The organism is Pseudodesulfovibrio sp. lm2024, assembly GCF_051175575.1.
GTDB lineage: Bacteria > Desulfobacterota > Desulfovibrionia > Desulfovibrionales > Desulfovibrionaceae > Pseudodesulfovibrio > Pseudodesulfovibrio caledoniensis.
Map to the genome: position 1 here is coordinate 3,679,081 of NZ_CP195092.1, position 55,763 is coordinate 3,734,843.

Consider the following 55,763-nt stretch of genomic DNA (forward strand, 5'->3'; position numbering starts at 1 on the left):
GATGCCGTAGCGCTCCTGGGCACCGCCCGGGGCCAGGCGGAAACCGGTGATGACCTCGTCGAAGATGAGCACCGCGCCGTACTTTGTGCACAGGTCGCGCAGCCCCTGGAGGAAGCCGTCCTTGGGCAGGACCAGCCCCATGTTGCCCGCGCAGGGCTCGACGATGACGCAGGCGATCTCGTCGCCGGACTCCTCGAAATGCTTCTTCACGGCGTCCAGGTCGTTGTAATGGGCGAGCAGGGTGTGGCTGATGACCTCCTCGGGCACGCCCGGAGTGCCGGGCACGGTGCCCGCCGCCGAACCGGCAGCGGCCAGGAAGGCGTCGGCGTGGCCGTGGTAGTTGCCGATGAACTTCACGAACTTGTTGCGCCCGGTATAGCCGCGCGCCAGGCGCAGGGCGGACATGGTCGCCTCGGTGCCGGACGAGACCATGCGCATCATCTCCATGGACGGGATGATCTTTTGGATTTCCTCGGCCAGCAGGACCTCGCCCAGGCAGGGCGCGCCGTAGCTGGACCCGTGGTCCACGGCGGCGTGGGCGGCCGCGTTCACGGCCGGGTCCTGGTGCCCCAGGAGCATGGGCCCCCATGAGAAGACGTAGTCGATATATTCGCGGCCTTCCACGTCGAAGAGGTGCGCCCCCTTGGCGTTCTCAATGAAGACCGGCTCGGATTTGACGTATTTGCAGGCCCGCAGCGGCGAGTTGACGCCGCCGGGCATGAGGGTCTGTGCCTTGGCGAAAAGGGATTTCGAATCCATGACGTGCTTCCTATTTGAAATAGACCATGGAGGTCTTCTTGAGTTCCTTGAGGGACCGGAGCGTGCAGTGGTCGGAGATGCCCACGGCCTGTTCCAGCTCGGCCACCACCTCGTCGGTCTGCCCCGGGCGCTCGCCATGGATCATGGTGTAGACGTTGTAGGTCCACTCCGGGTAGGTGCGCCGGACGTAGCAGTGGGATATCTCGGGCCGGTCCGCGAATATCTGGCCGACCTCCTCGGTGCGCTCGTCCGGCACCCGCCAGGCGACCATGGCGTTGTGGCCGTAGCCCGCCTTCTGGTGGCGCAGGGTGGCCCCGAAGCGGCGGATGATCTTGCGCTCCTTGAGGTCCCTGATGAGGTCGAGGACCTCGTCCTCGGTCACGCCCACCTCGTCGGCTATGGTCTTGAACGGTCGCTCGGTGTCCGGCAGGTCGCCGCCGGCCAGGGCGAGTATCCTTTCCTCGGTTTCGCTGAATTGTATTGCCATGGGGGGTCTATACCTTCCGCCGCCCCCGGATGCAACCGGCCCGGACGGAAAAGCCCCGCCCCGGATGGTCCGGAGCGGGGCGGAACACGCTCGGTCGTACGAAGCTAGAAGCGTTCGAATTCTCCGGAAGCTACCGGCGAATGCCCTTCTCCCGTCCCCGGAGTCCGGTGCGGCAGCGGCTGCGCACGGTGGACGACTCCATACCCGCCGGTATTATCGCTGTACCGGAAGTACCCCACGGTCTCGATCAGCTGCGCGGCCTGGCCGGAGAACTCCTCCGAGGAGGAGGACATCTCCTCGGCGGACGCGGCATTGGCCTGGACCACCTGGTCGAGTTGGTTGACGGCCATCGAAATCTGGTCCGCATTGGAGGAGAGTTCGTCGTTGGCCGCCGCTATTTCGCGGATCATTTCGGACGTATGCCTGATGTCCGGGACCATCTCGCCGAGAAGGTTGCCCGCGTTTTCCGCCACGTCCACGCTGTTCTGGGAAAGGACGGATATCTCCTGCGCCGCTGTGCCGCTTCGTTCGGCCAGCTTGCGCACCTCGGCGGCGACCACGGCGAATCCCTTGCCGTGCTCCCCGGCCCTGGCGGCCTCGATCGCGGCGTTCAGGGCCAGCAGGTTGGTCTGCCTGGCTATTTCCTCGATGATGGATATCTTTTCGGCGATGTCCCGCATGGCCGTGACGGTCTGCTTCACCGCAGCCCCGCCCTTCTCGGCCCGCTGCGCGGTACGGCCGGCGATCTCGTCGGTTTCGCGCGCGCTCTTCGCGTTGACCTTGAGCGCCTCGGCCATAGTGTCCATGGACGAGGATATCTCCTCCACGGACGCCGCCTGCTCCGTGGCCCCCTGGGACACGGCTTCCGAAGTGCCGGAGAGTTCCTCGCTGCCGCTGGACACGGCCGCGGCCCCTTCCTTGATGGACGAAGCCACCTCGCGCAACTTGTCCCGCATAAACAGAAACCGTTCGGCCAATCTTCCGATCTCGTCCCGGGAATCCACGGTCATCTCGGCATCGAGGTCGCCGGAGGCGATCCGGTCGGCAAAGGCCACTCCCTTGAGCAGAGACCGGACAATGGCCCGGGAAAGCAGCACGAAGGCGGGGAGCAGCAGGACCAAGGCGGCCAGGAAGACCCCCACGGAGCCCCACAGGGAGCTGTGCAGCGCGGTCCGCATCCCGGAGGTGGCCTCGACCGACTCCTGTCGGATGGAGTCGGCGATGGTGTCCAGCTCCGTGGCGATCACCTCGCCTTCGGCGTCCAGGGAATCGTCGATGGCGTCGAAAGCCGCCATCGTCTCCTTCTCGGCCTTTTCCCCTTTTTCGATCAAATTCTTGAGGTCCACGCTCACCCTTTTCTCGAAGCGGGGCAAAGCCTCGGCGATTGCGGCCACCGCTTTCCGTTCCGCCGCGGTGGACGCCGCGCCTTCAAGCCCGGACAGATACCGCCGCATCGCCGCGGACTGGTCCGCGATGATCTTGAGCCGTTGGTCGGAGATATGCCCGTCGGCCCGGTCGATGATGGCGTCCATGGCCGCCAGGCTGAGCCTGGTCAGCGAAAGCTCCGCCTTCACGGCCCGCCCCGCCGCCTCCAGCTCGCCCCGAGCGGAAAAGTTCTGTTCGAGTTCTTCAAGGCTCGCTTCCATTGTATCGCCGTCCTGATCCAGGACATCGTCCATCTCGGCGAATTCGGCGTCCATCTCCTCCTGTCGCCTGCCCGAGGTCTCGATCAAGTTCTTGAGCCGCACCCGGACGGCGTCGGTTAGATGTTGCAGCGAGGCTTCGATCCTTCCGAACGCCGCCTGCTCCTCGGGCGAATCCATCACCCGTTTCAGCGTCCGCCCTTTGCTCAGCAGGAACTCGCTCGTTTCATTGATCTCCTTCATACGCTCCGGCTCGATGACTCCCGAGTTCTTATCGATAATGGAGTCCATGGCGGCCAGGAGCAATTTCGAATGGGCCAGGCGCATCGCCTCCACCGTGCTCATTTGACCCTGGCGTTCGATCAGGAGGTCGGCCCCGCCGGAAACGACGCCGTTGCTCCAGACAATAACCGCTCCCAACAAAAGCAGCGCCAGGGTCACTCCCGACCCGAGTAAAGCCATTTTCCATTTCAAAGACATGTTTCCCTCACAAGGTTTGAATCAAATGAGCTATTGCTTTATCCCGATCGCCGTATTTATTTCAACTAGTTAATACCATGTTAACGCAAAGCGCATGAACGAATTCCCCCTGCCGCCTCCTCGCTCTTGCCACCGCCGAACGGTACACGTATGTTCTTTCATTCGACGAAACACCAAGGAGATCAATCGAATGAAAATAGCCGTACTGGGCGCGGGCGCATGGGGCACCACCCTGGCCGACATGCTGGCCAAAAACGGACGGGAGACCACCCTGTGGGCGCGCGAGCCCGAGGTGGCCGCCGACATCCGCAAGCATGGTGAAAACCGGGTTTTCCTGCCCGGCGTGTCCCTGTCCGAAGCCCTCAAGGTCGAATCCGACCCGGAGACGGCCTTCGGTGGGGCCGACTATTTCCTGGTGGTCATCCCCAGCCAGTTCATCCGCCCGGCGCTGTCCGGGTTCCGCGACCTGCTCCCGGACAGGCCGGTGATCGTCAACGCGTCCAAGGGGATCGAGCTGTCCTCCCTGGCCCCGGTATCCCGCGTGGTGGCCGAGGCGCTGGAGGGCAAGGCTCCGCGCTACGCGGCCCTGTCCGGCCCGTCGTTCGCGGCCGAGGTCTCCAAAGACATGCCCACGTCCGTGTCGCTGGGCTGCGAGAACCACGACCTGGGCCGCGAGTTGCAGGAGGTCTTCTCCACCCCGTATTTCCGCGTCTACTACACCCCGGACTACCGGGGCGTGGAGCTGGGCGGCGCGGTCAAGAACGTCATCGCCATCGCGGCGGGCATCGCCGACGGCCTGGGCTTCGGCCACGACGCCCGGGCTGCCCTGATCACGCGCGGCCTGGCCGAGTTGAGCCGTCTGGGCGAGGCCATGGGCGGCCAGGAGCGGACCTTCATGGGGCTGTCCGGCATGGGCGACCTGGTCCTGACCTGCACCGGCGACCTGTCGCGCAACCGCCAGGTGGGGCTCAAGCTCGGCCGGGGGCAGACCCTGGACCAGATCATCGGCGAGATGAAGGCCGTGGCCGAGGGCGTCAAGACCACCCAGTCCCTGCACGACCTGGCCGCCAAGCTCGAAGTGGAGTTGCCCATAACCGAGCAGGTCTATAAGATACTCTATGAAGGCAAGGACCCGGCCGAGGCCACCACGGACCTGATGAGCCGGGATTTGAAGGACGAATAAAAGTTCCAAAGGGCTTCAGCATGAACGTTGAACTTTTTATTGAAGAATTACCTACTGATCCCTTCACGGCCCTCTACACCGCATTGAGTCGTATCGTTACACATATAACGCATACTGAAACAAAAGCAGGTGAGTACTGGGACACAGATCTATCATTTGACGAACTGATTGAATGCATGGCTATTATTAGCGTATTAACTAAAAATGCTGACATAAACTATACCATACCAGATGTCAGCGGAGAACCAAAATCTGTTCGTCGGACTTTGGCATTTTCTATGTATTTTCTTTTTGAAGGGGTCAAACAAAGATATAATGAACAAACATCAAGACGCATGTTAAAAAATTCTATCGAAAAATATTCTCAAATTTTGACGAAAGAGTATTTCTATTACGAATTTTCCGATGGAGATCTTTCTAGAATCCAAGATTTAATAAGTACTTTAAGAAGCGACATTAACAGCAGTACTCTTTTCACAGAAGAGCATCGCAGAAGACTGTTGCTAAAACTCGAAAAGCTTCAGACCGAATTACATAAAAAGATGTCCTCACTTGATCGTTTTTGGGGTATTTTTTCTGAAACAGGGGTAATGCTAGGCAAATTCGGTAATGACGCAAAACCCTTTGTGGATAGGATTCGTGAAATCGCTGAAATAGGTTGGCGGAGCCAAGCACGCGCGGAAGAACTGCCAAGCGACTCGCCGCTCTCCCTCATAGGTAAGGATACCAAAGAACTCGACGAATAACCCGGAGGCCGCCATGCGCCGCATCGTCACCGTCACTGTTTTCGCCACGTTGTTCGCGGCCGCCCTGCTCGTCGGCGGCTGCGCCAAGCCCTGGACCCACCCGGACTACACGGGCGCGACCCTGGACCGCATGTTCAAGAACGACTCGGTCCAGTGCGAGGTCGTGGCCGGAGAGAAGTACCCCCTGGACAAGCACAAGCAGAACAAGGAATTTCTCATGTGCATGACCGACAAGGGGTGGAACTACCACCCGGACGGCGAGGGCTTCACCTTCCAGACCAAGCCGCGCTAGGAGGCCGCCATGGCAGAACGTCCGGTTCTCGTTCTCGGCTCCACGGGCTACGTGGGCGGGCGGCTGGTGCCGCTGCTGCTCTCGCGCGGCCACCGGGTGCGGGCCGCCGGGCGCAGCGTGGAAAAGATCCGCGCCCGCTCCTGGGGCGAAAAGGTCGAGGCCGTGCGCGCGGACATGCACGACCCGGAAAGCCTGAAAAAGGCGGCCCACGGGTGCGACGTCTGCTTCTACCTGGTCCACTCCATGTCCCGTCCGGGCCGCGACTTCGCCGAGCAGGAGCGCGACGCTGCCTACAACATGGTCCGGGCCGCAGGGCACGCGAATCTGAAGAGGATCATCTACCTGGGGGGGTTGGGCGAGGACCGCGAGGACCATCCCCTTTCCAAGCATCTGCGCTCGCGGGCCGAGGTGGGCCGCATCCTGACGCTGGGCCCGGCCCGGGTGACCACCCTGCGCGCGGCCCAGATCATCGGCTCGGGCTCTTCCTCCTTCGAACTGGTCCGCTACCTGGCCGACCGGCTGCCTTTCATGATCACCCCGGCCTGGGTGCGCACCAAGACGCAGCCCATCGCCATCCGCAACGTCCTCGGGTACCTGGCCGGTTGCCTTGAAAACGAGGCCACGGCCGGGCTGACGCTGGATATCGGCGGGCCGGACGTGTTGTCCTACGCGGAGCTGTTCCACCTCTACGCCGAGGTGGCCAGCATCCCCCGGCGGCGGCTGCTGCCCCTGCCCTTCGTCTCCCCCCGGCTATCCTCCTTCTGGGTCTCCCTGATCACCCCGGTGCCCATGGCCCTGTCGCGCGCGCTCATCGAGGGGCTACGCAACGAGGTGGTCTGCCGCGACGACCGCATCCGCGAACTCGTGCCCCAGGAGCTGCTGTCCTGCCGCGAGGCCATCCGCCGCGCCCTGGAAAAGACCAAGCAGCAGGCCGTGGAGACCTGCCTGTTCGACGTGGGGTCCGCCTGCATGCCCGAGTGGGCCTCGGCCGACGATCCGCTCTACGCGGGCGGCACCCGGTTCGAGATGGGCTACAAGGCCCGTCTGCAAGGCGACCCGGACAAGGTCTGGGAACAGGTGGCCCGCATCGGCGGGGAACAAGGCTGGTATTTCGGGGACCCGCTGTGGCGGCTGCGCGGCTTCATCGACCGGCTCCTGGCCGGGCCGGGCATGAAGCGGGGCCGCCCGCGCGGCGACCTGCCCCCACGCGTGGGCGACGCCCTGGACTTCTGGCGTGTGCTGGCCTCGGACAAGGGACGGCGGCTCCTGCTCCTGGCCGAGATGCGGCTGCCCGGCGAAGCCCTCTTGGAATTTACCCAGGACGCCCGGTGGGGGAACGCCGTGGACCTGGCCATGACCGCCAAGTTCCTGCCGCGCGGCCTGACCGGCATCCTTTACTGGTACGCCATGTATCCCTTCCACGTGCTGCTCTTCAAGAACATCATCGAGAACATCTCCGACCTGGCGGGCACCACCCTGTACGAGCCCGCCCGGAGGGTGCGCTAGCCGTGGAAAAACCGCTCAGAACGGGCCGGACCACCGGCTCCTGCGCCACGGCGGCGGCCATGGCCGGGGTGCGCTTCCTGCTGACCGGCGAACGGCCCCAGACCGTGGACGTGCCCCTGCCTCCGGGCGGCACCCTGGCCGTGCCGATCGAGCGCATCGAGCCCGAAGACAGCGGGGTGCGCGTGACCGTGGTCAAGGACGGCGGCGACGACCCGGACGTGACCCACGGCCACGACATCCAGGCCGTGGTCCGCGTTGAGCCGGACGGCTCCATTCCGCTCGTAGTTATCCTGGACGGGGGCCGGGGCGTGGGCCGGGCGACCCTGCCGGGGCTGCCCGTGCCCGTGGGCGAACCGGCCATCAACCCCGAGCCGCGCAAGCAGATCCAGGCGGCGGTCCGGCTGGCCGCCGAGGGGTTTGCGGGCCGCATCCTGGTCACCGTTGAGGTCCCGGAAGGCGAGACCATCGCCGGGGCGACCATGAACCCGCGCCTGGGCATTGTCGGGGGCATCTCCATCCTCGGCACCCAGGGCATCGTCAAGCCGTACTCCCACGCATCCTGGAAGGCGACCATCCGGGAGGGCTTGAGCGTGGCCCGCGCCCAGGGGCTGGACCGGGTGGTCTTCACCACGGGGAGGCGCAGCGAGCGGTTCTACATGGCCGCCAACCCCGGCACCCCGGAGACCGCCCTGATACAGGCCGCCGACTTTTTCGCCTTTTCCATGCGGGCCGCCGCGGAGCACGGCTTTTCCGAGGTCGTCTGGGCCGTGTTCTTCGGCAAATTGGTCAAGCAGGCCCAGGGGCTGGAGTACACCCACGCCAAAACCCATCCCGTGGACTTCGATCGGCTGGCCCGGCGCTGCCTGGAGGCGGGCGTCGATCCTGCGCTCGTCCCGGCCGTGCGCGGGGCCAACACGGCGGTCCAGGCCCTCGCATCGCTGGAGGGCGATCCGGCCCGTGACAATCTGCTCAAGTTGCTGGTAAAGGAAGCCGCTGGACATGCCGAAAGGTATGCAGGCGACAATTGTTCGGTTTCCTATGCGGTGTTCGACTTCGACGGCCGCGCCCTCGGAGACTAGGCCCGGCGCGCGGGGACAATGCGCGCCCGGCAGGAACGAAAACGGGAAGAAGGGGCGCAGATGGCGGTTCTCTCCGTCGTGATCCCGAGCCATGACTATGGCCGGTTCAGCGACAGACTCTTCGGCTCCCTCGCGGCGCAGACCCGGGGGCTCCATGACGTGGAAATCATCTTTGTGGACGACGCGAGCGGCGACGACTCGGTGGACCGGGCCGAACAATGGGCCGAACGGCTCGATTGCGAGCGGTTCGCCGTGGAGCGGCTGGACCGCGTGGGCAGGCCCGGGCCGGTGCGCAACCACGGTCTGGCCATGGCCCGTGGGCGCTACCTGTTCTGCCTGGACCCGGACGACGCCCTGCTGCCGGATTTCATGGCCCGGTGCGTCGAGGCCCTGGACGCCAACCCGAAGATCCACGGGGTCTACCCGGACTACTACGAGTGCACCCCGCAGGCCCGGCGCGAGACGCGGATGCCCGAATTCAACCAGGGTCTCCTGCGCACGCAGAACATCATGCCGCCGCCCACCGTGTGCCGCCGCGAGGTGTGGGAAGCGGGCCCGCGCTACCGGGCCAACACCGACTACGAGGACTGGGATTACTGGATCCAGTGCGTGGCCGCCGGAGCGCGGTTTCTGCACATTCCCGCCCCCCTGTACGAGTACCACTTCCACGACGACAACTTTTCCTACCAGGCCCGGCGAAACGACGGCCCGGCCAAGGCGGCCATCGTCCTGAACAACCCCAAGTTCTTCCACCCCGTGGTCGTGCAGTGGGCCGAGGACCTGCACCGCGAGCGGCTGCACTCCCAACCCTTCACCCGGGGCTACATCCCCTCCCCGGAAGACGTCCGCGCCCTGCTGAAGACCGTCGAGGACAAGGTCCTGCACGCCTCCTGAGCCTGGTCCGGTGAACGCATGCGCATAAAAAAAGGCCGCCCCGAGGGGCGGCCTTTCCTGTTTCACGGGCTTCAAGCGCCTATTCGCCTTTCTGGAACGTTTCCCAGTCGGCCAGGAATTTGGCCAGCCCCTGGTCGGTCAGGGGGTGGTGCATCAGCTGCATGATGGTCGAGTACGGAAGGGTGATGACGTCCGCGCCGATCAGCCCCGCGTCGAGCACGTGCATGGGATGGCGCACCGAGGCGACCAGGATTCTGGTATCAAAGCCGTAGTTGTCGAACATGGTCCGCATCTGTTCCACGCCCTCCATGCCGGACTGGCTCAGGCCGTCGAGCCTGCCCACGAAGGGCGAGACGTAGGTGGCGCCGAGCTTGGCCGCGAGCAGGGCCTGGGTCGGCGAGAAGACCAGGGTCACGTTGGTCTTGATGCCGCGCTCGGTCAGTTCGCGGAGGGCCTTGAGCCCCTCGGGGATCATCGGGATCTTGACCACCACGTTGGTGCCGAAGGAGACCAAATCCTTGGCCTCCTTGATCATTTCCTCATGGCTGGTGCCGATGACTTCCAGGGAGACCGGGCCGTCGACCATCTCGCAGATGAGCGCGGCCTGTTTGCGCCAGTCGCCGCCCTCGCGGGACATGAGCGTCGGGTTGGTGGTCACGCCGTCGAGCAGGCCGAGTTCACCCACTTCGCGGATCTGGTCCAGGTTGGCGGTATCGAGAAAGAATTGCATGGTTCCTCCTAAGTGGTCGGGCAGGACGCGCCGGGTTTGCTCGGGTGTGATAACATAAACAAAATAAAGTGAAAACCTTCCGCAAGGTTTTTCACCTCCCGCGCATTGCCCTTCCCCCCCGGCCCGGTTTCGTTTACATAGAGGCAATGACCAAGATGGAACCCGTCCGCATCATCGGGCTGCCGCCCGGCTCCCTTGTCCCCACCGCCTCCGCGGCCGAGGCCCTGGCCGAGGCCGATCTCGTGGTCGGCGGCACGCGGCTGCTGGCCGCCTGCCCGGACACGCTCATACCGGAGAAAGCCCACCGGCTGGCCATCGCCGGACCGCTCAAGCCGATCATCGAGGCCGTGCGCAAAAACGCTGGCAAAGGGCGCAAGGTGGTGGTCCTGGCCGACGGCGACCCGCTCTTCTTCGGCATCGGCAAGCGGCTGGGCGACGAGCTGGGCCGCGAGAATCTGCTCGTGGAGCCGAGCCTGTCGACCATGCAGCTGGCCGCTGCCCGGCTGGCCCTGCCGTGGCAGGACATGGACTTCGTCTCCCTGCACGGGCGCGACGACTTTTCCCCGCTGTACGCCGCATTGGTGCGCGCGGACCTGATCGCGGTCCTCACCGACGCGGTGAACACGCCCGCCGAGGTGGCCCGCGCCCTGATGGAGCGCGGCGCGGATTGTTTCTCCATGACCGTGCTCGAGAACCTGGGCGCGCCGGACGAACAGGTCCGGCCCCTGTCCCTGGCCGAGACCTGGGGCATGGAGTTCTCGCTCCTCAATCTGGTCATTCTGGAGCGCCAGTACCCGCCGGAAATCGCCCTGTCGCTGGGCATCCCGGACCATTTTTACCTGCACCAGAAGAACCTGATCACCAAGCTGCCCGTGCGCGCGGCCGGACTGGCCCACCTGGGCGTGGCCCCGGACTCCACGGTCTGGGACCTGGGCGCGGGCTGCGGGTCCGTGTCCATCGAGGCCTCGCACCTGGCCCGGCGCGGCCGGGTCTTCGCCGTGGAGCGCAACAAGACCCGCGCGGCCATGATCCGCGAGAACATCCGGCGCACCGGGGCATGGCTGGTGGACGTGGTCCTCGGCGACATGCCCGGGGCCCTGGAAGGACTGCCCGAGCCGGACCGCATCTTCATCGGCGGGGGGCTGGGCGGCGAGGCCAACCAGGACACCGTCCTGCTCGACACCGCCTGCCGCATGCTCAGGCCGCGCGGCCGGATCGTGGTCCACTGCATCCTGCTCGACTCGCTGCACGCGGCCAAGGACCACTTCCAGTCCCTGGGCTGGCACTTCGGCGTGACCCAGCTCCAGGCATCGGCCACGGACTCCCTGGCCGGCGACCTGCGCTTCAAGGCGCAGAATCCCGTTTTCGTGCTCTGGGCCGAAAAGCCCTAGGGGGCGTTCCGCCGACTCTTCGTCCCCTGGCCGCCGAGCGGCTCGCGGGACCGGCTGCAGTAGCGGTCCACCAGCCGGTCGTAGGTCCCGTCCCGGCGGATGGCCTCCAGCCCCTTGTTGAAACGGTCCAGGAGCTCGCGCGAACCGGGATAGGTCCTGGAGACCATGAGGTGCTGCGGATTGAGATTCCAGGGGGTCGGAGTGGACCGGAAAAGATGGGCCCGGCTGGGGAAGATGCGGTTGATCAGGGTCCAGCCCACCAGCTCGTCCTCGGCGAACAGGGCGGCGCGCAGCTCCCACAGCCTGCGCACGCCCGAGGCCTCGCCCGGCGCGTAATCCACGGTCAGCCCCTTTTGCCTGAATATCTCCTCGTAATAATGGCCCGAGGTCCCGGCGATGGTGTAGCCGCGCAACGCATCCAGGGAGGTGTAGTCGAATGCGCCCATCCGCCCCTTGAGGTAGAAGAAGACGTTGCGGCAGGTCCAGATGGATTCGCTGAACCAGGCGTACCCGGCGCGCTCCTCGGTGCGGGCGTAGGGGTAGGCCCCGAAGGCCTCGCCCTCCCGGATCATCATGGCGCAGCGCCGCCAGGGCCGGTACAGGACCCTGGTCTCCAGCCCGGCCTCGGCAAAGGCGGCCGAAACGATTTCGGTCAGCAGGCCGGGGCGCTCTCCCTTGCCCAGCACATAGGGCGGGTACTCGTCGGTCACGAGGACCACCGGACCCTCGGCCCGGACCGGAAGGGAGAGGGACAGGACCAGGGCGGCGAGGACAAGGACGGCTTTCCGGGACATGCTTCACGGTAACACGCTCTTTTCCTGTTTGCCTCTATTATTTTCATCCGGGCGACAGCTAGTGGTGGCACACCCGGAGCGCATGTATTACCGTGGGCGCCATGTCCGAAGCCTCTTCGCCGCCGCCCTCCGGGCGCTCCCCCGCGCCGCGACCTATCCGCGCCCTGTTCTCCTGGGCCCTGTACGACTGGGCCAACTCCGGGTTCGCGGCCCTGGTCCAGACATTCGTCTTCGCCGCCTACTTCGCCCGCGCCGTGGCCGAGAACGAGACCCTGGGCACGGCTTGGTGGGGCAACATGATGGGCGTGTCCGGACTCGTCATCGGCCTGGGCGGCCCCCTGCTCGGGGCCGTGGCCGACCGCACCGGGCGGCGCAAGCCCTGGCTGGCCGCCTTCACCGGACTGTGCATCGCGGCCACCGGACTGCTCTGGTTCGTCCGGCCCGATCCGGCCTGGGTCTGGCCCGCCCTGCTCCTGGCGGGCGCGGGGACCGTCGGCAGCGAGTACGCCATGATCTTCTACAACGCCATGCTCCCGGACCTGGCCGACAAATCGCGCATCGGCCGCTGGTCGGGCTGGGGCTGGGGGCTGGGCTACGCGGGAGGGCTGGTCCTGCTGGTCGTCGCCCTCTACGGCCTGGTCCAGCCGCCGGGCTGGTTCGGCGTGCCGCGCGCGGACGCCCTGAACGTGCGCGCGGTCATGCCCCTGACCGCCCTCTGGTATCTGGCCTTCTGCCTGCCGCTCTTCCTGTTCACCCCGGACACACCGGGAACGCGGGTCCCGCTCAAGCGCGCCGTGGCCGAGGGCGCGGCCCAGCTGCGCCGCTCGCTGGGGGACCTGCGCCGCCACAAAGACATCGCCCTGTTCCTGCTGGCCCGCATGTTCTACAACGACGGGCTGACGACCATGTTCGCCTTCGGCGGCATCTACGCGGCCGGGGCCTTCGGCATGAACCCCGGCGAGGTCATCGTCTTCGGCATCGGCCTGAACGTGACCGCCGGGCTGGGCGCGGCCTCCTTCGCCTGGCTGGACGACCGGCTGGGGCCCCGGCTGACCATCATCCTCTCCCTGGTCGGGCTGACCGTGCCGGGCGCGGCCATCCTGCTGGTGAAAAGTAAGACCCTGTTCTGGATTTTCGGGCTGGCTATCGGTATATTCGTAGGGCCGGTCCAGGCCTCGAGCCGGTCCTGGCTGGCCCACGCGGCCCCGGCCGAGTTGCGCAACGAGATGTTCGGCCTCCTGGCCCTGTCCGGTAAACTGACCTCGTTCATCGGCCCGTTTCTGGTGGGCTGGCTGACCCTGGCCACCGGCAGCCAGCGGCTGGGCATGTCCGCCGTGGTCGGCCTCTTCGCCCTGGGCCTGATCGGCATGTTCTTCGTGCCCGCAGTAAAACGCAATCAGGAGTGAACCATGTCCGAATTCCGCTTTGAGCTTTCCGACGGGGAAAAACAATATCTCAAGGACCTGGTGGTCCGGGCCATTTCGTCCGGCCTGGGCATGGGCGGCGACAACCGGCCGCCCGAGCCGCCCACGGACAGGCTGCGCGAGGAGCTGGGGGCGTTCGTCACCCTCAAGCTCGGCGGCAACCTGCGCGGCTGCATCGGCAACGTCCAGGGAACGGGGCCGCTGTACCGCACGGTCTGGGACATGGCCCTGTCCGCGGCCTTCCGCGACCCGCGCTTCGAGCCGCTGGGCGAGGACGAGTTCAAGCGACTCGAGTACGAAATTTCCATACTGGGCCCCATCGAGCCGTGTCCGGACCCGGAATTGGTCCAGATCGGCCGCCACGGGCTGATCATGAGCGCCCACGGCCGCTCGGGCCTGCTCCTGCCCCAGGTCCCGGTGGAATGGAACTGGGACCGCGAGACCTTCCTGGGCCAGACCTGCTACAAGGCCGGGCTGCCGCGCGACGCCTGGAAGGATCCGGACACGAACATCTTCTGGTTCGAGGCCGAGGTCTTCTGACGGGCCGGAAGCCGGGAAATTCCCCTATCGACAGTGGGAGTTGATATCGTGTATAGATTTATTCCATGAATGGACGGTCCGGCATTGTGCCGAGCCGCCGGGCAACCCGTACCCGGGCAAGGTGTGCCATGGACGCGAAGCCGGAAAACACCCAAACGGCCGTAAGGGCCGACAACGTGATCGCCCCGGCCGAGGCCAAGGTGCGGAAGATGCCGGGCGTGCAGTTGCGGGTTTCCCTGGGCAAGAACGTGGTCATCCGGGTTCCGGGCGCGGACTGCTCCTACCGGGGGCGCATAGTGGGGCTGGACCCGTACGAATACCTCATCGCCTCGGTCCGCATGCCCGCCCGAATCCGCGAGCAGCTGGCCCTGGGCGGCCAGATCATCGTCAAGTACATCCACCAGGGCGCGGTCTACGGGTTCAAGACCACAACCTTCAACGCGATCACCTCGCCCACCTCGCTGGTCTTCTTCGCCTATCCGTCGAGCATCGAGAAGGTGGAGCTGCGCAGGGATTCCCGGACCAAGTGCAACATAGACGGCATGCTCCGGTCCGAGGAAGGCGAGTACGAGTGCATGATCGTCAACATCAGCGCCACGGGCTGCCGGGCCACGGTCCGGGCCGGCACGCGCGACCCCATCGCCCGGCTCGAGGTGGGTGATCCCCTGGTGGCCATCGTCAACCTGGGGACTGAAGGCACGCTCAAGCTGCCCATCGTGGTCAGGAACATCAAACGGGAGCAGGGCCTGCACATCATCGGAGCCATGTTCCTCGACCTGAACGACATCGAAGAGGAACGGATCGGAACGTATCTGGAGAGAATGCGCCGATTGTCCCGCTAACCCACCAGAGTGCCGATATGATTAAGAAAATTCCCATAGAAGCCTTGAAACCGGGCATGGAAGTGATCCAGGTGCCGGGAGAGCTCTGGCAGCACCTGCCCTATTTGTATTCGGAACCCGGGATCATCGAATCCGAGGCCGAGGTGGCCCGCCTGCTGGAACTGGGCTATAGGGAGGTCTTCGTGGTCACCGAGGAGGCCGGGGAGCTGTCCGACGAGGCCCACCTGGACCAGCTCATCTCCGGCAGCGAAGTCGGCCGCGAACCCAGGGCGCGCACCCCCTTCGGCCAGGCCATATCCTCGGCCATGGTCACCTACGAGGACGCCATGGCCCACGCCATGCAGATCGTCCAGGACGCCAAGCTCGGGCGCAAGATGGACTACGCCACCTCGCTCAAGACGGCCAGCGCCATCGTGGAGTCGGCCGTGTCCAACCCCGACACCCTGGTCTGCCTGTCCAAGCTGTCCGAATTCGATGACTACACCTACACCCACTGCATCAACGTGGCCGCCATCAGCGTGGTCTTCGGCGAGTACATCGGCATGTCCCGCGACGAGCTGGTGCTGCTCGGCGTGGCCGGAATGATGCACGACCTGGGCAAGACCACGGTCCCGGCCCGGATCATCAACAAGCCCGGCCCCCTGACCGGGCCCGAGCGCGAGGAGGTCCGCCGCCATCCGCAGTTCGGCTGCGACATCCTGCAGCGCAACGGCGACATCCCGGGCCGCGTGCTCAAGGCGGTCATGCACCACCACGAGCGGTACAACGGCTCGGGCTATCCGGCCGGACTGGCTCGCAAGGACATCCCGGCCTTCGCCCGCATCCTCTGCCTGGCCGACGTGTACGACGCCCTGACCTCGGACCGCTGCTACAAGAACGCCATCCTGCCCAACAAGGCGCTCGGCATCATGTACGGCATGCGCGACCAGGACTTCGACCCCACCGAGGTCCAGCTGTTCATCAAGTGTCTGGGCATCTTCCCGGCGGGCAGCTTCGTCAAGCTCAACACCGGTCAGTACGCCCTGGTCTTCGAGACCAACTCGCGCGAACCGCTGAACCCGAAGATCCGCATCGTCATGGACGAGCACATGAACCCCATCCACACCCGCGACGTGGACCTGACCGCCCAGCCCGAGGGGGCCGGAACCATCGAGATACTCGAATGCGCCGACCCCTCGGCCTACCGCAAGAACCTCATGAACTACCTGACCAGAAACTGACCGCGACCCGCCGGAGACCCTCGATGCTGGACACGAATATTTGGCTTGGCGTGATCGTGCTGACGATCCTGCTCTACACCTTCAAATGGTGGTTCGGACGCCGCCGCAAGGTGAAGGTCTACCGGGTATCGCCCGAGTCGCTGAAGCGGGCCAAGGAGGTCGTCGTCGTCGTCCTGGCCCTGGTGGAGGACGGCGAGAGCTTTCCCCTGGACGAACGGCGGCTCCTCTACCCCAAGGAAGACGTCAAGAGCGCGGCCAAGATCATGGCCTATTACTTCTGGAAAAAACGGCGACACGACGAGCTGTCGCGGGTCAAGAACTGCTTCGTCTCCCTGGCCCGGTTCCAGGACACCGGGCTGGACCTGGAGGCCCAGGAACGCAGGGCCGCCCGCGAGCGCGCCCGGCTCGAGCGCGAGCTCAACTACTACATGACCCACTCGCCCTTCAACGCCCGGCGCGTCTAGGCGGTCACTCCCCTTCCGGCCCCGCGGCCCGTATCTCGGCGAAGCGCGCCTTCAGGCGGGCCAGGATGTGGTCGTACCCTTTCGGCGTGTGCGGAATCAGGCAGGTGGTGCAGTCCTTGACCCCGGATTCGAGGATCACGTAGTTGCCGCCGCATTCCTCGAAAAAATAGAGCGGGCAGAAGCAGAACAGGCAGTTGAACCGCTCCGGCCGCCTGGTCTTGTGGCAGGGAAAATACTCGCAATCCGTGTTGCTGAAAAAGCGATGGCTGTTTTGCATGTCAGCGGAACTGTACCTGCTTGGCGGGCGGCTCGCAATCCTCGTCCGCCGGGTATTCGGCAAAGGGGAAGGGCCGCCGGTTGTCGTTCAGGGTGGCGTAGCGCATGATCCGGTAGCCGTACTGGGACAGCGCGTTGCAGGCGCGCCGCAGCGGCTCGCTGCGCTTCTTGGCCACGAGCAGGTAGGCGTACTGGAACAGGGTGGCCACCTCGATGATCAGGGTCAGGACCTCGAAGAAGATGAGGCAGACCAGGGTGACGATGAGCCGCTTGAGGATTTCGCCCCGGCTCACGGTGGTTGCGCGGGTTTCCGTGGACATAGTGGTACCCTCCTGGATGTCGTTTACTCGAAACCAGCCTACCCCATCCCGCCCGCCGTGCGCAACCGCGACCGGATCCGGGGCGGGGAGGGCCGGGTCATGTCTTCTTCACAGGGTCGTCACGCCACGGTGACCCGGTCGCCCACCCATGGGGCTATTCTGGTTCCGCCAACCCGCCGGAGCCCCCATGAGCATACTGCAAATCCGATACTGCCCCCACTGCGCGACCAGGACCTACCACCGCTTCATGAGCCGGTTGCGCTGCCGTTTCGCCCGCGAGGCCGGGTGGCTGTGCGTGTCCTGCGCCAAGCGCGAGCGTGAGCTGCGCCGCCGGGCCGCGAGCCTCGGCCTCGACCCGGAACTCGCCGCCGACTCCGGCAGCCCGTAGCCCCCGCCTGCCGGGACTGTCCAGCCCGTCCGGAGGTCTCCCTTTTCAAAACCGCGGTTTGCCCGTAGGCTAGAGCGCGCACCACGAAACGAAAAAGGAGTCCCATGATCGAGAACACGAATCTGGCCGTGTACGTCGCGGGCATCACCCTGCTGGCCCTGGTAGCCTATCTCTGGCTGCACGTCAGGGTGACCTCCTTCAGGGAGAGCCGCGTCGAGCGCATCAAACACCTGCTCAAGGACCCGGAGACCAGCGCTGCCATGCCCACCGACGTCCTGTCCGACAAGGAGGAGTTGCAGGACCGGCGCCACATCATCAAGGGCGTGCGGTCCCGGTTCACCATCATCCGCAGGACGCTGATCCTGTGCGTGTTCGCGGCCTGGGCCCTGGCCCTGACCTTCCCGTTCATCGGCAAGCTGCCGAGCACCATGCTGTCCATCCTCATCGCCGTGACCACGGCCGTGGTCGGCATCGCGGCCCGGCCTCTGGTGGAGAACATGATCTCCGGCATCGTCATCAGCTTCTCCAAGCAGCTGCGCGTGGGCGACACCCTGATGATGGACTCCCAGTACGGCACGGTGGAGGACATCTCCATCACCCACACCAAGATCAAGACCTGGGACTGGAAGCGGTACGTCATCCCCAACAGCCGGATGCTCAACAAGGAGTTCGTCAACCTGACCCTGAACGACTCCCTGCTGTGGGCCTACCTGGAGTTTTCGGTCTCCTACGACGCGGACCTGGAGGAGGTCAGCGACATCGCCACCCGCGTGGCCAGCCAGAGCCCGCACCACAACGCCCAGGAGCCGCCGCAGTTCTGGGTCATGCGCATGGACCAGGAAAGCGTGACGTGCTGGGTGGCCGCCTGGGCCGACTCCCCGGCCGAGGCCTGGAACCTCAAGAGCGACATCGCCGTACGCCTGATCCGCGAATTCCGCGAACGCGGCATCCCCACGCACATGAACCAGGTGCATCTGAACCAGGGGCCGGTGACGGCGTGAGGCGGAGGCTGGCCCGCACCGCACCGAGGCTGGCGAGCGTCGTCGGCACCCTCGCCACCGCAATCCGCACAAGCCGCTGCAACTCTTGAAAGGGAAATCCAGTGGAGCAGACTTCAACTTCCTTGACACACTATAAATACATAGACGGGTTGCGAGGATGGGCCATTCTTTTTGTCGTTTTTCTTCATGTCAGTTTTGGTATTGCATCGATCAAATCGCTCTCCGCCTACCTTCCCGCACTCAAAGTTGATATCGCTCTGGGCGGTACGGCGAGATTGATCGCCGATCACACGGCCTACGGCGTCCAGCTCTTTTTCATCGTCAGCGCGCTCTCCTTGACAATAAGCGCATCCAGGGGAGGATTGGAGTCACTTGGCAGATACGCGGCCAGGAGATTTTTTCGTATTGCCCCCATGTTTTATGTCGGCATCCTGCTCTACCTCTTTCTGTACGGCTTCAGCCCAAGACTCGCGGCCCCCGGGGGCATCTCTTTCGAGGATGTCGCGGCAACGGTTTTCTTCATCCATAGCTGGTTTGAAAACGCTTTCAATTCCGTTGTCCCGGGCGGATGGTCCATCGGCAATGAGGCGATGTTCTATGTGATATTCCCCTTTGCCTATCTCCTTATGGTGAAGAATCTGAAGGTGTTTCTCCTGTTTTTCCTGGGGACCTTGCTTTACGCCCAGTACATCTTTGTCCATTCCGTTGCCCAGGGGACATGGGACGCCTACCGGTACTTCAATTTTCTGAACCAATTGCCTGTGTTCATGATCGGCCTCTTGGTCGGAAGGACACTCCTGCAAGAGAAAAAGCCGGCCCTTTACGACCGGTTTCCGGTTTTTCCCATTTTCATTGCCATGGTCGTCCTCCTCCCGTTCCTCAAGATAGATCATTGGCTGGAACCGCACCTCGTCTTTTCGCTGGCCATCGCCGTATTCATTGTCCTGCTGGCGCGAAACGGATCCGTGTTCTTTGAAAACAGGATTATCACCTATATCGGCAAGATATCCTTTAGCGTGTATCTTCTCCACTTCGCGGTGCTGTCCACATCCTATGACATCGCATCGCACTTCATACCGGGCAAGGGCATCCTCTTTCTGGGAACGTATTATCTGATCGTTTTGTTCTTCACCCTTATTCTGGCTTCCATAACCTATCACTGTATCGAATTGCCCTTCATGAACTACGCCAAGAGGATACGTTCCCGCCGGTGCCCGGCGGGATCCCCGCAACTGCCGACCCGCATCGGTGACGGACCGGCTCATCCGTTCGGGACGCACCGTGCGCTGTCCACGATCCGAAACCTGAAAAGGGCCGTCTTCAGACAGCCCTAGATTTTCCATCGAGAGTGCGGCCTTCGCGCGCATATGGCGAATCCACCCCCGGTTCACACAGATTGGCGGAGTGTCGGATGTGGCGTCCGGAACGGCGGCTGGTCTTGCGGGCAGTCTGTCGGGCCTTCTAATCTCCCAGCCACTTCAGCCACAGCTTCCTGGACCTTGGGCCGTCGAATTCGCAGAAGTAGATCTTCTGCCACGTGCCGAGCTGAATCTCCCCGCCCTCGACGATGACCATTTGCTCGCAGCCGAACATGGAGGACTTGATGTGCGCGTCCGAGTTGCCCTCGGCGTGCTGATAGTCGCCGCTGTGCGGGACCAGCTTGCGCAGGTTGACGACGATGTCGCGGACCACGTCCGGGTCCGCGCCCTCGTTGACGGTGACGGCCCCGGTTGTGTGGGGGCAATACAACAAGAGCGCCCCGTCGGACCATCCGTTCCCGTTGATCACACGACGTACGGCGGCGGTGATGTCCACCATCTCTTCGCGTTCGTGTGTCCGGATACTGAGTGTTTCCATATTGCCCTTTCCGGTTGAAGTTAATCATATCGCAGCGATTAAGAGCGGTGCCATCATGCACGAGTTAACGATGCCGGACAACCTCGCGAAAGGATGCTTGTCTTCCGGTACCGGGTTTGTGCACAATGTGGCCTGGGACGCAGTTGTCCTGAACATTTATACTGAGTGATTTCATGAAACGCACTTTTGTTTTGATCGCGCTCCTTGTGTTTTTAGCGGGCCCGGCGCGATCGGCATTCGCGGAACGCCTTGTCACAGTGGCGTTTCCTCTTTTTGCTCCGTACCGAACCATGGAAAACGGTCGGCCCGCGGGACTCGTGGTGACCCTGCTGGACGAAGTCGCGAAACGGATGGGCTTCAAGGTCAAGTTTGTGGAAGTGAGTTTTCATCGGGCGATGTACATGCTCGACAATGGAGACGTGGACATCATGCCGGGCCTGTTCAAACGAAAGGACAGGGAAGAGAGGTATCTCTATGTCGAGACTCCGTACCGCCATGAAAGAACGAGCTTCTTTGTCCTGAGAGACGGTCCGAGGATCGAGTCGTATGACGACCTGCGCGGGCTGACCATCGGCACGTTGGAAGAGGTGAAATATTTCGATCGATTCGACAGCGACGATGCGCTGATCAAGAAGCCGGTTCTTTCCGATATGCTCAATATCAGGAAGCTCCTGGAAGGGCGTATCGACTGTTTCGCCATGGCCGGAGAGGTCGCCAAACAGAAAATCGCCATGGCCGGAGGCAAGGAAAGAATCGTTCAAGCCGCGTACCGCCCCCCCAAAAAGGATGGCGTTTATCTGGTCTTCTCCCGACGATCCCCCAACAAGGACCTGGTGGAAAAATTGAATGAAACGCTTTCAGCCATGGAGAGGGCGGGAGAGCTGGACAGGCTTTACCAACTTCATTTCGGCTATTAGGCGCTTATCGCCTTGACGCTCACGGCCCTGTCCGGCGGGCGTCGGCCGGATGATTGCGCCCTACTCCGCCTTGGGCAGGGCCACGTCGGCGATGATCGGGCGGTGGTCCGAATAGAGCTCCGGACCGACAAGGAAATGCAGCGGCACCGCGCCGTTGGCGGTCACGACGTGGTCGATGGACAGCCTGACAGGGATGCCCTTGTATTCGTCGTAGAACGTCCAGCCGTACCCGCTCCCGGTCTCGGCAAAGGCGTCGTGGAAGCCGCCCCAGACATCCCGGAAAATCCGGCTCTGCCGGGGCATGTTGAAGTCCCCGGCCACGATCACCGGCAGGGAGGCGTTCCCGGCCAGGGACGCCACCTGCATGGAGGCGCGCTCGCGCCCCGAGGTCTCGTCCCGGAGCATGCCCGCCTTGGCCGGGTCCACGCCCAGGTCACGGCTGACCACGTTTTGCAGGCCGTACCGGGCGCTCGGAAGATGCACGGCCACAAAGGCGAACCGGCCTTGCGGCGCGTCGATCACCGCGCTCAGCCCGCTCAACCGCTTGTTCAGATGCGGCGGATGGGCGGTCCAGACGCTCTCGCCCCGCTCCAGGGGATAACGGGAATAGATGGCCACCCCGGCCCGCCTGTAGGTATGCCACCCCGGGATGACCGGCAGCGCGAACCATCGGGGCAGCTCCTGCAGGGACACCACGTCGACGCTCAGGCTGGTGATCAGCCCGGCCAGGGCGTCCCGGTCTATATGGCCGTCCCTGGTGTTGAGGGACAACACCCGGACGGTCTCCCCCGGCGCGGCCCGGGGCGAATCCAGGACCACATTCCAGCCGAGGAAAGGCCACAGGAACACCCCCAGGGACAACCCCAGCGGGAGCAGCAGGAAGCGTTTGCGGAACAGGGCCAGGGGGATGAACGCAAGCAGCGGCAGCCCCAGGAGCCAGCGCGGGCCGAAGAGCAGCAGCGTGGCCGGCCACCAGCGGTCGCCCAGGGCGTACATCAGCGCCGTGGCCACGGCCATGCAGGCCAGATAGAGCCAGGACAGAGCAGAGAGGATGGGTCTGGATGTCTTCATGCGTCCGGTGGTGTGTTCAGCGTTCGTCCGCCGCAGGATATCGGATCATGTCCGCACTTATACCGCACCGGCCGTCCCGGAGACAACCCCGTTCCCGTCAGGCCCGGTACATGTGCCGGAAATCCTTGTCGTACAGCAGGGACCGGGCCTTGCCCGCGTCCTCGCGCCCCTGGCCGGGCAGGACCAGGAATACGGTCTGGCGGGTGAAGCCGTTGTCGCGCGCCGCCCGCGCCAGCTCGGCCAGTTCGGTCTCCACGACCTTCTCGTCCGGCCAGCCCACGCGATAGGCCATGACCACCAGGGTCGCACCGGCCAGGCCGCCCGCCAGAAGCTCCCGCTGCACGCCCTCGGGGTCGCCCGCCGACAGATAGATGCACATGGCCGAGCCGTGGGCCGCCAACTTGCGCAGCCCCTCACCCTCGGGCACGGGCGTCTTGCCTTCCAGCCGGGTGAAAATCAGCGTCTGGGTCACCTCGGGCACGGTATACGACCGCCCCGCCGCGGCGGCCGCCGCGAACCCGGCGGTCACGCCCGGCACCACCGCATACGAAATCCCGGCCGCGTCCAGCAGCGCAATCTGCTCGCGGATGGCTCCGTACAGGGACGGGTCGCCGGTGTGCACGCGGGCCACCGTGCCGCCCTGCGCCACGGTCTCGACCATGAGCGCGTGGGTCTCCTCCAGGCTCATGGGCGCGGAGTCGGCCACCCGAGCGCCCTCCTTGGCCCCGGCCACCACCTCGGCGGGCACCAGGGACCCGGCGTAGAGCACCAGATCGGCTTCCCCGATCAGCCGCCGTCCCTTGATGGTCAGCAGTTCCGGGTCGCCCGGTCCGGCACCGATGAAATACACGTCCGCCATCACAGCACCTTGCTCATGAAGTCCGGGTTGAGCCGCAGGCCGTTGACCGCTATGAGCGCGCACGCCTCGGCGTCCGAAGCCGCGTTGTGGTGGTTCAGTTCAATGCCCAGGTGCGCACACACGCTCGGCAGCTTGTTCGAGGCCAGCTCCCATGTCTTGCGGGCCAGCTGCACGGTGCACAGAAACGGCTGCTCCGGCGCGGTCCAGCCGGATTCGCGGCAGCAGGTGTGCAGCACCGACTTGTCAAAGGCCGCGTTGTGCGCCACCAGAAAGTCCGCGCCCTGGAAATAGACCTCCAGCTCGGGCCACAGGTCGCCGAAACTCGGCTCGTCGCACACGTCCGACCAGTGGATGCCGTGCACGCGCACGCAAAAAGGATTGAACTTGGCCCTGGGCGGGCGGATCAGACGGTAGTCCCGGGCCACGATCTCGCCCCGGTCCACCACCACGATACCCAAGGCGCACGCCGAATCCCGCTTGGGATCCGCCGTCTCGAAATCAATCGCCACAAACCGCACGTCGTTTAGTGTGGGCATAGGAAGCCTCCGGCGGCCGGGGGAAGGGGAGGGAAAACCCTTTGAAAAGGGTTCTTCCCTCCCCTTCCCCCGGACCCCCATCCCCTCCTTTTCCCAAACTTTTTGTGCCGCCTTCGGCGGGGTGGGGGCATGGAGATGGGTTACATTAAATCAGGTTACTACAAAATATCGTTCAAGCCGCCCCTTCGCTCCCGCACCCGCCCCGCGAAGCGGCGATAAAAAGTTTGGGAAGGGGGTCCAGCGGGCAACCCTTTTCAAAGGGTTCCCCCCTGGCCGCCGGAGGCATTCTTCTTCTAAAATCCGTCTTCCAGCGGCGGCCAGACCAGGGCTTGGGTGTCGGTGTCCGTCCCGGCCGAGGGTTGCATGGCCAGGTTTCGGATGGCCGGTTTGAGGTGCACGAACCGCCCGCGCTGTTCCAACCGTCCTTCGGCCAGCCATTGCAGGGCCTGGGGCAGGATGCGGTGTTCCAGCTTGATGATGCGCGCGCCCAGCGCGTCGCCGCCCTCGCCCGGCTGGCACGGCACGGCGGCCTGGATGATGACCGGGCCGTGGTCCATCTCTTCGTCCACGAAATGCACGGTGCAGCCGGATATCTTGACCCCGTAGTCCGCGGCGTCGTCCTGGCCGTGCACGCCTGGAAAGCTCGGCAGCAGGGCCGGGTGGATATTGATCACGCGCCCGCGAAACGGCTCCAGGAAGACCGGGGTGACGATGCGCATGAATCCGGCCATGACCACCGCGCCGGTCTCGTTCACGCCCGACTGGCGGATGGCCCGGACCATCTCCTCGTCGAACGCCTCGCGGGAACCGAACTCCGTGTGCAGCAGCACGCGGGTGGGGATGTTGTGGTTGCGCGCTCGGGTCAGGCCGAAGGCGTCTTCCCTGTTGGAGACGACCACCTTGATCTCGGCGTCGAGCATGCCCACTTCGATGCGGTCGATGATGGATTGCAGATTGGACCCGCCCCCGGACACGAGGACGGCAATGGGCATTGCCATGGATGCTCCCTTGAATGGTTGAAAACGGCGGGGGTCGGCCCCGTCCCAGAACTTGGCCCAAAGCGCGCGCTTTTTCAAGGGCGGATTTCCGCGCCTGCGGCCGCATTGCCTTTTTACGGCACGCCCAGTATTGTCTTCTCCAATACCTACTATCAGCCAAGAGACTGTTCATGAGACGCCTGTGCCCGCTGCTTATCCTTTTCCTTCTGCTCGGCCCTGTCGCGGCCGGTGCGGAAGGGGTGCGCGTCATCACCGAGTACAACCCGCCCTGCAGCTTGGACACGCGGAATGGTGCTTCGGGCATCGCCACCGACCTGTTCCTGCTCATGGCGGACCGGGCCGGGCTCGAGATGGCCCGCGAGGACATCCGCGTCTGGCCCTGGGCCAGGGGATACAAGGAGATACTCGAAAAAACGGACGTCATCCTCTACGCCATGGCCCGGACGCCCGGACGCGAGGGATTGTTCCAGTGGATCGGCCCGGTCATGCCCCTGCACTTCAGCCTGATCGCTCTCAAGGACAGGAAGGTGGTCATCAAGGACCCGGTGGAAGGTGCCGGACAGTACCGTTACGGGACCATGCGGGCCAGCGCCTCGGAACAGGAACTCATACGGCTGGGCGTGCCTCCGGGCCGCATGGACTCGGTCCACGACACCACGCTGAACCTGCGCAAGCTCGTCCAAGGGCGCATAGACGTTGTGGCGGGCACCGAATCCGCCCTTTTTTACACCATCCGCAAGATGGGGCTGGAACCGGACACATTCGAGGTCGTCCACCGGCTCATGAGCGCCAATTTCTACTTCGCGGCCAGCCGGGACATGGACCCGGCCATAGTGTGCCGCCTCCAGGCCGCCCTGGACGGGCTCAGGGCCGACGGCACGGTCGACGCCATCATCCAAAGTTACCAATAGGAGCGCCCGGTCAGCCCTGTTCCGGCATGAAAAAAAGGCCCGGCGCGCAGGATTACGCGCCGGGCCTTGTCTTGTCGTATCGGGTGCCGCTACTTCGCGGTCGCGTCCTTGATCAGCGCGTCCACCAGGCCGGGGATGGTGTAGTCCTCGGGCTCCAGCACCGGGGTCAGGCCGAATTTGCGGATCGTGTCCGAGGTGACCGGGCCGATGGAGGCGATCTTCACGTCCGGGTAGTTCTTGAAGGCGTCGGCCGGGACCAGCTCGAAGAAGTTCTCCACCGTGCTCGACGAGGTGAAGGTCACGTAGCGGATGTCGCCCGCGCCCAGCGCCTCCATGATCTCGTCGCCCGAGGCCTGGCCCAGACGGGTCTCGTAGACCGGCAGGACCGTGACGTTGCAGCCCGCCGCCTTGAGCTCGCGGGGCAGGACCTCTCTGGCCACCTTGGCGCGGGGGATGAGCACGTCCGAACCGGCGATGCCGCGTTCGAGCAGCCCCTTGACCACGTGCTCGGCCACGTATTTCTCGGGGATAAAGTCCGGCTCGATGCCGCGCGCCCGCAGCTCGTCCGCCGTGGCCGGGCCGATGGCCGCGATCTGCATGCCGCCGAAGATGCGCGCGTCCAGGCCGATGGCCCGCAGCTGCTGCCAGAAGTGTTTGACGCCGTTGACCGAGGTGAACACCACCCACTGGTACCGGGCCAGCTGCAGGATGGCGGTCTCGACCTCGGCGTAGTCGTCCAGCGGCTCCACCGAGATGGTCGGGAACTCGCGCACGCACGCGCCCTGCTCGCGCAGCACGCCCACCAGGCCCGAGGCCTGCTCGCGCGCCCGGGTGACGATCACGCCCTGACCGAGCATGGGCTTCTTCTCGAACCAGCCCAGCTTGTCGTGCAGGGAGCAGACGCCGCCCACGATGATGATGGACGGGGCCTGCCAGTTGCGCGCCCGGGCCTCCTCGGCCACGTGTTCCAGGTCGGACACGAACGAGGTCTGGTTGCAGCGCGTGCCCCAGCGGACCAACGCCACCGGGGTGTCGGCCGCGCGGCCGTTGTCCATGAGATTCTTGGCGATCATGGGCAGGTTGCCCACGCCCATGTAGAAGACCAGGGTGGAGGTGGACTGCCCGTACACGGCCCAGTTGTGGCCGGACTCGGACTTGGTCGGGTCCTCGTGCCCGGTGATGAAGCAGACCGAGGTGGTGTGGTCGCGGTGGGTCACCGGGATGCCCGCGTAGGCCGGGGCGGCCACGCCCGCGGTGATGCCGGGCACCACCTCGAAGTCGATGCCCGCTTCCACGAGTTCCTCGCCCTCTTCGCCGCCGCGCCCGAAGACATAAGGGTCGCCGCCCTTGAGGCGGCAGATGACCTTGCCGGACTTGGCCTTCTCAACGATCAGATCGTTGATCTTGTCCTGGGGCAGGGTGTGGTCGCCGCCCTTCTTGCCCACATACAGGATTTCGCAATCCGGCTTGCACCACTTCAGGAATTCGGCATTGGCCAGATAGTCGTAAATCATCACGTCGCACGACTCGATGATCTCCTTGGCCCGCAGGGTGAGCATGCCCGGATCGCCCGGACCGGCTCCGACGAGAAACACGTTTGCCATAAAATTGCCTCCGGCGGCCAGGGAACCTTTTGAAAAAGGTTCCCTGGACCCTCCAAAACTTTTTATCGCGGCGCAGGTCGGTTGTGCGGTATCCGCATTCTCGAATGCGCCGGGTCAGGATCAGCCTGTTGCCTGAAAGACTAGCCCATCACGCTTTCGAGCCGCGCCTTGAGCTGGGTCAGCTTGGTCTTTTCCTCTTCCATTTCGGCCAGCTTCTTCTTCTCGCCCTCGACCACCTCGGCGGGCGCGTTGTTCACGAAGCCGGGGTTCTTGAGCTTTCCGGCCACGCCCTTCATGGTCTTTTCGAGCTTGCCCAAATTCTTGTCCAGCCGGGCCAGTTCGGCGTCGAAGTCGACCACGCCCTCCAGGGGCACGGACAGTTCGTTGCCCTGGACCACGGCCGCGCCCGAGGCCTTGGGGGCCTTGACGTCCGGGCCGATGGTCACGTTGTCGATGCGGGCCAGGGACTGGATCAGGCCGAGGTTGGCCTCGAGCACCGCCTTGTCCGCGTCGCTCACGGTCTTGATCAGCAGGTCCAGCTTCTTGGCCGGTTCGATGAGCAGTTCAGTGCGGATGTTCCGGGTGCCGGAGACCACGCCCATGAACAGCTCCATCTCGGCCACGGCCTTGTCGTCCAGGCAGTCGGGCCGCCTGTCCGGGAACGGCAGGGTGGCGATGTCCTCGCTGCGGTCGTCGCCGGCGGGCCTCGGCAGCACGTTCCAGATCTCCTGGGTGATGAACGGGGTCACCGGGTGGAGCAGGATCATGGTCTCGGACAGCACGGTCCACAACACCCGCTGGGTGGCGGCCTTGGCCTGCTCGTCCTCACCATAGAGCGCGGGCTTGATCATCTCCAGGTACCAGTCGCAGAACTCGGACCAGATGAACTTGTAGAGCGTCTGGGCGATCTCGTTGAAGCGGTACTCCTCGGTGGCCCGGGCGATGGATTCCTTGACCTCTTCCAGCCGGTGGAGAATCCAGCGGTTGGCCAGGTCGTCGGCCGCGTGCACGTCCGCGTCCGGAATCTCGTCGGGCAGGTTCATCATGGCGAACCGCGTGGCGTTCCAGACCTTGTTCATGAAATGCTTGTACCCCTCGATGCGCTGCTCCGAGAGCTTGATGTCACGGCCCATGGCCGCGAAGCTGGTCAGGGTGAAGCGCAGGGCGTCGGCGCCGTACTTCCCGATCATGTCCAGCGGGTCGATGACGTTGCCCGTGGACTTGGACATCTTCTTGCCCTGCTCGTCGCGCACCAGGGCGTGGATGTAGACATGGTGGAACGGGATCTCCTCCATGAACTGGAGGCCCATCATCATCATGCGCGCCACCCAGAAGAACAGGATGTCGAACCCTGTGACCAGGCAGGAGGTCGGGTAGTACTTGGCCAGCTCTTTCGTGTCGTCGGGCCAGCCCATGGTCGAGAACGGCCACAGGGCCGAGGAGAACCAGGTGTCCAGCACGTCCTCGTCCTGGATCAGCCTGGACGATCCGCACTGGGTGCAGACGGTCGGGTCTTCCTTGGCGACAATCAGCTCGCCGCAGTCCTCGCAGGTCCAGGCCGGGATGCGGTGGCCCCACCATATCTGGCGGGAGATGCACCAGTCGCGGATCTCGTCGAGCCACTGGTAGTAGGTCTTGGTCCAGTGCTCCGGGAAAATCTGGGTCTTGTCCGGCACGGCGGCGCGGGCCTTTTCGGCCAGCGGCTTCATGGACACGAACCACTGGGTGGAGACGTGGGGCTCGATGGTGGACTTGCAGCGGTAGCACACGCCCACCGAGTGGTCGTGGTCCACGATCTCGCCGAGCAGTCCTTCGGCCTCGAGGTCCTCGAGCACGAGCTTGCGCGCCTCGGTCACGGACAGTCCCCGGTACTTCTCGGGCGCGTTCTCGTTGACGAACCCCTTCTCGTCCAGAATGGAGATGACCTCGAGATTGTGCCTGCGGCCGATCTCCCAGTCGTTCATGTCGTGGGCCGGGGTGACCTTGAGGCAGCCGGTGCCGAATTCCACGTCCACGTAGGCGTCGCCGATGATCGGCAGCTCGCGGCCGACCAGGGGCAGGATGGCGGTCTTGCCGATGTACTTGTTGAACCGCTCGTCGTCCGGGTTCACGGCGATGGCCGAGTCGGCCAGCATGGTCTCGGGCCGGGTGGTGGCCACGATCAGGTGGCCCGAGCCGTCGGCCAGGGGATATTTGACGTGGTGCAGCTTGCCGGGCTTGGCCTCGTGTTCGACCTCGTCGTCGGCCAGGGCGGTGTGGCAGCGGTTGCACCAGTTGATGATGTAGTCGCCCTTGTAGATCAGCCCCTGCTCGAACAGGGCCACGAAGACCTCGCGCACGGCCTTGGCCCGCTGGTCGTCAAAGGTGAAGCACTCGCGGGTCCAGTCGACCGACGCGCCCATGCGTCGAATCTGGCTGAGGATGTGGTCGCCCTTCTCCTTCTTCCACTCCCAGACGCGCTCGATGAACTTCTCGCGCCCCAGATCGTCGCGGGTCAGCCCCTCGGCCTTGAGTTGCCGCTCGACCACATTCTGGGTGGCGATACCCGCGTGGTCCGTGCCCGGCACCCACAGGACGTTCTTGCCCTGCTGCCGATTGAAGCGGCAGAGGATGTCCTGGAGCGTCAGGTTCAGGGCGTGGCCCATGTGCAGGACGCCGGTGACGTTGGGCGGCGGGATGACGATGGAATAGGCGTCGCCCGGACCGTCCGGGTCCGGGGTGAAGGTCTCGCTCTGTTCCCAGTGGGTCTCCCACTTCTCTTCCACATCCCACGGTTCGTAGGCTTTGGCTAACTCTTTCCGCGCCATATCGGTGCCTCCGGCGGCCGGGGGAAGGGGGAAGGGAAACCCTTTGAAAAGAGGTTTCCCTTCCCCCTTCCCCCGGACCCCCATCCCCCTTCCCTTCCTAAACTTTTTGTGCCGCCTTCGGCGGAGTTCGGAGCTTTAGCGGGGGGTCTGTTTCTTATTGGGACGGTGCCTAAACACCGTAGTATCATTCCGTATTTTCTTGCGGTCAACGGCCGCGCTTGATAGCGTCGGCCTACACTTGTCAAGAGCGCCGCATATGTCAAGCATACATATATATTGGGACGAATCGCACTTCTGGGGGCTGCTGGCCGCCCGGGCCCTGACGGCCTGGGGTGTGCCCCACCGGCTGGTGCGCGGCTCAGAAATAGCCGATGGCGCGCTCTCTGGCAAGCTTGGCGAGGTCCCGGCCGCGCTGCTCGTGCCCGGCGGACGGGCCAAGGGCAAGGCCGACCGGCTGGGCGAACGAGGCATGGACGCGGTCCGCGAATACGTGCGCGGGGGCGGCACCTATCTCGGCTTCTGCGGCGGGGCCGGTCTGGCTCTGTCCACCCCCTTCGGCCTGGGCCTCTCGCCTTGGGTGCGCAAGGGATACCGCAACCGGCTGCACCACTTTCTTTCGGGCCATGTGCACGCCAGCCTGGACGCGAAAAACGACCTGGTCCCGGACGGCATGGACCAGGGGCTGCTCCCGGTCTGGTGGCCGGGCCGGTTCGACCCGGTGGACCCGTCGGTCAGCGTGCTGGCCCGCTACGGCAAACCCGGCCCGGACTTCTGGGTGGCGGATCTCAACCTGGCCACCCTGCCCAAGGGAACCATGGCCGACTGGGAGAACCTGTACGGCGTGAACCTGAGCCCGGATTTCATGGAAGGCGCCCCCGTGGTCGCGGCCAACGAATTCGGCAAGGGGCGCGTCGTGTTGAGCTACGCCCACCTGGAGACGCCCGCCTCCCGCCAGGCCAACCGCTGGCTCTCGCACATCCTCGGCCGGGTGCTCGACGAGCCCGAATCCGCCGTGGCCGCACGCGGTCCGGTCCCGGCCTGGGACGTGGCCGCCCGCCCGGCCGTCTGGGAAGACGCAGTGCTCATCCGCGCCCGCCGGATCATGGAGGAGATCATCCGCACCGGGTCCGAACACTTCCTGCTCTTCTGGCGCAACCCGTGGCTGCTCGGCTGGCGGCGCGGCATCCCTGGCGCGGGCGTGAATACCCTGTACTCGCTCATCTGCGAATCCCTGGCCGCCGAGCCCAACGACGCGGCGCTCGCCTTCTGGGAGGAGCACCGCGACCGCTTCCGGGTGCTCATGGACCTGCTCGGCAACGGCCTGACCGGCTACCTGCTGGCCGAACGGCTGGCCATGACCGTGTTCCACTCCGATTCGGGCGCGGTCTCCAAGGAAGGCCTCCGGGAGCAGCGGCGCGCCCTGTTCGGCCTGCCCCCTGAGCCGGGCGGCATATACGCCGACCTGGCCGGGCTGCTGGAAGAGCTCTACTGGCGGCTGTCACCCACCCGAAATACATAACGATTCCTGAAACTCCGTTTTTCAGCCGATTGCCAGGTGACTGGCCGGTGTGATATATGTAACAAAAGGTGTGGTCCCGACCGAAATGGATCGGCCGGGAAAACCCTTTATTCCATTCATCATGCAAAAGCGGTGCGTCATGACGGATGAAGAAGCCTTGAAAGCGTGTCCCGAAGCGGTTTTCCGCTTCTCCATGTCCGAAGACGGCATGAAGCTGGGCGTCAACCGGTACTTTCCTCCCAACGGCGGAAAGGAGCCGAGCGTCGCCCTGCTCAAGGCCCAGGTGGCGGCCTGCGGGGTCCGCCTGCCCGTGGACGAGGACGCGGCCAAACGCATCGTGGAGGCGGTCCAGACCGGAGGCGAGTTCCGGGGCATCACCCTGGTCCGGGGCATCCCGCCCCGCGAGCCGAGGGAGGCCACCCTGGCGCCCTTGGGGGACCTGGCGTTTCCCGTATTTCCCGGGGACCGTTTCCTGCGTTTCCGCCCGGCGACCGAGGCGGCCGACGGCGAATCCATCGACGGCCGGGCCGTCCATCCCAGCGGCGCCTTCACGCCCAAGCCGGTCAAGATCGAGATAGGCGATAACGTGGCCTGGGACAGCGCCGAGGAGGCCTACTACTCCCAGGTCTGGGGCATGGCCCACATCCGCGACGACAAGGTCTCCGTGGACCCGCTGGCGCACATCACCCCGGATGAAGTCGAGGTCGTGGGGGCCATCTTCCACAAGGATTTCCGGGGCGTGCCCATCACCCCCGAGCGCATCGAAAAGGAACTGCGCGACATGGGCGTGCTCCTCCCCGTGGACCTGCAGATGCTGGCCGCCAAAATCCGGCAGGCGGCGGACATGAACATGGCCCTGCCCAATCAGGTCCTGGTCAAGGGCGCGCATCCGGTGCCGGGCCGCGACGGCTGGCTGGAATCCCTGGTCGCCACCCGCGAGGAGACCGGCACCGAGGACTCCGCGGGCCGCCTCGATTTCCGCGACCGGGGCGTCTACCCCATGGTCAACACCGGCCAGATCATCGGCAGGCTCCATCCGCCCACCCCGGGCGAGGGCGGCATCGACATCTACGGCAAGACCATCCCGCCGCACGCGGGCAGGCCGCTCAAGATCACGCTGGGCGAGAACGTCCTGCTGCAGAACGACGGGGTGACCTATTCTTCCAAGGCCCAGGGCGTGGCGGTCATGGAGCGGAACACCCTGTCCGTGACCCAGTGCCTGGTGGTCCAGGGCAACGTGGACCTCAACTCGGGCAACGTGAAGGTCGAGCACGGCTCGATCAAGGTCCTGGGATCGATCCAGGCCGGGTTCTCGGTCTCGGCCCCGACGCACGTCCTGGTGGAGGGGTCCATCGAAAGCGCCACCGTGTATGCGGGCGGCCTGGTGGAGGTCAAGGGCGGCATCCTCATGCCCGACGGCGGCGAGATCATAAGCGACGGCCGGGTCATCGCCAACTACGCCGTGGGCGCGCGCATCCGGGCCAGGCACGACGTGATCATCGCCAACGAGATCCAGAATTCGGTCATCCGCACGGACGGCAGGCTGGTGGCCCTGTCCGGCAAGGGCACGGTCCAGGGCGGCGTGATCCTGGCCCGCAAGGGCATCGAGGTCAACGAACTCGGCTCCGAGCTGGGGGTGGCCACGACCGTGGGCATCATCGTCGAGGAGGCCGAGGACGAAGAGCTGCGCGAGGAGCGGACCCGCGTGGTCAAGGCCATCCAAAAGATCGAGGCCACCCTGGGCACCGAACCGCCCGAGACGCTCCTGGCGCGCACCCCGGAGGCCAAACGCCCGGCCCTGCTCGAAGTCATCAAGCACCGCGCCGCCCTGGTGAAGCGGCGCGAAGCATTGAGCGCCAAGATCCACCGACTGCTGCTGCGCCACCAGGAGGAGATGCAGGGCGTGACCGTGAAGGTGAAGAAGTTCGTCCACCCCGGCGCGATGATCACCTTCGGCAAGATCAGGAAAAAGGTCGAAAAGCGGCTCGAGGCCTCGACCTTCTACTGGGACCCGGAAAAGCGCGACGTGCTCTGCCGCTAGCCTTCCCCGTATTCCACCCGGACCAGGGTCAGCCCCTGCGGCGGCACCGTGGCCGGAGCCAGGGTGCGGTCGCCCGATTCCAGGATGGCCCGTACCCCGTCGATATCGAGCTTCCCCCGCCCGCAGGCCGCCAGACAGCCCACCAGGTTGCGGACCATCTGTTTAAGAAACCCGTCCGCCGTGAACCGCCAGACAGATTCGTGCGCGGTCACGCCGCCGTGCCGCGAGATGTCGGTGACGGTCCGCACCGTGGACCCCACGTCCGTGCCCACGTTCTGGAAGGCCGCGAAGTCGTGCTCGCCCATGAGCACCCGGGCGGCCGCCTCCATGCGCGCAAAATCCACCGGGCCGCAGTCCCAGACGAAGCGGCGGCGCTGGGGCAGGCAGAACTCCCGTTCGTGCCACAGGCAGTATTCGTAGGTCTTTGATTTGGCCCCGTACCTAGCGTGGAAGTCGTCGGCCACGGACCCGGCGTCGAGCACGCGCACGTCGCGCGGCAGGATGGCGTTCAGGCTGCGTCGCCAGGGGAAACCGGGCCGGTCGTCCGGGATATCGAAATGGACCACCTGGCCCAGGGCGTGTACCCCGGAGTCGGTCCGCCCGGAACCGTGCACGCGGATCTCGCGCCCGAGGATGGTCAAGAGCGCCCGCTCCAGCTCGCCCTGCACCGTGCGGTCGGCGGGCTGCACCTGCCACCCGCAGAACTCGGTCCCCTCGTAGGCCACAGTCAGTCGAATACGCGTCATGCGCCTGCTATACGTGAACCCGCCCCACACTTCAATGAGAGGGGAACACACCCGCGCCGAAGGCACATAAAGGGATGCAAGGGTGCGAACCCTTGCCCGCCGGAGGCGAAATCAACCGACCTCGCCGCGTAGCGGCATCCATACCTGATTTTCATTCACCCCCGACAAAAAAAGGCGGACGGCCCGAAGACCGTCCGCCCGTTGGATTCGTCGTTATGTCCGGCCTAGTTCTCGAAGGGAATCTGGAGCTTGGTCAATTCCTCGGAGAGCTTGGCGGCCTTCTTGGATTCCACGAAGGACAGGATCTCGCCCGCCTGCCTGCCGCGCATGCCGGACAGGACCTTGACGGCCAGGGTGTCGTCCATGGACTGCAGGATTTCGGCGGCCTTCTTGGCCTTGGTGTTGGAGAGCATGTCGACCAGCTGCTTGACGCGCTGATCCTTGATCTGCTTGGCCTCGTCGAGCATGGACTTGATCTCGTCGTGGAGTTTCTGGACCTTGACGGCCTCGGCCTTGATGGACGCCTCCATCTCCTTGAGGGTCCGCTCCTTGATGGCCAGCTCCTCCTCTTTCTTCTTCAGGGCCTTCCACTCGGCGGGCATGTCCGCTTCGGTGCGTTTCTCGGCCGCGGCCTGGTCCCTGGCCGTCTCCTCTCTGGCCGCGCGGTTGGCCTCGGAGTCGGCCTTGTCCGCGATGGGCGTGGCAGGATCGGCGCTGGTCTGGGCCTCGGCGGTCTGTCCGGAGAGCACGTCGGGCAGCACGGTCTCGACCGCCTTGAGCGTCAGGGAATCGACGCTCAGAAGGCCGAACACGGCCAGCTTCAACAGTGCCAGGAAAACGAGGCTGAGCAGGACCTTAGTGATCGTGAGGCTCGAACCGGATCGTTGACATTTCGTCGTTTTCCTTTTCTTCGCGGGCGTTTTCTTGGTCATGGTGCCTCTTGGCTTGCGTTTGCTTGAGCTTCTCCAGGAGCTTCTTGTCCCTGGACCGTTCCACGGCTTCCGTGCGGGATCTTTGCAATTTGAGTTCCAAACTGTTCAGCTCCACCCGGGCGATCGAGATGTCCTGGGACAGGGCGTCCTTATACTGCCGCCACAGCCACATGTCGTTGGCCGACCTGCGCGACTCGGCCTCGGCGTCCAAATGGGCGGCCAGCCGGGCCTCGAGCCCGGCCAGCTTCTCGGCCTGGGCGTCGCGGGCGGCCTTGGCGCGGGCCAGGGCACCCTTGGCCTGCTCCTCCAGCTGCTCGCGATAATCGAGCACCTTGTCGAGCTTGAAACGGAACGGTTTGGGCATGGGCGAGCCTGTCCTGACGTTGCCTTGACGCGGCCGGACTAGCCCCGGGCCCCGGCGGGCCTGCCCGCCATGCCGCAGTAGCCTGTGCCCTTTTCGCGGTCCACCCAGCGCCACATCATGCACTGGGCCACCTGGCACATCTTCATCTTGTCGTCGTGGGTCATGAGCAGGGGACAGAACAGGAATTTCGCGTCATCCACGTGAACGAGCATACACCATCTCCTCGGGAAAAATGAAAAACGGCGCGCCGAATCGTCGGCGCGCCGTCAATATAGCGTGTATCCGGACCGCTGGCTAGCTGCCGGGCACGGCCTTCTGCTGGGCCACTTCCACGGTTTGATCCGCCTGTTCCGCCACGGATTCGGCCACGGGTTCGGCTTGCAACGCCTGGGCCACGGGCTGCGGGGTGTCGTCGCTCAAGGTGACCAGGGTCTCCATGCCGAGCATGGACTTGAGCTTTTCGAGCGCCAGCACCGAGCGGCGGGCCTTGTCGTCCAGGACCTCGGCGTACCCGCCGTCACGGATGACCTTGGCGTAGTCGCTGTCCTGGAGCTTGGGGTTGTCCTTGAAGCGGGCCTCGAAGTTGCGGGCGTATTCCTGGATCAGGCTGTTCATGCGGTTCTCCGGCATGGCCAGAACGCTCTTGAGGCCGTCGGCCAGGAACTCGGGGCTCAGGTCCGGGGACTCGACCACCTTGGAGAAGCTGCGCACGTAGCGCAGGGTGCCGTCATAGATGTGCGAACGCTGGACCACGTTCATGCCCGCCCAACCGGCCTTGAGCCACTTGAACAGGAAGACCGTGGAGCGCGGCGCGGCCGCGTCCTGCTCCACGAACACCTGGACCGAGCCCGAGGCGTAGGTGAAGGTGTCCATCCAGCCGATCATGCCCCGATTGAGGCCTTCCTGGCCGGAGTAGAAGTAATCCCAGCGGGTATCGTCCAGAATGGCCCCCTTGCGGCCCACGTCGGACTTGCCTTCCTGCTGGGACACGGAGATGAGCACGTTCTTGCCCTGGAATTTGGTCAGGATCATCAGCCGGTTCAGGTCGTAGCCGTAATACGCCTCGGCAAAGGAGTCGGGCGTGGTCATCTCGTACTCACGGCCGCGAACCACCACCGGCTCGGCCTCGGTCAGGCCGGGCAGTTCCTCCCACATCCCCCTGGACCGGGCCAGGAACTCGCTGCCCTTGCGCCAGCCGGACATGCGCAGGACCGCCGGACAGAGCAGGTAGTTGGGGATGTCCGGGTTGTAGAAGAACTTGAGTATGCGGGTCAGGTCCGTGGACACGTCGCGGCGCAGGCAGATGGCCCGTCCGCCGAACCGTTTGGCGGGTTCGATGTCCTTGGGATCGGCGTCCACGTTGACCACGAAGTCGAGCATGGGCCGGATGTCGGCCAGGGAGAGTTGCTTGGAGTTGTCCTCGAGCACGCCGAAAAGATGGGAGATGCCCTTTTCCACGTCCCCGGCCAGCGGCTCGGGCTTGGGGGAAAGGTTCACTTCCATGAGCCCCTTGGGCTCTTCCTCGGCCAGGGCGGGCACTGCGAACAGGCACAGCGCGAACAGCGCCAGCATGAGAACCCACCTGCCCCGATTACGGGGCTTTTTTTTATTTTCCATAAGTATTACAAAAGGTTGTTTTTGTTTACACCCGCCGGATAGCGGGCCATTTTGTTCATCACTGCAATACATTAATGTAGTAACGTTCATCACGTTTGGCAAGCCGGATCGGCCGGCCGCGACCGTCCCGGATCAATCCGCCGAATTGGTTGGCTTTTTCTTGAACCCCAACAGTTCCACGCGGGTCACGGCCTTGCCGCCGAACTTGCGCCGGACCTCGTCCACGGCCTTGTCCAGTTCGCTGGTGGCCTCCTTGCGGGCCGGGGCCTCCTCGAACAGGGTGACCTGCCGGGCCCGGGCCTCGAAATTGGACACTCCCACCCCGATGAGCCGCACCGACCGGGGCAGCTTCACCTGGTCGAGCAACGCGCAGGCGGTCTCGTAGATGACCCCGGTGTTGTCCGTGCGCCCGTCCAGGCTCTTGGACCGGGTGATCTGGCTGAAATCCGAATACTTGACCTTCAGGGTCACGGTCCGGCCCTTGTACCCGTGACGGCGCAGGTCCTCGCCCACCCGCTCGGACTGGGCCAGTAGCCATTTCCTGAGCAGGGTACGGTCCGTGGTGTCCTCGCGGAAGGTGTTTTCCGCGCTGCAGCTCTTGGCCGCCTCGTGGGGCGTGACCGGCGTGGGGTCGATGCCGCGCGCCCGGTCGTACAGGGCCGCCCCGTACTTGCCCAACCGGTCCTCCCAGTACTCGCCGGGCTTGAGCAGGATATCTCCGCAGGTGCGCACGCCGAGCCGCTTGAGCACGTCCAGCAGCTTGGCCCCCACCCCCGGGATCTTGCCCACGGGCAGCGTCCGCAAAAAGTCCGCGACTTCCTCGTGGCGGACGATGTACATGCCGTCGGGCTTGTCCATGTCCGAGGCGATCTTGGCCAGAAAACGCACCGGGGCCGCGCCCACCGAACAGGTCAGCCCGGTGACCTCCTTCATGCGCGCCTTGATCCGTTGCCCGACCTCGTCGATGGGCCCGAACAGCCGCTCCAGCCCGGTCCCGTCCAAATACGCCTCGTCCACGCTGGCCTGCTCCACCGTGGGCGAAAACTCCCGCAGCACGCCCATGGCCAGCCGCGAAATCTCCTTGTACCGGCCCATGCGCCCCGGCACCATGATGATCTCCGGGCACAACTTGCGCGCCTTGACCACCGACATGGCCGAACGCACCCCGTACTTGCGCACCTCGTAGCTGGCCGCAGACACCACGCTGCGGTCCGACGTCCCGCCCACAGCCACCGGCTTGCCCCTCAACTCCGGGTTGTCCAGCTGCTCCACGGACGCAAAAAACGCGTCCATGTCGATATGTAAAATCCAGGTGCGCATCCCCATAATTTTACCCGCTCCCGCCCAACCCCGCAAGGGGAGGCCTCCGGGATGCCCCCGGCGGCCAGAGGGGGAAACTTTTGGAAAGGGTCTAGACTAGAACAGAGGACTCTTCCGGAGTATCTTCAGGAGGACCATGTACATGTCCTTCCTGTGGTTGAATCGGAACTCACATTCCTTCAAATGTAAATTGAAAGTGGCTTTGGCAATGCCATGGAACTTAACAAGCCTTGTTTTTGCGAAGCCCCAAAAGCTCTCGATACCGTTAATGTGATTCGTCCCTTTAGCAAACTCGCCTTCCCCGTGGTCTATCCGAAAATGTTTCTGATAACCTAAGTCCACCAATCCATGATAAGAACGTAATCCATCAGAATGAATTACACTTTCAAGGTCTACCTTTCCTCGGATGATTCCTTGAAGGGTGGCTTTGGTGCAGTCTGGGACGATCTGCGTGTAGACGAATCCCCTTCGTTTCAAAATTCCGAAAACGACCGTTTTCCCATAGGCTCCACGGCCAACACGACCTTTCTGCCGACGCGGGCCAAAGAAGCTTTCATCAACTTCGATCGTCCCAGTGAGGGGGGATTGCGCTTCACAAAACTCGGCGATTCGCACTCTGATGGCATGTATATACCGATTGACGGTATTTCTATTTATTTTCGCCACCTTGCTTATCTGAGTTGCGTCCAAGTCGTAGCAAAACAGCCTGACCAGCTCCCTGGTTTTGGCTTCCGAAATTTTCGAACGAGTTGCGTACTTGTTTTTTACCGGCATAATTGACCTATTACCGGAAAACCAGATCCTGTTCTAGTCTAGCCCCTTTGGAAAAGTTTCCCCTCTGGACTCCCCTTCAAAACTTCTTGTCGCCGCTACGCGGGGCGGGAGCACCTTTTATGGCCCAGATGCATAATCCGCATGAGGCCCCATTTTTCTCTTAATGGAGTGAATCGGGTGCGCAGCACCCGACAACGGCTCAGTCCCCCGCTATCGGAAGCCGCTGGTCGTGCTAGCTCTGGCACGCCTTAACGAACGCGCGCGGGATTTCGGGATTGGAACCAAAATGAAGGTGCACGTAAGACCCCAACGTATTCCAGGTCACGAACCCTTCCGGTGTTTCAAGGGGGCCTTTGCGACCAGCCAAAGCATACACCGGATGTAGGACGTCGGGGTCGTGGGTCTGTATGGAGGAGTAGTGGAACTCATGCCCACGAGCGCAGGTTCCGGCCGGGCCGAGCATGGTGGTCTCGCGGGCCGTGACCTCGCGGTAGCCCAGGGCGCGGAACTTCTCGCCCATCTCGGCGCGCACCGGGTAGACCCCGGCCATGGCGTAGCGGCCCCGGCCGGTGACGATGTCGTTCATGAGCAGCATGAACCCGCCGCATTCGGCGTAGACCGGACGGCCGGACTCGCAGAACTCCTTGATCTCGCGGCGCAGGCGCGTGTTCTGGCCGAGTTCGAAGGCGTACAGCTCGGGGTAGCCGCCGCCGAGGTACAAGCCGTCCAGGTGCTCGGGCAGACGGGTGTCGCTCAAGGGGGAGAATTCGATCAGCCGCGCGCCCGCCTCGCGCAGCAGGCGCAGGTTCTCCTCGTAGTAGAAGCAGAAAGCGTTGTCGCGGGCCAGGCCGATGGTCACCTTGGGCAGCTGGGGCACGGGCTCGAACGGGGCCACGGCCTCCACCTCGGGCACGGAGCGCAGCAGCGCGTCCGGGTCGAGCCCGGTCTCCACCCAGTCGGCCAGCCGCTGGTAGCGGTCCAGGTCCGGGCCGTCCTGGTCCGGGGTGACCAGGCCGAGATGGCGCGAGGGGGTGGAGATGTCCTCGTCGCGCCCCAGGCAGCCGAGCACGGGCACGTCGGGCACCAGGGTCATGGCCTCGCGCAACAGCTCGGCGTGGGCCGGGCTGCCCACGCGGTTGAAGATCACCCCGGCGATGGTCACCTCGGGATCGAAGTCGGCGTATCCGGTCACCAATGCGGCGGCGGACCGGGCCATGGACCGCGCGTCCACCACCAGGATGACGGGCAGACCGAGGATTTTGGCCATCTGGGCCGTGGACCCGGCGTCGCCCGTGCCGGAAATGCCGTCGAACAGCCCCATGACCCCCTCGATGACGGCCACGTCGCTGTCCGCCGCATAGCGGTTGAAGATATCCAGGTTGGTGGGCTCGCCGAGCATCCAGCCGTCCAGGTTGTGGCTGGGCACCGGGCGGCCGTGGCGGGCGCATGCCAGGGCGTGGTGGCCGGGATCGATGAAGTCCGGGCCGCACTTGAACGGCTGGACCTTCAGCCCCCGGCGGGCCAGGGAGGCCATCAGCCCGAGCGAGATGGAGGTCTTGCCGCACCCGCTGTGCGTTCCGGCGATAACGAATGCCCTGACCGCGCCCATGTCCGCTCCCGGCCTAGACCAGGCCCTTCCTGGTCAGATAGTCCATCATCTTGCGCCCTTCCTCGTGCTTGGGGTCCAACTCCAGGCACTTGGTCACGGCCTCGGCGCAGGCGGCCCAGTCCTGGCGCTCGTACTGGGCGCGGGCCAGGTTGTACCACAGGTTCTCGTCGTCGTGCGACAGATCCAGGGCGCGGCGGTAGTAGTCCACGGCCTGGCCGAAGAGCTTCTTCTTGCGCAGGGCGATGCCGTACTCGTTGAACAGATGCTTGTGGTCGTCGGAAAAGGCGGTCTCCAGGCCGAGGATGCGGTCAAAGACCTTCTTGGCCTTTTCCTCCTCGTCCCGGGCCAGGAGGCACAGGCCGATACCGAAGTTGGCGCGCACGTTCTGCTCGTCCAGGTTCAGGGCGTTGGCGTACTCGTATTCGGCCGTGAAGTTCTCGCCGCGCTTGCGAAACTTGTCACCTCGGGCCACGGACTTCTGGACCGAACGCAGATTGCCGACCACTTCCTTGAAGAGCTGTGGCATGGGCAGGTAGTCGGCCAGCAACTCGTCCTTGGTGATCAATTCCACCTTGCCGAAGGGGACGTGCTTGTTGTTCAGCCCCTGGATTTCGATTTTCTCGCCTTCCACTTCCTTGGCGTAGTACAGGGCCGTCTGCTTGACCCGGCGGGCCGTGGTGCCCGTGCCGATCTTGGCCATGCGTTCGATGGAAAAGACGCCTTCGATCAATTCTTGTTCGCTCGTCATTGTCAGCTCGTTATGGTCAGCTTGTTTTGGTCAGCCCGTTGTCGTCCGATGTCCGAGGGGCGGCCGGAAAGGCCTACCGCGTTCATCCGGGGACGATACACCGGATCGGGCCCGATAGGAAGCGCCCTACTCGGCCGGAGGTTCCGGGGCGGGAGCGGAGCGCAGGACCAGGTAGCCCGCCGCGCCGGCGATCACGGACGCGCCGAGGACGGCGGTCTTGGCCCCGGCGAGCAGCCCCGGCGACTGGCCGAAGGCCAGGGTGGCGATGAACAGGGACATGGTGAAGCCGATGCCGCCGAGCAGCCCGGCCCCGATGAAATGTCTCAGCGTCACGCCGCGCGGATACCCCTCGGACAGGCTGACGATGAACAGGACCATGAGCACGATGCCCACGGGCTTGCCCAGGACCAGGCCGAGCGCCGTGCCCAGGGCGGCGGGCACAGCCGGGGCCGGGATGCCGCCCCCCAGGGCCACCCCCGCGTTGGCCAGGGCGAAGACCGGCATGACCACGTAGTCCACCAGGGGATGTAGGCCGTGCTCCAGGCGCTGCAGCGGGGTCTGGGCGCGGGTGGTGATGTGCTGCATGGACAGAAGCGCCGAGTGCATGTCCTGGTTGGTCAGGACCGACTCGTCCGGCCCGGCGGCCTCGCGGTAGTCGTCGAGCAGCCGGGCGGCGTTGACGGAATAGGCCGCAGCCTCGCACCGGGTGCGCGCCGGGATGGTGAAGGCCATGAGCACTCCCGCCACCGTGGAGTGGACCCCGGACTTGAGCACGAAGAACCACAGCAGGCAGCCCGCCAGGGCGTAGAAGACCGGAGTGCGCACGCCCATGCGGTTGGCGGCGAAGGCCAGGGCCAGGCAGGCCGCGCCCAGGCCGAGCATGGTGAACGAGATGTCCGCCGTGTAGAACAGGGCGATGACCAGGATGGAGCCGATGTCGTCCACGATGGCCACGGCGGTCAGGAAAATCTTGATCTGATAGGGCACGCGGTCGCCGAGCAGGGCCAGGATGCCCAGGGCGAAGGCGATGTCAGTGGCCATGGGAATGCCCCAGCCCACGATGGACGGTTCGCCGTGGTTGACCAGGGCGTAGAGGGATGCGGGCACGACCATGCCGCCGATGGCTGCGGCGATGGGCAGCACGGCGTGGCTGCGGGTGGACAACTCGCCGACCAGGAATTCACGCTTGATCTCCAGGCCGACCACGAAGAAGAACAGGGCCATGAGTCCGTCGTTGACCCACAGGATGACCGGCTTGGACAGGGCCGCCCCGCCGAAGCCCACGGTGAACTCGGTCTCCCACAGGGCCACGTAGGATTCTGCCCACGGGGAATTGGCCCAGGCGAGCGCGGCCAGGGCGCAGATGATGAGCAGGATGCCGCTGGTGGATTTGGAACGGAAGAACTCCTGGAACGGCATGAGCACCTGTTCAATGGGTTCCACTCCGCAGGCCATGAATTCGCGTATCGCCATGGTGTATCTCCGTTTTTTCCGTCCGGGCGTCAGCCGCGCCGCTGCCCCCCCAAGAGGTGGTCCACCTCGGACACGGTCAGCGGCTTGTAGAAGAAATAGCCCTGCACGAACCGGCACCCCTCCCGCTCCAGGAAGGCGAGCTGGCCCGAGGTCTCCACGCCCTCGGCCACGATCTTGAGCCCCATGGACTCGCCCAGGGAGAAGACCGTGCGCACGATGGCCTGGCTGTCCGGGTCCTCGTCCACGGCGATGATGAAGGAGCGGTCCACCTTGACCACGTCGATGGGGAACCGCTGCAGGTAGGACAGGGAGGAATAGCCGGTGCCGAAGTCGTCGATGCAGATGCGGATGCCGAGATCCTTGAGCTGCTGCAGGATGTCCTCGGCCACGGACGGGTTGTCCATGAGCGCGGACTCGGTGATCTCCAGGTTCAGGGAGTCGGCGGACAGGCCCGAGTCCTCCAGGACGCGGGATATCTGCCCGGCCAGCATGGACTGGCCGAAGTGCTTGCCCGAGATATTGATGTTCACGGTCAGGTCGCCGCCGTCGGTCACCCCGGCCAGTGTCTGCCAGCGTTTGACCTGGGCGCAGGCCTCCTCCAGGACGAGGTTGTCGATGGCGTAGATCAGGCCGGTGTCCTCGGCCAGGGAGATGAAGTCGCCGGGGCCGATGATGCCGTGTTCCGGGTGACGCCAGCGGACCAGGGCCTCGAACCCGCAGACCTGCCGGGTGTCCAGCTCGACGATGGGCTGGTAGACCACCTCGAACTCGCGCAGGTCCACGGCGCGCCGCAGGTCGGTCTCCAGCTCCATGAGCTGCAACGCCTGGTCGTGCATCTTGCGGTTGAAGACCTTGAAGCGCGATTTCCCGAGTTCCTTGGCCCGGTACATGGCCGTGTCCGCGTCGCGCAGCAGCGCCTCGGGCCGGTCGTAGCCGTCTGTCTTGAGCACGATGCCCAGACTGGCCGAGGTGAAGACCTCGTTGCCGCCGATGGTGAACGGCTGGCGCACGCCCTCGAGGATGCGCCGGGCGATGGCTATGGCGTCCTTGGGCGCGGAGATCTCCTCCTGCAGGATGGCGAACTCGTCGCCGCCGAACCGGGCGATGGTGTCCACGGACCGGCCGCACTGCTCGAGCACGCGGGCCACCCCGCGCAGCAGTTCGTCGCCCGCGTCGTGGCCCAGCGAATCGTTGACCACCTTGAAGCGGTCCAGGTCCATGTACAGGACCGCGAACATGTGCTTGCGCCGCCTGGAGCGCTCCATGGCCATGCGCAGGTGGTCCAGGAACAGGGCGCGGTTGGGCAGGCCGGTGAGCGGGTCGTGGAAGGCCTGACGCTTGAGTTGGTCCTCGGCCTTCTTGCGCATGGTGATGTCCTCGATGGACCCCTCGAAGCAGACTATGTTGCCGTTCTCGTCCACGATCTTGCGCGCGTTCTCGGCGACCCAGATGATCCGGCCGTCGCGCTTGCGCACCTTGGACACGAAATTCTTGACCTCGTTGCGCTCCTCGATGAGTTGCAGGAACTCCTTGCGCCGGTCCGGGTCCACGTACATCTGGGTGCCGATGTCGTAGATGGAGCTCATCAGGTCCTCGGGCGACTTGTAGCCGAGGATGCGGGCCAGGGCCGGGTTGGTGTCCTGGAACCGGCCCGAGTAGGAGGACTGGTAGATGCCCTCCACCGCGTTCTCGAAGATGGTCCGGTACTTCTTCTCGGCCTTGCGCAGGGCGTCGCCGATGACCTTGCGCTCGGCGATCTCGATCTTGAGCTGGGTGTTGGTGCGCATCAGCTCGCCGGTGCGCTCCTCGACCTTCTGCCTGAGGGCGTCGCGGGCCTCCTGCAGTTCGCGGGTCTTCTGTCGGACCCGGTCCTCCAGGCTGCCGACCAGCTCGGATATCTGGCCGGTCATGGCCGCCATGGCCTTGGCCAGCTGGCCGACCTCGTCGTTGGAGTTGATCTCCGGGACCTGGCCGAAATCCTTGACTGCCACGCGGCCCGCGTACTCGGTCAGCTGCCGCAGCGGCTTGGATATGTTGACCACGAACAGGAAGACGAGCAGGAGGCTGGCCCCGAACAGGATGAGCATGACCACCTGCTGCTCGACCACGGCCTCGTGGATGTTTTGGTCGATGACCGCGTAGTCCATGCCGATGTGCACGTCGCCGGCCAGGCCGGAAAGGATGGGGCTGGAGACGTGCAGGTACCGTTTGCCGTCGAGCATGACGTCGCGCAGGAGGTGTTCCTCGCGGGTCTCCACACGGGGGGTTTCTCCCACCAGACGCAGGATCCGCTCCGGGATGAACGGCACGAAGGTGTGGGCCAGGACGTTGCCGTTCTCGTCGGCGACCAGCACGTAGGAGACCGCGTTGATGCCCAGGTACTGGTCGATACGGCCCTGGAGCGCGCCCGCGTCCTGGCTCAGGATGGTGGAGATGTCGGACTCGGCCACGGACCGGGCCAGGGCCAGGGCCTTGGACTCGTATTCGCGGGTCATCTCGTCCCGCAGCCGGTTGGAAAAGGTCACGGAGGTGACCACCGCGATCATGCCGAAGATCACGACCATGAGCAGCAGCGGCTTGATGAACAGCTTGGAGGCCCTCATTTGCGCCACCTCTCCCAGCTGTCCACGGCCCGGAAGCTGCCGTCCCGCACGGTGGTCAGGTAGACGGCGTCGAGCCCCTGATGGCGGTCGGGGCCGAACCGCGCGTCCACTCCGATGCCCAGGTCGAAGTCACGGATGGACTCCATGACCTCGGGGATGCGCTCGCGCGCGGGCTCGTCGCCCATGCGCCGGACCATCTCGCCCAGGAGCATGCCGTTCAGAAAGCCCTCGAAACTGACGAAGCTGTAGCGGCGCGGGGCATACGCCTCCCCGGCCGAGGGCACGACGCCCCCCTCGTAGTTGCCCATGATCTCGCGGTACAGGCGCACGCCCGGCAAGCCCGTCTCCTCGTAGCTGGGGACCACCTGGGACTGGATCAGGTCGGTGGTGTAGTCCCTGCCCGCTCGTTCACTCTCGGCCTTGAGCAGGTCGAGCATCTTGTCGCTGTCCGTGAAGGACAGCCCGGCGATGGGCAGGTCGCACCCGGCGTTGCGGGCGTCCCGGATGAAGCCCGCCTGGGAGGCGTAGGTCCCGACCACGATGATGGCGTCCACGCCCGAATCCAGGAGGTGCCGGGCCTCAAGGGAGAAATCCTGATCAAAGGAGGCCCCACGGCGGTAGGCGGCCTCGGACACGATGTGCAGGCCATGAGCGGCCAGGGCGCGGCGCACGCCGTCCCAGCCCGTGCGGCCGTAGGCGTCGGACTGGTAGAAGACGCCGATGCGGCTGCGGCCCACGGCCAGCAGATGGTCCACCAGCCCCCTGGTTTCGTCGAAATAGGAGGCCCGCAGGTTGAAGACGTACTGGCCGAACGGCTCGCCGCGCAGCGGCTGCGCCCCGGTGAAGGGAAAAAGCATGCAGATGTGCCGGTCGCTGAATTTCTGCAGCAGGGGCAGAACATGGGTGGCCGTGGGCGTGCCCACGTAGCCGGCCAGGGCGAAGACGTTGTCCCGGACGATGAAATTGACCGTGTTCTGGAAACAGGGGCCGGGGTTGTACCCGTCGTTGGCCGGCTCGACCCGGATGGCCCAGCCGCCTTCGCCCACATGGGCGTTGTAGTGGTCGAGGTAGGCCATCAGCCCGCGGTAATATTCGATGCCCAGTTCGCCGTTGGCTCCGGTGAAGGCCGCGGACATGCCGAAGACCAGCTCGCGCTCCCCCTGGGCCCGGGCCGGAACAAAGCCGAACCACAGAACGGCGAGCAACGCGAGCAGCGCGGCAAAAGGCGGTATTCTCCTCATTTTATCCACGGTTGAGTCATGCCATCCCTGATAAAAAAGTGCAACCGCCGCACGGAGTTCTTCGGCTTGTAAACGCCGTCTCGGGGGATCGGAAAACGGGGCCGGAGCGGGAAAATCTGATCTAGTGCGCGTCCACGAACTCGCAGCGCAACCCGCCCTGGCCGTCCACGTGGATCAGGGCCAGGGAGCCGTTCTCGCCAAGCGAGCCCGGATTGACCAGCCGGACGCCGTCGACCACGGACCAGTCGCGGGCGTGGGTGTGGCCGTAACAGACCAGGTCGTAGCCCGGACCGAAGGCCTGGGCCACAGCGGCGGGCACCCGGGAGCGCGGGCCCCAGCCGTGGGTCACGCCCACGGTCAGGTCCCCGACCTCGGCGGTGAGCATGGGCTCCAGCCGCTCGGCCAGTTCCGGGTCCCAGTCGCAGTTGCCGCGCACGCACAGAAAGTTGTCGTGTTGCAGAAAATAGGACCAGGTGGCCGCGGAGGAGATGTCCCCGCAGTGGATGAGCGCGTCGGAAGGACCGAGCCAGCGGGCGTAGACGGCGTCGAGCCAGGAGGGCGGCGTACCCATATGGGTGTCCGAAATGACGGCGATCTGCATGGAACCGGAAAGGGGTGTGCCTATTCGGCGACCTTCTTGGCGCGGTAGCGGATGTACGCGTCACGGACCGCGGCGTACTTGTCGACGGCACCGTCGGTCAGGGCCTCGTATTCGTTGCCTTCGAGCTGCAGGGAGAGCTCGTTCAGGTTCTTGTAGGCGCGGATGCCGAGGAACTCGAGGAAGGTGAATTTGCCGTAGGTCAGCGGATCGCAGTAGGCGTCCGCAACCCAGCCCACGGTTCCCCGGACGGAACTGGGGCCGATGAACGGCCAGACGAGATAGATGCCGGTGCCGATTCCGGCCTTGCCCAGGGTCTGGTCGAAGCCGTCGGCCGTGGGCCGCTCGGGTTCCCAGTTTCTGGGCATGCCGCCGGTGACGTCGCCCAGGCCGAGCACGCCGAACGAGGTGTTGGCCACGAACTTGGAGGTCTCCATGTAGGCGGCGTCCCACTTGCCGGTCAAAAGGTCGTTGAGGAACCGGACCGGGAAGAGCAGGTTGGTGAAGAAATTCGAAACCCAGGTGCGGGGACGGGGCGGAATCGCCCAGGCGTATCCCTGGGCCACGGGCCGGAACAGGCCGCGATACAGGGCGTCGTTGATCTCGAACCAGAACCGGTTCCAGCCGGACAGCGGGTCGCTGACCAGGGGCTGGTTGTTGTAGGCGGCGTCGAACTCGTCGAAGTCGTCGACAACGCCGGGAGGGGTCGAGGAGGTGCGCCCGGGCTCGTCGCCGAACTGGGCGACGGTGATGGGTTCGGCCGGGGCTTCGGCAGCAAAACAGACCCCCGTCACTCCAAGCAGGAGCGCGGCGGTCAGCACTATGGCCAGCAGACGAAAGCCCTCTTTTTCTCCGATCATCACGACGCCGGTTCTTCCTCTTTGCCCTGGTCGATCTGTTCGATGCGATCCTGGATTGTTTTCAGCAAATCCTCGCCGGTCCCCTTGTTCAGGACCTCGGCGAACTGGCTGCGATAATTCATCACCAGGCTCACGCCTTCGGCGACGACATCATAGATCATCCATTGTCCTTGAACGATTTTCAAGCGAAATTCAACAACTATTTTTTTGTCATTGTCAATGATTTCTGTTTGAACCTTCGCATTATTTCCGGAAATCTCCTCCCGCTTGTACTCCACGTTCTGCCCGCCGTAGGCCGGAATACGCTTCAGATAGGAGCGTTCCAGGAGTTTGACGAAGGCCTCCTGCAGCTGCTCGCGCAGCTCGGGGGACATGTCCAGCCAGGGCCGCCCCACGGCGTATTTGGTGACCAGACCGAAATCGATATACTGCTCGGCCACCTCGCGCAGACGGGAGATGGCCTGGTCGTGCCGGGCCGTGTCCTGCATGGCCGGGTCGGACAGCATCTCGACGATCTTGTCCACGCCTTCGCGCACGCGTTCGGTGGGAGACTGCGCGGCCCGGGCGGCCGAGGCGCCGAAGACCAGGAGGCAGCCCAGGACAAGGGCCAGTGTTATTTTCTTGCAAACCATAACGTTCCTATCCCTGATAAGCCCGCAACCCCTAGACGGAGCCGAAGGCGAACTTGCTGATGAGATCCTCAAGATCGACGGCGGGCAGGGTGTTGAACAGGGTGTCGCCCGGCTTGACCGGGTCGCCGAGTCCGCCCGGCACGATCTTCACGTACTTGTCGCCGATCAACCCGTTGGTCTTGATCGCGGCGATGGCGTCGTCCGTGAGTTCCACTTCCTTCAACAACATGAGGGAGACGGCGGCCACGCCCTTTTTCTGGTCCAGGCCGATATGGCTGACAAAGCCGATCTCCACGCCGTACATCTGCACCGGGGCGTTGACCTTCAGCCCCGAGATGTCGGTGAAATTCGCCTTGATCTCGTAATACTTGTCCGAGAACAGCTGCACGTTGCCGAGCTTGACGCTCATGTAGACAACGGCCAGCAGCCCCATGATCACGAAGATCCCCACAGCTGTCTCTTTCTTTATCTTGAACATCGGTCGTCCTTACGAATGGTGATTTTCGCGCCCAGGGCCTCGCTGCAGTCGATGCGCATCATGGCCGGGTCGATGGGCGGCATGGTCAGCCTCGGGGCGTCGCGCTCCTCGGCCTTGCGGTCCAGGAACCGGCGCAGATACGGGTCCGTGGTTTTTTCCAGTTCCTCGATGGTCCCCTGGTACAGGCAGCGGTGCTCGCCCAGGATGACCACGTAATCGGCCAGCCCGCGCATGCTCGCCAGGTCATGGGTGACCACGACCATGGTCATGTCGAAATGGCACATCATCTCCAGCAGGAGCTGGTCCAGCTCGGCCGAGAGCACCGGGTCCAGGCCGGAGGTGGGTTCGTCGCAGAACAGCACCTGCGGGTCCATGACCAGGGCGCGCGCCAGGCCGGCCCGCTTGCGCATGCCGCCGGACAGCTCGTTGGGGAACAGGTCCAGGGCGTGGCCCAGGCCGACCAGTTCGAGCCGGTCCTGGACGATGCGCATGATCTCCGGCTCCTTGAGCCGGGTGTGCTCGCGCAGGGGCAGGGCCACGTTGTCCTTGAGCCGCAGCGACCCGAGGAGCGCGCCGTCCTGGAAGAGCACGCCCGTGCGCTGGCGCATGCAGTGCATCTGCCTGGCCGTCAGCCCGCCCAGGTCGTGGCCGCCCATCAGGATGCGCCCGCCCATGACCGGGTGCAGCCCCAGGATGTGCTTGAGCACCGTGGACTTGCCGCAGCCCGAGCCGCCCACGATCATGGACAGCTTGCCGCCGGGAAATTCTATGTTCAGATCCTTGACCACGGGCGTCTCGCCGTACCCCACGGTCAGGTTCTCCAGTCGTATGCTCGGTGCTTCGCTCACGCCCTCTCCCCTACCACAACAGCGATGTCAGAACGTAATCCGCCGCCAGGATGACGACGCAGGACTTGACCACCGCGTTGGTGGTGGACTGGCTGACGCCCTCGGGACCGGCGTGGCCGGAACGCAGGTGCGTGAAATAGCCCTCGAAACAGCAGATGGTGCAGACCAGCACGCCGAACACGATGGCCTTGATGAACCCGCCCTGGATGTCGTCCCAGTCCAGCGAGCCGGACACCCGCGACCAGTACACGCCCGCGTTGGCCCCGAGCAGCTTCACGCCGGTCAGCCAGCCGCCCCACAGGGCGATGAGGTTGAAGAACGCGGTCAGCAGGGGGAAGCTGATCAGGCAGGCGGCCATCTTCGGGGCCACCAGGTAGCGCATGGGGTTGATGTCCATGATGGTCAGGGCATCGATCTGCTCGGAGATGCGCATCACCCCGATCTCGGCGGTCATGGCCGATCCGGCCCGGCCCGTAAGCATGATCGCGGTCAGCACCGGGGCCAGTTCGCGGACCATGGACAGGGCCACGCCCGTGCCCAGAAAGCCGTCCGCGCCGAACACCGACAGGGCGTAGTAAAGCTGCATGCCCATGACCATGCCCGTGAACAGCCCGATCAGGGCGATCACCGACACGGACTGCACTCCGATGAAATATATCTGGCGGACGATCTTGGGGAATTGCCCGAGACCCGCGAAGATGAGCCGCAGGGAATCGAGGAGAAAGAGAGCCAGGCTCCCGATCTCGTCCACGATTTCGCGACAGATCCCGCAGGGGAACAGAGGCATGGCTGTTCCTCGTGTTTTCTCCGTCATATGATTGGCTCCCCGCCCTTGGACGGCGCTCCGCGCCGCTCCGACAACCGCCGCCCGCCGTCGACAAACGGCGGGCAACGCATCATTCAATTAGGAATCTTTACCCAATATAAACATAAACGGCAAGGCCGTTAAATACATTTACTTATGGAATCAGGCCGGTTTCATGGCGCGCCGGACTCAGTCCTCCTCGGACTTGCCGTTCTTGCGCGCCCACCAGTCCTTGTCCGGTCCCAGGAACCACCACTCCTTGTGGTCGGTCTTCATCACGGTCTCGGCCAGCTCCCGGCCCCACTGCGTGCGCACCCGCTTGACCGCGTCCCCGAGCCACTGCCCGGCGTACTTGTTGCCGTGGTCCAGCTCCTCCTTCAGATTCAGGATGAAGTCAAGCTGGTCCGCGTCCTGGGCCAACTTGGCCTCCAGGGTCTCGGTCTCCTCCAGCTCCTTCCAGTACCCGAGGATCTCCTCGCGCATGCCCGTGCCCTCGGTGGCGTGCTCCAGCACCCGGGTGCGCTCGGACTTGTTGTAGATGTGGGCCACGTAGTTGAAGTCCCCGGTGCGCGCCTCGTGCAGGTCGTGGAACAGGCACATGTACGTGGTCCGGGCCACGTCAGCACCGGCCATCAAGGCCAGCACGTGGCCGATGACCGCCGTGCGGAACGAATGCTCGGCCACGTTCTCCGAGCCCGTGCCCAGAAACTGGTACCCGGTCCTCGGCGTCTTGCGCAACATGCCGCACTCGTTGAAAAAGTCTACAATCCTAGTCAGTCTATTCCGGTTTTTTATCATTTACACCCTTTCTTAGTATGAAATTCACCCCATCAACCTGGATAGTAACGAGTGTTGTATTGTCATCAGCTACAAAGAAAATTCGATTGCCAATCTTCGCAATATACTTAAGAGGGTAGTACCTCTCAGGCACTCCAAAATCACTTTTATATGCGTCTAAATATCTATATTCTTTTCTTTTAATAACATCATCTGCCTTAACTGTACCTAAGTAGTACGAAGACAAGAGAGGCAACATAGAAAAAAATGCTATGTATAATCCATTTATAAATTTCAATTTACTTCTAGATACAAACGCAACTACTACTGAAAGTAGCAGAATGATGGCAAGAATTGGTACCGTATTTTCTCCAATCCACCTATTCCTGAAAATTGTGATTGTCATCCCAAGGACACCGGCAAATCGAGCAACTTCATCACTATTTTCGCGTTTAACCACAAGCCTAAATAAGCGTGGGATCGAATACACGACGGCAGAATAGACGACAAGGGATAAAAAAGAGTAACCTGAAGGGATTATTGAGCTTTTAGCTATCTCAGAGACAGAATAAAAATCAATAAAATTCCACCCAAAAAAACTCCAATAGCCCTTTAAAAAAGCAAATGACAACAGGAACGAATATCCAAAGAGAACCGACACTCCTATCCGATAATATTCGCTAAACAGCTTGAGAGGCGTGAGCTCTTTGCTATAAGTCTCAGACATACTTCCCCCTAAAAAACATAGGGCTGCGACCGTCTATTCAAACAGAGTTCTAGATAAAATGGCTACTAAAGTAATCACATCTTCATACAGAACTAACCGAGTTCTTAGGAGTATTACTATATGTCACAACGACACTTAGAGGCATCAAGCAACGTAATAATCAACTGCGGTAGTCCGCGTTGATGGACACGTACTCGCGGGTCAGGTCGGACGCCAGGAGCATGGAGGAGCCCGGGCCGTCACCCACGTCGATGTGGATGACGATGTCCCGCTCCTTCATGATCGGGCCGAGCAGGTCGTCCATGTCGCCCGGCTCCGGAGTGCCGTCGCGGAAGACCAGCACGCCGCCGATCTTGAGGACCAGGTCCTCGGCCTTGAAGTCCGCGCCCGAGTAGCCCGCCGCGCAGATGATCCGCCCCCAGTTGGGGTCCGAGCCGAACAACGCGGTCTTGACCAGGGGCGAGTTGCCCACGGCCCGCGCCACCTTCTCGGCGTCCAGATCGTTCTTCGCGCCCGAGACTTCGATGAAGGCCACTTTCGTGCCGCCCTCGGCATCCATGACGATCTTGTAGGCCAGCTCCTCGAGCACGGCGAGCAGGTGCTTGCGCAGCAACACGTAGTCGTCCTCGGACTCGATGGCCACGCCCGATTCGCCGTTGGCCAGGGCCAAGACGCAGTCGTTGGTGGACATGTCGCCGTCCACGGTCACCCGGTTGATGGTCAGATTCACGCAGTCGGCCAGCATGGTCTGCCACGCCTCGGCCGAAATGTCCGCGTCGCAGGCCACGAAGCAGAGCATGGTGGCCATGTTCGGCGAGATCATGCCCGCGCCCTTGCACATGCCGAGCAGGCGGACCTCGCCGCCCTTGAGCTCAAAGGCGCTCTCGGCCAGCTTGTGCACCGTGTCCGTGGTCATGATCGCGCGGGCCGTGTCCTCGGGACCGGCCGTGGCCAGGCTCTCGCCGAGCGCGGGCATGACCGCGGCCCATTTATCCATATTGAACTGCGCGCCGATGACCCCGGTGGAGGCGGGCAGCAGTTCGTCGGCCGGGACGTTCAGCGCCTTGGCCGCCAGGTTCAGGGTCTCGCGGCAGTTGGCCCGGCCCTGCTCCCCGGTGCAGGCGTTGGCCTGGCCCGAGTTGACCAGGAAGCCGGACATCTTCCGGCCGTCGGCCAGCATCTCTTTGCACTGCAGCACGGGCGCGGCCTGGAACTTGTTGGTGGTGAACACCCCCGCGGCCACGGCCGGGGTGCGGCTGACGATGGCCCCCAGGTCGAGTTTGCCGGGTTTCTTGAACGACGCCGCGGCCGCGGCGAAGGTATATCCAACGGGTATCTTCATCGGGTTCTCCGGATGCTGTTTTCGAATCGACCACAGCCATAACGCAGAGACGGCCCGCTGAAAAGAGAGAAATGGTTGCCTCGGACCGTAAGCGGGCGTATGGCAGACGACATGGACCCGCTCACCCTCGCGCTGATCTTCCTGACCTTCTTCTTCGCCGCTTTCCTCAAGGGCACGGCCGGTCTCGGCTTCGCCACCACCTGCCTGGGCATCATGGCCGCCTACCTGGACATGCGCCTGGCCATCCCCCTGGTGATCATCCCCTCGCTGCTCTCCAACGCCCTGGTCATGATCGACGCGGGCGGATTCCTGCCCATCCTGCGCCGCTTCAAGTTCATGTTCCTGGCCGCACTGCCCGGCCTGGGGCTTGGCCTGTGGCTGCTGGGCGGCAGCTCCTCGGCCATGCCCCGTCTGGTCCTGGGCGCGGCCATGATCCTCTACGGCGGCGGCCAGCTGTGGGGCGGCAACCTGCGCCTGACCCAGCGCCCGCTCCTGGACTGCGCCGTGGGCCTGGTCACCGGCGCGGTCAACGGCCTGACCGGCTCGCAGATCATGCCCATACTGCCTTACCTCATGGCCCTGCCCATCTCCAAGGACGAACTCGTCCAGGCCATCAACACCTCCTTCACCCTGTCCTCGATCATCATGCTCGTGGGCCTGAACAAGCTCGGGCTGGTCTCCCTGGAGGTGGTCGTGATCTCCCTCGCCGGGCTGATCCCCGTGTTCCTGGGCATATACGTCGGCGGCAAGGTCCGGCGCATGCTGCCCGAGGCCACCTTCCGCCGCATCGTCTTCGCCCTCATCGGCCTGCTCGGCGTGGGATTGGTCATCCGCGCCTTCCTCTAGTCCTTGCCATCCGGGCCGAAAACGGCCTATTCTGCGACAAATCGGATATCCAAGGAGTCCACCCCATGCGCACCACGTCCCTTCGCCTGATCGCGGCCCTTTTGGCCGTGGCCGTCCTCAGCCTGCCCGCCCTGGCCGGGCGCAAGCTCCACGTGTCCAGCGGACAGACCGTGTACGTGCCCATCTACTCCCACATCTACCAGGGGCCCAAAGGCAAGCCGTACAACCTGTCCGGCCTGCTCTCCATCCGCAACGTGGACTACGACCACGCCATCACCGTGACCTCGGTGAAGTACTATGATGACAACGGCACCCTGGTGAAGGACCACTTCGTCGAGCCCGTGGTCATCGAGCCCATGGGCACCCGCGAGGTCTACGTGTCCGAACGCGACCTGTCCGGCGGATCCGGGGCCAACTTCACGGTCAAGTGGCAGGCCGAGAAAAACACCGCCGTGCCCGTGATCCAGGCGGTCATGATCGGCACCGCCTCGGGCCAGGGCATCTCGTTCGTCTGCGAAGGGGTGGCCATAGAGGAGAACTGACGCCGGACCGGCCGGCCCTCTTCCCTACTCCCGTCCACCGTCCGCGCCGCCCGGCCGATGCCGGAAAGCGCGTCTCCCATAGCATAATCCGTCGCCGCGCGACAAACCCGCCGCATGACCGTCGCGGGGAATGCCGCGAACCGCCGAGCCCGTTCGACAAACAATGAAAACCAGCGTCTTCACCAGTCTGTTCATCGCCACCGTGGTCGTCATGCTCGGCATCGGGGTCATCTCCCCCATCCTGCCCCTGTACGCCCACGGCATGGGCGCGTCCGGGCTGCAGATCGGCGCGATCTTCTCCG

At 64.2% G+C, this 55,763-nt stretch carries 57 protein-coding genes (2 of these 57 only partly in view); 22 read left to right on the plus strand and 35 right to left on the minus strand.

The features are described 5' to 3' along the window. The 3 genes from hemL to ACR42D_RS17175 form a co-directional block, all read right to left on the minus strand. On the minus strand, positions 1-759 hold the 5' portion of the coding sequence (hemL, locus tag ACR42D_RS17165; protein ID WP_484568002.1) for a glutamate-1-semialdehyde 2,1-aminomutase. Its footprint begins 501 nt before the window's first position; the window shows 759 of its 1,260 coding nt (coding positions 1-759); the start codon lies at positions 757-759; its stop codon lies beyond the left edge, outside the window. Between the two features lie 10 nt (positions 760-769). Beyond that, a complete protein-coding gene (gene ahbB / locus ACR42D_RS17170; protein WP_484568003.1) occupies positions 770-1,246 on the minus strand; it encodes a siroheme decarboxylase subunit beta in 477 nt (158 codons plus the stop codon). A 104-nt stretch (positions 1,247-1,350) separates the two neighbouring features. Further along, positions 1,351-3,351 carry a methyl-accepting chemotaxis protein gene (locus tag ACR42D_RS17175; protein ID WP_484568004.1) on the minus strand — a complete coding sequence of 667 codons (2,001 nt, stop codon included), beginning with the start codon at positions 3,349-3,351 and terminating at the stop codon, positions 1,351-1,353. 208 nt (positions 3,352-3,559) lie between these two features. Here ACR42D_RS17175 and ACR42D_RS17180 point away from each other — a divergent pair, with 208 nt between their 5' ends. Genes ACR42D_RS17180 through ACR42D_RS17205 form a run of 6 tightly spaced genes read left to right on the plus strand, consistent with a single transcriptional unit; the run spans position 3,560 to position 9,069 of the window. Continuing rightward, positions 3,560-4,552 carry an NAD(P)H-dependent glycerol-3-phosphate dehydrogenase gene (locus ACR42D_RS17180; protein WP_484568005.1) on the plus strand — a complete coding sequence of 331 codons (993 nt, stop codon included), beginning with the start codon at positions 3,560-3,562 and terminating at the stop codon, positions 4,550-4,552. Positions 4,553-4,572: 20 nt separating this feature from the next. Then, on the plus strand, positions 4,573-5,298 hold the full coding sequence (locus tag ACR42D_RS17185) for a hypothetical protein (protein WP_484568006.1): 726 nt from the start codon (positions 4,573-4,575) through the stop codon (positions 5,296-5,298). A 13-nt stretch (positions 5,299-5,311) separates the two neighbouring features. Then, a complete protein-coding gene (locus ACR42D_RS17190; RefSeq protein WP_484568007.1) occupies positions 5,312-5,590 on the plus strand; it encodes a hypothetical protein in 279 nt (92 codons plus the stop codon). A 9-nt stretch (positions 5,591-5,599) separates the two neighbouring features. Beyond that, entirely contained in the window at positions 5,600-7,096 is a 1,497-nt protein-coding gene (locus ACR42D_RS17195) for an SDR family oxidoreductase (protein ID WP_484568008.1), read from the plus strand. Then, complete coding sequence (gene cbiD / locus ACR42D_RS17200) at positions 6,988-8,175, plus strand: cobalt-precorrin-5B (C(1))-methyltransferase CbiD (RefSeq protein WP_484568482.1); 1,188 nt, start codon at positions 6,988-6,990, stop codon at positions 8,173-8,175. The genes ACR42D_RS17195 and cbiD overlap by 109 nt, the downstream gene beginning before the upstream one ends. Positions 8,176-8,235: 60 nt before the next feature. Continuing rightward, positions 8,236-9,069: a glycosyltransferase family 2 protein gene (locus ACR42D_RS17205; protein WP_484568009.1), complete on the plus strand. Its 834-nt coding sequence runs from the start codon at positions 8,236-8,238 to the stop codon at positions 9,067-9,069. Between the two features lie 79 nt (positions 9,070-9,148). Here the strand turns inward: ACR42D_RS17205 and fsa are convergent, their stop codons facing one another. Beyond that, positions 9,149-9,799, minus strand: coding sequence for a fructose-6-phosphate aldolase (gene fsa / locus ACR42D_RS17210; protein ID WP_484568010.1), 651 nt, complete (start codon positions 9,797-9,799; stop codon positions 9,149-9,151). A 146-nt stretch (positions 9,800-9,945) separates the two neighbouring features. Here fsa and cbiE point away from each other — a divergent pair, with 146 nt between their 5' ends. Further along, entirely contained in the window at positions 9,946-11,190 is a 1,245-nt protein-coding gene (cbiE, locus tag ACR42D_RS17215) for a precorrin-6y C5,15-methyltransferase (decarboxylating) subunit CbiE (RefSeq protein ID WP_484568011.1), read from the plus strand. Here cbiE and ACR42D_RS17220 read toward each other — a convergent pair. After that, on the minus strand, positions 11,187-11,984 hold the full coding sequence (locus ACR42D_RS17220) for a substrate-binding periplasmic protein (RefSeq protein ID WP_484568012.1): 798 nt from the start codon (positions 11,982-11,984) through the stop codon (positions 11,187-11,189). The two genes, cbiE and ACR42D_RS17220, sit on opposite strands and share 4 nt — an antisense overlap. 101 nt (positions 11,985-12,085) lie before the next feature. Here ACR42D_RS17220 and ACR42D_RS17225 point away from each other — a divergent pair, with 101 nt between their 5' ends. The 5 genes from ACR42D_RS17225 to ACR42D_RS17245 all read left to right on the plus strand — a co-directional run bounded on the left by ACR42D_RS17225 (position 12,086) and on the right by ACR42D_RS17245 (position 16,474). Continuing rightward, a complete protein-coding gene (locus ACR42D_RS17225) occupies positions 12,086-13,390 on the plus strand; it encodes an MFS transporter (protein ID WP_484568013.1) in 1,305 nt (434 codons plus the stop codon). Between the two features lie 3 nt (positions 13,391-13,393). Beyond that, on the plus strand, positions 13,394-13,948 hold the full coding sequence (gene amrA, locus ACR42D_RS17230) for an AmmeMemoRadiSam system protein A (RefSeq protein ID WP_484568014.1): 555 nt from the start codon (positions 13,394-13,396) through the stop codon (positions 13,946-13,948). 128 nt (positions 13,949-14,076) lie between these two features. Then, positions 14,077-14,790: a flagellar brake protein gene (locus ACR42D_RS17235; RefSeq protein WP_484568015.1), complete on the plus strand. Its 714-nt coding sequence runs from the start codon at positions 14,077-14,079 to the stop codon at positions 14,788-14,790. A gap of 17 nt (positions 14,791-14,807) precedes the next feature. Then, positions 14,808-16,010, plus strand: a complete 1,203-nt coding sequence (locus ACR42D_RS17240; protein WP_484568016.1) for an HD-GYP domain-containing protein — start codon at positions 14,808-14,810, stop codon at positions 16,008-16,010. A gap of 23 nt (positions 16,011-16,033) precedes the next feature. Next, positions 16,034-16,474, plus strand: coding sequence for a hypothetical protein (locus ACR42D_RS17245; RefSeq protein ID WP_484568017.1), 441 nt, complete (start codon positions 16,034-16,036; stop codon positions 16,472-16,474). A gap of 4 nt (positions 16,475-16,478) precedes the next feature. Here the strand turns inward: ACR42D_RS17245 and ACR42D_RS17250 are convergent, their stop codons facing one another. Then, a complete protein-coding gene (locus ACR42D_RS17250) occupies positions 16,479-16,751 on the minus strand; it encodes a cysteine-rich small domain-containing protein (protein ID WP_484568018.1) in 273 nt (90 codons plus the stop codon). A gap of 1 nt (position 16,752) precedes the next feature. Then, complete coding sequence (locus tag ACR42D_RS17255) at positions 16,753-17,070, minus strand: DUF4389 domain-containing protein (protein WP_484568019.1); 318 nt, start codon at positions 17,068-17,070, stop codon at positions 16,753-16,755. 187 nt (positions 17,071-17,257) lie between these two features. Here ACR42D_RS17255 and ACR42D_RS17260 point away from each other — a divergent pair, with 187 nt between their 5' ends. The 3 genes from ACR42D_RS17260 to ACR42D_RS17270 all read left to right on the plus strand — a co-directional run bounded on the left by ACR42D_RS17260 (position 17,258) and on the right by ACR42D_RS17270 (position 19,793). Beyond that, complete coding sequence (locus tag ACR42D_RS17260; protein WP_484568020.1) at positions 17,258-17,458, plus strand: hypothetical protein; 201 nt, start codon at positions 17,258-17,260, stop codon at positions 17,456-17,458. Positions 17,459-17,562: 104 nt separating this feature from the next. Next, positions 17,563-18,459 carry a mechanosensitive ion channel family protein gene (locus tag ACR42D_RS17265; RefSeq protein ID WP_484568021.1) on the plus strand — a complete coding sequence of 299 codons (897 nt, stop codon included), beginning with the start codon at positions 17,563-17,565 and terminating at the stop codon, positions 18,457-18,459. A gap of 101 nt (positions 18,460-18,560) precedes the next feature. Beyond that, positions 18,561-19,793 (plus strand): acyltransferase family protein, encoded by a 1,233-nt coding sequence (locus ACR42D_RS17270; protein WP_484568022.1) that lies wholly within the window; start codon positions 18,561-18,563, stop codon positions 19,791-19,793. A gap of 127 nt (positions 19,794-19,920) precedes the next feature. On the opposite strand, the gene ACR42D_RS17275 is transcribed toward ACR42D_RS17270, so the two are convergent. Then, positions 19,921-20,316: a secondary thiamine-phosphate synthase enzyme YjbQ gene (locus tag ACR42D_RS17275; RefSeq protein WP_484568023.1), complete on the minus strand. Its 396-nt coding sequence runs from the start codon at positions 20,314-20,316 to the stop codon at positions 19,921-19,923. A gap of 173 nt (positions 20,317-20,489) precedes the next feature. Between ACR42D_RS17275 and ACR42D_RS17280 the strand changes: the two genes are divergently transcribed. Further along, on the plus strand, positions 20,490-21,233 hold the full coding sequence (locus ACR42D_RS17280; RefSeq protein ID WP_484568024.1) for a substrate-binding periplasmic protein: 744 nt from the start codon (positions 20,490-20,492) through the stop codon (positions 21,231-21,233). Positions 21,234-21,293: 60 nt separating this feature from the next. Here ACR42D_RS17280 and ACR42D_RS17285 read toward each other — a convergent pair whose 3' ends face one another. The 4 genes from ACR42D_RS17285 to purN all read right to left on the minus strand — a co-directional run bounded on the left by ACR42D_RS17285 (position 21,294) and on the right by purN (position 24,697). After that, the gene (locus ACR42D_RS17285) at positions 21,294-22,304 is read right to left on the minus strand and encodes an endonuclease/exonuclease/phosphatase family protein (RefSeq protein WP_484568025.1); all 1,011 of its coding nucleotides are present in this window, start codon (positions 22,302-22,304) and stop codon (positions 21,294-21,296) included. Positions 22,305-22,401: 97 nt separating this feature from the next. Then, a complete protein-coding gene (gene cobM, locus ACR42D_RS17290) occupies positions 22,402-23,163 on the minus strand; it encodes a precorrin-4 C(11)-methyltransferase (RefSeq protein ID WP_484568026.1) in 762 nt (253 codons plus the stop codon). Then, positions 23,163-23,699 (minus strand): 3'-5' exonuclease, encoded by a 537-nt coding sequence (locus tag ACR42D_RS17295; RefSeq protein WP_484568027.1) that lies wholly within the window; start codon positions 23,697-23,699, stop codon positions 23,163-23,165. The genes cobM and ACR42D_RS17295 overlap by 1 nt, the downstream gene beginning before the upstream one ends. A gap of 293 nt (positions 23,700-23,992) precedes the next feature. After that, positions 23,993-24,697, minus strand: a complete 705-nt coding sequence (gene purN, locus ACR42D_RS17300) for a phosphoribosylglycinamide formyltransferase (protein WP_484568028.1) — start codon at positions 24,695-24,697, stop codon at positions 23,993-23,995. Between the two features lie 170 nt (positions 24,698-24,867). Between purN and ACR42D_RS17305 the strand changes: the two genes are divergently transcribed. Continuing rightward, entirely contained in the window at positions 24,868-25,608 is a 741-nt protein-coding gene (locus tag ACR42D_RS17305; protein WP_484568029.1) for a substrate-binding periplasmic protein, read from the plus strand. 89 nt (positions 25,609-25,697) lie between these two features. Here the strand turns inward: ACR42D_RS17305 and cobA are convergent, their stop codons facing one another. Beyond that, positions 25,698-27,212 (minus strand): uroporphyrinogen-III C-methyltransferase, encoded by a 1,515-nt coding sequence (gene cobA, locus ACR42D_RS17310; RefSeq protein WP_484568030.1) that lies wholly within the window; start codon positions 27,210-27,212, stop codon positions 25,698-25,700. 140 nt (positions 27,213-27,352) lie between these two features. Continuing rightward, positions 27,353-30,019 carry a valine--tRNA ligase gene (locus ACR42D_RS17315; RefSeq protein WP_484568031.1) on the minus strand — a complete coding sequence of 889 codons (2,667 nt, stop codon included), beginning with the start codon at positions 30,017-30,019 and terminating at the stop codon, positions 27,353-27,355. Positions 30,020-30,275: 256 nt separating this feature from the next. On the opposite strand from ACR42D_RS17315, the gene ACR42D_RS17320 reads away from it, so the two are divergent. Further along, positions 30,276-31,538, plus strand: coding sequence for a BPL-N domain-containing protein (locus tag ACR42D_RS17320; protein ID WP_484568032.1), 1,263 nt, complete (start codon positions 30,276-30,278; stop codon positions 31,536-31,538). 139 nt (positions 31,539-31,677) lie between these two features. After that, a complete protein-coding gene (locus ACR42D_RS17325) occupies positions 31,678-33,579 on the plus strand; it encodes a FapA family protein (RefSeq protein ID WP_484568033.1) in 1,902 nt (633 codons plus the stop codon). On the opposite strand, the gene truA is transcribed toward ACR42D_RS17325, so the two are convergent. From truA to argJ, 21 genes are all read right to left on the minus strand, one after another. After that, positions 33,576-34,325 (minus strand): tRNA pseudouridine(38-40) synthase TruA, encoded by a 750-nt coding sequence (truA, locus tag ACR42D_RS17330; protein ID WP_484568034.1) that lies wholly within the window; start codon positions 34,323-34,325, stop codon positions 33,576-33,578. The two genes, ACR42D_RS17325 and truA, sit on opposite strands and share 4 nt — an antisense overlap. Before the next feature lie 224 nt (positions 34,326-34,549). After that, positions 34,550-35,257, minus strand: coding sequence for a MotE family protein (locus ACR42D_RS17335; RefSeq protein ID WP_484568035.1), 708 nt, complete (start codon positions 35,255-35,257; stop codon positions 34,550-34,552). Then, positions 35,181-35,621, minus strand: coding sequence for a flagellar export protein FliJ (fliJ, locus tag ACR42D_RS17340; RefSeq protein ID WP_484568036.1), 441 nt, complete (start codon positions 35,619-35,621; stop codon positions 35,181-35,183). Before fliJ ends, ACR42D_RS17335 begins: the two co-directional genes overlap by 77 nt. Positions 35,622-35,659: 38 nt before the next feature. Further along, a complete protein-coding gene (locus tag ACR42D_RS17345) occupies positions 35,660-35,833 on the minus strand; it encodes a hypothetical protein (protein WP_484568037.1) in 174 nt (57 codons plus the stop codon). An 82-nt stretch (positions 35,834-35,915) separates the two neighbouring features. Beyond that, on the minus strand, positions 35,916-37,193 hold the full coding sequence (locus ACR42D_RS17350) for a hypothetical protein (RefSeq protein ID WP_484568038.1): 1,278 nt from the start codon (positions 37,191-37,193) through the stop codon (positions 35,916-35,918). 177 nt (positions 37,194-37,370) lie between these two features. Further along, complete coding sequence (gene dinB / locus ACR42D_RS17355; RefSeq protein WP_484568483.1) at positions 37,371-38,558, minus strand: DNA polymerase IV; 1,188 nt, start codon at positions 38,556-38,558, stop codon at positions 37,371-37,373. A 96-nt stretch (positions 38,559-38,654) separates the two neighbouring features. Then, positions 38,655-39,332: an IS1595 family transposase gene (locus ACR42D_RS17360; protein WP_484568039.1), complete on the minus strand. Its 678-nt coding sequence runs from the start codon at positions 39,330-39,332 to the stop codon at positions 38,655-38,657. Positions 39,333-39,564: 232 nt separating this feature from the next. Continuing rightward, positions 39,565-40,941 (minus strand): cobyrinic acid a,c-diamide synthase CobB, encoded by a 1,377-nt coding sequence (locus ACR42D_RS17365; RefSeq protein WP_484568040.1) that lies wholly within the window; start codon positions 40,939-40,941, stop codon positions 39,565-39,567. Positions 40,942-40,954: 13 nt separating this feature from the next. Then, complete coding sequence (locus ACR42D_RS17370) at positions 40,955-41,689, minus strand: tetratricopeptide repeat protein (RefSeq protein ID WP_484568041.1); 735 nt, start codon at positions 41,687-41,689, stop codon at positions 40,955-40,957. Between the two features lie 126 nt (positions 41,690-41,815). Beyond that, the gene (gene nhaA, locus ACR42D_RS17375) at positions 41,816-43,162 is read right to left on the minus strand and encodes a Na+/H+ antiporter NhaA (protein WP_484568042.1); all 1,347 of its coding nucleotides are present in this window, start codon (positions 43,160-43,162) and stop codon (positions 41,816-41,818) included. Between the two features lie 29 nt (positions 43,163-43,191). Next, positions 43,192-45,765: an EAL domain-containing protein gene (locus ACR42D_RS17380; RefSeq protein WP_484568043.1), complete on the minus strand. Its 2,574-nt coding sequence runs from the start codon at positions 45,763-45,765 to the stop codon at positions 43,192-43,194. Next, positions 45,762-47,006: an ABC transporter substrate-binding protein gene (locus ACR42D_RS17385; protein WP_484568044.1), complete on the minus strand. Its 1,245-nt coding sequence runs from the start codon at positions 47,004-47,006 to the stop codon at positions 45,762-45,764. Before ACR42D_RS17385 ends, ACR42D_RS17380 begins: the two co-directional genes overlap by 4 nt. Before the next feature lie 121 nt (positions 47,007-47,127). Further along, positions 47,128-47,607, minus strand: coding sequence for a metallophosphoesterase family protein (locus ACR42D_RS17390; RefSeq protein WP_484568045.1), 480 nt, complete (start codon positions 47,605-47,607; stop codon positions 47,128-47,130). 20 nt (positions 47,608-47,627) lie between these two features. Beyond that, positions 47,628-48,464 carry an MlaA family lipoprotein gene (locus ACR42D_RS17395; protein ID WP_484568046.1) on the minus strand — a complete coding sequence of 279 codons (837 nt, stop codon included), beginning with the start codon at positions 48,462-48,464 and terminating at the stop codon, positions 47,628-47,630. Continuing rightward, complete coding sequence (locus tag ACR42D_RS17400; protein ID WP_484568047.1) at positions 48,464-49,096, minus strand: Tgt2/MlaC family protein; 633 nt, start codon at positions 49,094-49,096, stop codon at positions 48,464-48,466. Before ACR42D_RS17400 ends, ACR42D_RS17395 begins: the two co-directional genes overlap by 1 nt. 31 nt (positions 49,097-49,127) lie before the next feature. Continuing rightward, positions 49,128-49,574, minus strand: coding sequence for an outer membrane lipid asymmetry maintenance protein MlaD (mlaD, locus tag ACR42D_RS17405; RefSeq protein ID WP_484568048.1), 447 nt, complete (start codon positions 49,572-49,574; stop codon positions 49,128-49,130). Beyond that, complete coding sequence (locus ACR42D_RS17410; RefSeq protein WP_484568049.1) at positions 49,562-50,422, minus strand: ABC transporter ATP-binding protein; 861 nt, start codon at positions 50,420-50,422, stop codon at positions 49,562-49,564. Before ACR42D_RS17410 ends, mlaD begins: the two co-directional genes overlap by 13 nt. Positions 50,423-50,432: 10 nt before the next feature. Continuing rightward, on the minus strand, positions 50,433-51,209 hold the full coding sequence (locus ACR42D_RS17415; protein WP_484568050.1) for an MlaE family ABC transporter permease: 777 nt from the start codon (positions 51,207-51,209) through the stop codon (positions 50,433-50,435). Between the two features lie 207 nt (positions 51,210-51,416). After that, positions 51,417-52,025, minus strand: a complete 609-nt coding sequence (locus ACR42D_RS17420) for an HD domain-containing protein (protein ID WP_484568051.1) — start codon at positions 52,023-52,025, stop codon at positions 51,417-51,419. Then, complete coding sequence (locus ACR42D_RS17425; RefSeq protein ID WP_484568052.1) at positions 52,006-52,731, minus strand: hypothetical protein; 726 nt, start codon at positions 52,729-52,731, stop codon at positions 52,006-52,008. Before ACR42D_RS17425 ends, ACR42D_RS17420 begins: the two co-directional genes overlap by 20 nt. A 160-nt stretch (positions 52,732-52,891) precedes the next feature. Continuing rightward, positions 52,892-54,073, minus strand: a complete 1,182-nt coding sequence (argJ, locus tag ACR42D_RS17430; RefSeq protein ID WP_484568053.1) for a bifunctional glutamate N-acetyltransferase/amino-acid acetyltransferase ArgJ — start codon at positions 54,071-54,073, stop codon at positions 52,892-52,894. A 99-nt stretch (positions 54,074-54,172) separates the two neighbouring features. Between argJ and ACR42D_RS17435 the strand changes: the two genes are divergently transcribed. From ACR42D_RS17435 to ACR42D_RS17445, 3 genes are all read left to right on the plus strand, one after another. Further along, on the plus strand, positions 54,173-54,919 hold the full coding sequence (locus ACR42D_RS17435) for a sulfite exporter TauE/SafE family protein (protein ID WP_484568054.1): 747 nt from the start codon (positions 54,173-54,175) through the stop codon (positions 54,917-54,919). Between the two features lie 65 nt (positions 54,920-54,984). Next, a complete protein-coding gene (locus ACR42D_RS17440) occupies positions 54,985-55,461 on the plus strand; it encodes a DUF3124 domain-containing protein (RefSeq protein ID WP_484568055.1) in 477 nt (158 codons plus the stop codon). A gap of 163 nt (positions 55,462-55,624) precedes the next feature. Further along, on the plus strand, positions 55,625-55,763 hold the 5' portion of the coding sequence (locus ACR42D_RS17445; RefSeq protein WP_484568056.1) for an MFS transporter. It continues 1,097 nt past the right edge of the window; the window shows 139 of its 1,236 coding nt (coding positions 1-139); its start codon is at positions 55,625-55,627; its stop codon lies beyond the right edge, outside the window.

Coding starts and splice junctions, on each gene's coding strand:
- cobA (WP_484568030.1), bottom strand. CDS start 27,212: ATGGCAAACGTGTTTCTCGTCGGAGCCGGTCCGGGCGATCCGGGCATG.
- ACR42D_RS17280 (WP_484568024.1), top strand. CDS start 20,490: ATGAAACGCACTTTTGTTTTGATCGCGCTCCTTGTGTTTTTAGCGGGC.
- dinB (WP_484568483.1), bottom strand. CDS start 38,558: ATGCGCACCTGGATTTTACATATCGACATGGACGCGTTTTTTGCGTCC.
- ACR42D_RS17220 (WP_484568012.1), bottom strand. CDS start 11,984: ATGTCCCGGAAAGCCGTCCTTGTCCTCGCCGCCCTGGTCCTGTCCCTC.
- ACR42D_RS17415 (WP_484568050.1), bottom strand. CDS start 51,209: ATGCCTCTGTTCCCCTGCGGGATCTGTCGCGAAATCGTGGACGAGATC.
- ACR42D_RS17360 (WP_484568039.1), bottom strand. CDS start 39,332: ATGCCGGTAAAAAACAAGTACGCAACTCGTTCGAAAATTTCGGAAGCC.
- ACR42D_RS17440 (WP_484568055.1), top strand. CDS start 54,985: ATGCGCACCACGTCCCTTCGCCTGATCGCGGCCCTTTTGGCCGTGGCC.
- ACR42D_RS17385 (WP_484568044.1), bottom strand. CDS start 47,006: ATGAGGAGAATACCGCCTTTTGCCGCGCTGCTCGCGTTGCTCGCCGTT.
- truA (WP_484568034.1), bottom strand. CDS start 34,325: ATGACGCGTATTCGACTGACTGTGGCCTACGAGGGGACCGAGTTCTGC.
- ACR42D_RS17315 (WP_484568031.1), bottom strand. CDS start 30,019: ATGGCGCGGAAAGAGTTAGCCAAAGCCTACGAACCGTGGGATGTGGAA.
- ACR42D_RS17325 (WP_484568033.1), top strand. CDS start 31,678: ATGACGGATGAAGAAGCCTTGAAAGCGTGTCCCGAAGCGGTTTTCCGC.
- ACR42D_RS17395 (WP_484568046.1), bottom strand. CDS start 48,464: ATGATCGGAGAAAAAGAGGGCTTTCGTCTGCTGGCCATAGTGCTGACC.
- cobM (WP_484568026.1), bottom strand. CDS start 23,163: ATGGCGGACGTGTATTTCATCGGTGCCGGACCGGGCGACCCGGAACTG.
- ACR42D_RS17205 (WP_484568009.1), top strand. CDS start 8,236: ATGGCGGTTCTCTCCGTCGTGATCCCGAGCCATGACTATGGCCGGTTC.
- cbiE (WP_484568011.1), top strand. CDS start 9,946: ATGACCAAGATGGAACCCGTCCGCATCATCGGGCTGCCGCCCGGCTCC.
- ACR42D_RS17185 (WP_484568006.1), top strand. CDS start 4,573: ATGAACGTTGAACTTTTTATTGAAGAATTACCTACTGATCCCTTCACG.
- ACR42D_RS17425 (WP_484568052.1), bottom strand. CDS start 52,731: ATGTCTGAGACTTATAGCAAAGAGCTCACGCCTCTCAAGCTGTTTAGC.
- amrA (WP_484568014.1), top strand. CDS start 13,394: ATGTCCGAATTCCGCTTTGAGCTTTCCGACGGGGAAAAACAATATCTC.
- ACR42D_RS17350 (WP_484568038.1), bottom strand. CDS start 37,193: ATGCTGGCGCTGTTCGCGCTGTGCCTGTTCGCAGTGCCCGCCCTGGCC.
- ACR42D_RS17435 (WP_484568054.1), top strand. CDS start 54,173: ATGGCAGACGACATGGACCCGCTCACCCTCGCGCTGATCTTCCTGACC.
- nhaA (WP_484568042.1), bottom strand. CDS start 43,162: ATGGCGATACGCGAATTCATGGCCTGCGGAGTGGAACCCATTGAACAG.
- ACR42D_RS17335 (WP_484568035.1), bottom strand. CDS start 35,257: ATGACCAAGAAAACGCCCGCGAAGAAAAGGAAAACGACGAAATGTCAA.
- ACR42D_RS17235 (WP_484568015.1), top strand. CDS start 14,077: ATGGACGCGAAGCCGGAAAACACCCAAACGGCCGTAAGGGCCGACAAC.
- ACR42D_RS17345 (WP_484568037.1), bottom strand. CDS start 35,833: ATGCTCGTTCACGTGGATGACGCGAAATTCCTGTTCTGTCCCCTGCTC.
- ACR42D_RS17420 (WP_484568051.1), bottom strand. CDS start 52,025: ATGATAAAAAACCGGAATAGACTGACTAGGATTGTAGACTTTTTCAAC.
- ACR42D_RS17320 (WP_484568032.1), top strand. CDS start 30,276: ATGTCAAGCATACATATATATTGGGACGAATCGCACTTCTGGGGGCTG.
- ACR42D_RS17245 (WP_484568017.1), top strand. CDS start 16,034: ATGCTGGACACGAATATTTGGCTTGGCGTGATCGTGCTGACGATCCTG.
- ACR42D_RS17275 (WP_484568023.1), bottom strand. CDS start 20,316: ATGGAAACACTCAGTATCCGGACACACGAACGCGAAGAGATGGTGGAC.
- mlaD (WP_484568048.1), bottom strand. CDS start 49,574: ATGTTCAAGATAAAGAAAGAGACAGCTGTGGGGATCTTCGTGATCATG.
- ACR42D_RS17180 (WP_484568005.1), top strand. CDS start 3,560: ATGAAAATAGCCGTACTGGGCGCGGGCGCATGGGGCACCACCCTGGCC.
- ACR42D_RS17260 (WP_484568020.1), top strand. CDS start 17,258: ATGAGCATACTGCAAATCCGATACTGCCCCCACTGCGCGACCAGGACC.
- ACR42D_RS17190 (WP_484568007.1), top strand. CDS start 5,312: ATGCGCCGCATCGTCACCGTCACTGTTTTCGCCACGTTGTTCGCGGCC.
- ahbB (WP_484568003.1), bottom strand. CDS start 1,246: ATGGCAATACAATTCAGCGAAACCGAGGAAAGGATACTCGCCCTGGCC.
- purN (WP_484568028.1), bottom strand. CDS start 24,697: ATGGCAATGCCCATTGCCGTCCTCGTGTCCGGGGGCGGGTCCAATCTG.
- ACR42D_RS17250 (WP_484568018.1), bottom strand. CDS start 16,751: ATGCAAAACAGCCATCGCTTTTTCAGCAACACGGATTGCGAGTATTTT.
- ACR42D_RS17225 (WP_484568013.1), top strand. CDS start 12,086: ATGTCCGAAGCCTCTTCGCCGCCGCCCTCCGGGCGCTCCCCCGCGCCG.
- ACR42D_RS17365 (WP_484568040.1), bottom strand. CDS start 40,941: ATGGGCGCGGTCAGGGCATTCGTTATCGCCGGAACGCACAGCGGGTGC.
- ACR42D_RS17240 (WP_484568016.1), top strand. CDS start 14,808: ATGATTAAGAAAATTCCCATAGAAGCCTTGAAACCGGGCATGGAAGTG.
- ACR42D_RS17295 (WP_484568027.1), bottom strand. CDS start 23,699: ATGCCCACACTAAACGACGTGCGGTTTGTGGCGATTGATTTCGAGACG.
- ACR42D_RS17285 (WP_484568025.1), bottom strand. CDS start 22,304: ATGAAGACATCCAGACCCATCCTCTCTGCTCTGTCCTGGCTCTATCTG.
- ACR42D_RS17380 (WP_484568043.1), bottom strand. CDS start 45,765: ATGAGGGCCTCCAAGCTGTTCATCAAGCCGCTGCTGCTCATGGTCGTG.
- ACR42D_RS17255 (WP_484568019.1), bottom strand. CDS start 17,070: ATGTCCACGGAAACCCGCGCAACCACCGTGAGCCGGGGCGAAATCCTC.
- argJ (WP_484568053.1), bottom strand. CDS start 54,073: ATGAAGATACCCGTTGGATATACCTTCGCCGCGGCCGCGGCGTCGTTC.
- fsa (WP_484568010.1), bottom strand. CDS start 9,799: ATGCAATTCTTTCTCGATACCGCCAACCTGGACCAGATCCGCGAAGTG.
- ACR42D_RS17400 (WP_484568047.1), bottom strand. CDS start 49,096: ATGGTTTGCAAGAAAATAACACTGGCCCTTGTCCTGGGCTGCCTCCTG.
- ACR42D_RS17390 (WP_484568045.1), bottom strand. CDS start 47,607: ATGCAGATCGCCGTCATTTCGGACACCCATATGGGTACGCCGCCCTCC.
- ACR42D_RS17195 (WP_484568008.1), top strand. CDS start 5,600: ATGGCAGAACGTCCGGTTCTCGTTCTCGGCTCCACGGGCTACGTGGGC.
- ACR42D_RS17370 (WP_484568041.1), bottom strand. CDS start 41,689: ATGACGAGCGAACAAGAATTGATCGAAGGCGTCTTTTCCATCGAACGC.
- fliJ (WP_484568036.1), bottom strand. CDS start 35,621: ATGCCCAAACCGTTCCGTTTCAAGCTCGACAAGGTGCTCGATTATCGC.
- ACR42D_RS17265 (WP_484568021.1), top strand. CDS start 17,563: ATGATCGAGAACACGAATCTGGCCGTGTACGTCGCGGGCATCACCCTG.
- ACR42D_RS17305 (WP_484568029.1), top strand. CDS start 24,868: ATGAGACGCCTGTGCCCGCTGCTTATCCTTTTCCTTCTGCTCGGCCCT.
- ACR42D_RS17175 (WP_484568004.1), bottom strand. CDS start 3,351: ATGGCTTTACTCGGGTCGGGAGTGACCCTGGCGCTGCTTTTGTTGGGA.